Here is a 57671-nt window from a genome sequence, read left to right on the forward strand (position 1 = left end):
CCTCGCTATGCGTTGCTGCCTGCCGTCTCAGTGGGGTCGCATTATAGGGAGATTCGATTTCGACGCAAGCCCTTTTTTAAAGAAAATTGCTAAAAAAAGATCGTTCGTCTAAAAAGCGGCCGATAGACATGCTTTTTCTACATTATTAACCAGATTCTTACCTCAAACCCCTTAGCAAACTAGATGGATGACGTTTTTTCGTACGACTAATGTTTATTGCGTAGCTGCTATCCCCTAGTTAGAGTTAGGGTACTAGTCATAGCTCGGTGATAGGAACCTGATATGAGCTTACAAAGTTACAAAGATAAATCCCCCCTTGTTCATAAGTCGGCATACATTCATGAGTCGGCCGTAATCGTTGGCGACGTAGAAATCGCAGAAGACGCCAGCATCTGGCCCTTGGTTGCCGCTCGAGGTGACGTCAACTATATGCGTATCGGTAAACGCTCTAATATTCAGGATGGGAGTGTACTGCATCTGACTCGCGCCAGCGCCTCGAACCCAGAAGGTTATCCGCTCATTATTGGCGAGGATGTGACCGTAGGCCATAAGGCCATGTTGCACGGATGTCGCCTTGGCAATCGTATATTGGTTGGCATGGGTGCCATTATTATGGATAACGTCATAGTGGAAGATGATGTCATTATTGGTGGTGGTGCTCTCGTGCCTCCAAACAAGACCCTTGAGTCAGGCTATTTATACGTGGGTAGCCCGGTAAAGCAGGCGCGTCCATTAAGCGATGAAGAACGCGCCTTCTTAAAGGTATCGGCAGATAACTATGTGCGTCTAAAGGAAGAATATCTAAACGACGTTAAGCCAGTGCTTTAATTTGTACTTCGCCTTCCTCACCGAAGGCTTCCTCTTCTATTTGTTGCTCGGCCAACTCTTCATAATCAAAGCGATGCTCGGCAAAATGCGCCAGTGCATCGCTGCGCTCCTTTACTTTAAGCTCAATAATACAAGGTAAAAGCAGCCCATTAACCATGGCGTAAAAGGTAATTACGCCATTTTCGTATTCTACTCTGTCAACAAATTGAATTGCTTGATTCATTATAATCGCCCCTCTTTTAGCGCTGCTATTATAGGCGCACATTCGGGCATTTGCCCACGCCAAAGTTTATACGCATGGGCCGCTTGCGCCACCAACATACCCAAACCATCCGCGGTTGCTACGTTCGGATTAACCTCAGACGCCCAGCGCATGAAAGAAGTGGCCTGCTCAGCATAAAACATATCGTAGGCAAACTGGGCCCCTTCAAGATAGCTGGGATCAATGCCAGGCAATGCATTGGTGACGCTTGAAGATGTTGAATTTATGACAATATCCCAGTTTTGCGTGTTTTTATCTGTTAAGCCCGCATAACTGACATTTTGGTATTGACCGATACGCTCTACCAACAGCCGTGCTTTTTCCTCGGTACGATTGACCACATGCAGTTGTTCAACCCCAGCTTCTAGCAAGGGCAGCGCTGCACCTTTGGCCGCACCACCGGCCCCAATTAGCAAGACATGCTTGCCTGCCAGTGAGCCGTCAAGTCGCTCCAGGTCACTCACCAAGCCAATGCCATCTGTATTATCACCCCTTAATACCCCGCCTTCTTCAAGGATTAGGGTGTTTACGGCGCCAGCAAGACGCGCTCGCTCACTAAGGGTATCAACCATGGCAAAGGCCTGCTCTTTAAATGGCAGGGTAACATTAGCCCCGCAGCCACCTTGGCGAAAAAACTCACTGACGCAGTCAACAAAGCCGTCGAGCGGTGCTAAAATGCGCTGATATTCTATTTGTTCACCTAATTGCGCCGCGAAGGCATGGTGAATGAGGGGTGATTTTGAGTGCGCTATGGGGTTACCAAACACCGCGTATGTATCCATTATCCTTTCCTTATATCGAGCGCATCATGAAGCAGTTACTAAAACGCATCTTTAGCAAAGATGCAAAAAATTCTCAGCAAAGTACGGATGACGCCCATCCTAATGTTGAGCGTACCCCCTACGAGCTAATGGGTGGCGAACAGGGTGCCCGTGCCCTCGCAAATCGATTCTACGACATAATGGCCAGCGATGCGTACGCCAAGCCCTTATATGATATGCATCCGCAGCCACTGGATCGTATTCGCCAGGTCTTCTTTGAATTTTTATCAGGTTGGTTAGGCGGCCCGGATCTGTTTGTAGAAAAATATGGTCATCCGCGCTTACGTCAACGCCATATGCCCTTCCCTGTGACCGCGGAGCTTAGAGATCAGTGGATGTACTGTATGAATAAAGCGCTGGATATGGAAGTCGATAATCCGGTGTTACGTGAGGGTTTGCGACAGTCGCTAACCCAGCTGGCGACCCATATGATCAATAGCGACAACTAAAAAACGCGGCATCGGCCGCGTTTTTCTACTCTTATAACCAGTCTTTTGGTTTGAGGTAGTGCTCATAGAGTTCAGACTCTGGTGAACCCGGCTCTGGGTTAAAGTCGTATTCCCAACGCGCCAAAGGTGGCATCGACATCAATATCGACTCGGTACGCCCACCGGTTTGTAAACCAAACAAGGTGCCTCTATCCCACACCAGGTTAAATTCCACATAACGACCACGACGGTATAGCTGGAACTGACGCTCTGCCTCGCCATAAGGCGTGTCTTTACGCTTTGCAATCAAAGGTAGGTAAGCATCCAGGTAGCCGTTACCCACTGCCTGCATAAAGGCAAAACTCTTCTCAAAGCCCCATTGGTTAAGATCATCGAAGAAAAGTCCACCAACGCCACGCGTCTCATCTCGGTGTTTCAGGTAGAAGTATTCGTCACACCAGGTTTTATACTTGGGGTACACCTCATCACCAAATGGGACGCATAAATCATGGGCAACCTGGTGCCAATGCTTTACATCTTCGAGTTGTGGATAAAAGGGGGTTAAATCAAAACCGCCACCAAACCACCAAATCGGCTCCTCACCCTCTTTTTCGGCGATAAAGAAACGCACATTGGCATGACTGGTGGGAATATGTGGATTTTTCGGGTGAATAACCAGGGATACGCCACAGGCATGAAAGCTACGACCGGCCAATTCCGGACGATGAGCGGTGGCCGAAGCAGGCATGGAAGCACCAAACACATGAGAGTAGTTCACACCGCCTTGTTCGATCACATTACCGTCACGGATCACTCGGGTACGACCGCCGCCGCCCTCTTCACGTTGCCATGCATCTTCAACAAACTTGGCACCGCCATCGGCTTCTTCTAATCCGGCACAAATTTTATCCTGCAACGCCATTAAGTAGGCTTTAACCTGGGTCAGTAACTCTGATTGCATGCTTATCCTCGAATGATTTGTCCGTTCATGGCGTCTTTGATCACACTTGGCTGGGTACCACCGCCCAAAGGCTCGTCAACGTAAAAGCCAACGCGATCACCAAAGGTGGCTTGTCCTTGGGCGATAGACGCAACCGGGTCCTGACCGCTGAGATTCGCACTCGTAGAAACGATTGGGCCACCAAACTCCTGACATAAGCGCTTAACCGTGGGGTGGGCACTCACGCGTACGGCGATAGAGTCAAACGCACCAGTGAGCCACTTCGGCGTACTTGCCGCTGCGGGCATGACCCAGGTCACAGCGCCTGGCCACTGCGAGAAAATATCCGCGCGTTTATCCATGGGAATGCGATGATCGGCCACATAAGGAAGTAATTGGCCATAGTTGTCGGCGATTAAAATCAGGCCTTTTTCAACTGGGCGTTGTTTGATTGCCAGTAAGGCCTCAACGGCCTCTTGATTCATAGGGTCACAGCCTAAACCGTATACCGCCTCGGTCGGGTAAAGGATCACTTCGCCCTGCTGTAAACTGCTCAGCGCCGTTTTCGGCTGCACTGCATCGCTCACTGTCCGCTCTCCACATCATCGGGCTGTTTGTGCCCACAATTCTTTTGCGGGCATTGTAGCATAGCTCCCTCAGCAAAGTGGCGTTTCATCATGACCGGCCAATGGCATTGCTCACACACCACCGCAACCGGCGGGTAATTCACGCTGTACTTGCACTTAGGATAGGCATCGCAGGAATAAAAGGTCTTACCATATTTGCTGCTGCGCTGAGTTAAATGGCCTTTTTTGCACTTGGGGCAAGGCGGCAAAGTACTCGCCTGCTCGTTTTGCTCGCGCTGATCGGCGATATAGTGACATTCTGGAAAGTTGGTGCAGCCGATAAACATACCAAAACGACCGTTTTTAACCGCCAGCGGTGCGCTACATTGAGGACATGGATTATCTTCAAGGACTTTTAAGGTACTGGTGTCATGCTGATGCAAAGGGCGAATAAAATGACACGCTGGATAACTGGCACAACCTAAAAAGGCGCCAGATTTGGAATGGCGCATCACCAGCTCGCTGCCGCACTCGGGACACACCTCGTACTCTTTTTCCAACGCGTGTTTATCGGCATTAAATAAAGAATGATCAATTTTCGTCATGCGCACCCCAGCCCCTTGGTTAATGTGCGCCCAATATACTCAGACTCCGATGAAGATCAAGCTTAATGAAGGGTCGGATTAGGGTCGTCAAAGATCAAATCTTCCATCTGCGCATAGGCCAGCTCCTGGCCGGGCACACTGAGCAACACCATCAACACCACCCACTTCAAGTCATCCAATGCTATTTGCGCATGATCTAATGCCATGGCCCTGTCTATTACCATTTCACGCGTGGTGCTGTTGATAACTCCCACTTGCTCTAAAAACAGTAGGAAGCCTTGGCATTGCATATCGAGCTTAATGCTTTCCTCGCCGGTATAGATGCGGCAGGCCGCAGTGGGTGCGGTGTGCAGATAGGGCAATTCATCACTGTGCTGGAGCTGGGCCAGTTGTTCGAGCCAGTCCAGAGCCTTATATATTTCCGGGCTGTTAAAACCGGCCTTCAGTAGCTCATCGGTAAGCGCGCTCTCTTCAACGAAAATTTCGCTTTCGTTATGAATATAGTTTTCAAACAAATACATTAGGATATCAAACATGTCACTCGCCCCCTACTCTGGTATAGCCGCCCGAAGTGCTAGTAATGCTGCCTTCGAGTTCTAGGTCTATTAATAGCGTTAATAACTGCGCGATTGGAATCTGCGAACTCACCGCAATAGCATCTATGCTGGTCGGCTCAAAACCAATATGGCGAAGTAAAGTGTTCTCACCCTCTTTTTGCTCTTCCCTCTTATTTATATATAGACCCTTTTGTTGATAACAACCTAATTCGGCTAACACATCTTCGGCATTTTCCACCAAGGCCGCCCCATGCTTTATCAAAGCGTGACAACCACGGGAATACGGATTATTCACCGCCCCCGGCATGGCCATCACCTCACGGTTATAATCCATCGCCAATTCGGCGGTGATCAAAGAGCCACTCTTTTGCTCCGCTTCGACCACTAGGGTAGCCAAACTCAACCCGGCAATAATGCGATTTCGCCGGGGAAAATGCTGGGCCCGTGGCGGGGTCCCAGGTAAAAACTCACTGACCAACAAACCGTGCTGGGCTATTTGCTCCCATAGCGCCTTATTTCTGCGCGGGTAACATAAATCAACTCCCGTCCCCAGTACCGCTAATGTCGCGCCACCATTGTGCAATGCTCCCTGATGGGCGCTGGCATCTATGCCCATGGCCATACCCGAAGTCACCACTATTTCGGCGTCACTCAGTTGCGCCGCAAATTCAAAAGCATGGCGTTTCCCCCCCACGCTCGCACCACGACTGCCAACAATCGCCACCTGAGGCCGGCTCAACAAGGTGCTATTACCTAGACAAAACAATAACAAAGGTGGGTCTGGCAGCTCCTTTAATAACGGCGGATATAAGGGGTTAACTAGGCTGATCACAGCTATGCCCTGACGCTGATACTCACTGAGCTGGTGTTGCAGAGGTTCAAGTTTAGTAGCGGTTAAACGGGTAGCAATATCACGGCGCAAACCAGCTTCAATAAGCGTTTCTGTATTATCGAACAGGTCGCTAATGGCAAGGTGTTGCAGCAAGGAGTAGGCGCTACGCAAGCCAAGACCTGGGGTGCGTATTAATGCCAATAAGATGGCATCGGCACGAAGTAAATCGGCCTCAGAAGAGGCCGATGGAATAAATTCACTCTGTGTCATGCTCCCTCCTTGAGCAAGACCCAAAAGCTTGTTACGGAAAGCGTCGGTTAGTCGACGCTTACAACATCTCCGACACGAATGGGTCGTAATGTTTTAGTAATGATGGCATAGCTTACGCGTTCCTGAACTTTAAGAACCATTAGCTCACCCACTTTTTCCTTGGGCATATGCCAGGTCTTATTGTCCGCATCCTCTTCCATGCCCATGCCTTCTTCCATATTCGACATAAACTTATCATAGGTGCTGGAGTCTTCTTTGTATTGAGGACCATCACGACCGTCGATTACGGTGGGTGACTGACGACGAATATCAAACATATGACCCGCTTTCACTTCGTCCACCATGCCACGGTTGAGTACCACTATATCCATCTTACTGAATTCGCGTAGCTGATTACTTGAGGCGATAATTTCACCATCAATTTCAGTCTCTGGGCGACGCATCTGGAAGGTCGCAGGCAAACTCTGACCTTGGCTAACCGGCATTAAGAAATCACCGGCGTTGATTTCGCGCTTAACGCCATCAACAAAGATGGACGCAGGCACACCAGCATTGACATCCCCACTGCGGAACGCCTTAGCGGTAGCCACCAGTTTTACCTCATAACCCAACAATTCTTCGGTTTGCGGGTCAATATAAGGTCGGTTTTTGTGGTAGATGGCATAGCTACGGTTACGTTCCAGGTCACCTTTAACGTAAAGAATATGGCCCTGAGTAGAGCGTTTCACATTCTCGTTGGCGCCCAGTACATAAGGCTGCGCATTAATCTTTTCTTCACTGAGAGCCTGGTCGTAAGTTAAAAACGGACGCAGTAGCTCCAACGACAAGGTGGGTAGCGCGTCACGCTTCATCGTCTTACGACCATGGGGCGATAGTTTCTGATAGTTATCCGGGCGTTTAACCACTAGACGCGGTCGCCCTTGGGCGTCGTACACTAGATACAGTGTATCGCCAGGGTAAATAAGGTGTGGGTTGTCAATTTGTGGGTTCATTTGCCAAAGCTCTGGCCACAGCCAAGGCTTGTCCAAATAAATAGCAGAGATATCCCAAAGTGTATCTCCCTTTTTCACCACATATTGTTCTGGTGCGTCGTCTTTGACTGCTAAAACATCTGCTAATGATGGAAAAGCAACCGCAAGAGCAAATACGGCAGCTGATAGCTGTTTAATCATTGTAATGAGCTTCCTAAAGCTTGTTTTATTATATTTATTACCCAATAACCTGTTAAAGGTGCACACGAATGGCTAAAATAAAAACATAACACAATACCTGATATTTAGCACAATTTTTAATAAGGCAATTATGGCACTTTTAGAAGTACTTAGGTTCCCAGATGAACGTTTACGCACGATTGCTGCACCGGTCGAACAAGTCGATGACGGCATTCGTAGCATTACCGAAAACATGTTAGCAACCATGTATGACGAAAATGGTATCGGTTTAGCGGCAACGCAAGTTGATATTCACCAACGCATTGTTGTTATTGATGTTTCCGAGGAACGTAATGAACCTTTGATCCTCATCAACCCAGAGATCACACACAAAGATGGTTCTACCGTCAGCGAAGAAGGATGTTTGTCTGTTCCCCATTCTTATGCCAAGGTTGATCGCGCCGAAACCGTAACCGTTAAAGCCCTCAACGCCCAGGGTGAAGAGTTTACTTTAGACGCCGATGGTTTATTGGCCATCTGTATTCAACACGAACTAGATCACCTAGTTGGTAAGTTATTTATTGATTACTTGTCGCCGTTAAAACGCCAGCGTATCCGTAAAAAGCTTGAGAAAGAAGCGCGCCTGGCTGCCAAAGCTTAATTACAAGGAATCACAGTGACACAAGCCCTTCGCATTGTATTTGCCGGTACACCGGACTTTGCTGCACGCCATTTGCAGGCCTTAATCGACTCCGAGCATGAGCTGGTTGGCGTATATAGCCAGCCGGATCGCCCCGCCGGGCGTGGTAAAAAACTCAAAGCCAGTGAGGTAAAAACCCTGGCCCTTGAGCACAACCTGCCGGTGTTTCAACCAGAAAGTCTCAAAAGTGAAGAAGCGCAGCAACAATTGGCTGCGTTAAATGCCGATATCATGGTGGTGGTCGCCTATGGCCTACTGCTGCCGAAAAGCATTCTAGAGACTCCAAAACTCGGTTGCATCAACGTCCATGGCTCGATTCTGCCGCGCTGGCGCGGCGCCGCTCCGATTCAAAGAGCAATTTGGGCCGGTGATCATGAAACCGGTGTGACCATAATGCAAATGGATGAAGGCTTAGATACCGGTGACATGCTCAGCGTGAGTCGTTGCGCCATCGATGCCAAGGAAACCTCAGCGTCCCTGTACGCCAAATTAGCAGAACTTGGCCCCGCCGCGCTTATTGAAACGCTGGCAAATATAAAAGCCATTAAGCCGCAGCAACAGGACGAGCAGTTGGCTAACTATGCGAAAAAGCTCTCCAAACAAGAAGCCCTGTTGGATTGGCAGCTGGATGCGGCACAATTAGAGCGCAATATTCGCGCCTTCAACCCCTGGCCCGTTAGTTACACGGAAATGGCTGGCAATACGGTAAAGGTATGGCAAGCCGAGGTGGTTGCCGAGCAAGGCACGCCGGGCACCATTTTACGTGCTGATAAAAGTGGCATTGTGATCGCCTGTGCGAGCGATGCACTGTGCATCACCGAGCTGCAACCCCAAGGTAAAAAGCCGATGTCGAGCCAGGATTTCCTAAACGGCCGTGCCGACTGGGTCACCGTTGGCAGCTCATTAATCACTGCGGATGACCAGGGTGAGTAATGTTCGCGCCCAGGCGGCGCACACCCTTTACCAGGTGGTCGACAAAGGCATTTCTCTGTCTGTGGCCCTGCCCAGGTACAGCCGCGATCTAAGCCCGCAAGACAAGGCACTAATGCAACAGATTTGCTTTGGTGTTTTACGTTATTTGCCGAGCCTGGAATTTTATTGCCAACAGTTACTCGAAAAGCCATTGAAAGGAAAAAGCCGGGTTTATCAATTTCTGCTCTACGTCGGCTTGTATCAATTGCAATATATGCGCGTGCCCGAGCATGCCGCCGTGGCCGAAACGGTCAATGCCCTCAAATCGATGCGTGCGGTGGGCCTCAAAGGCCTGGTTAACGCCGTGCTACGCACCTTTCAACGCCAACAACAAGGCCTGGAAGAGCAAGCGGAACAAATCGATGCCTGCAAATACAATCACCCCGGCTGGTTGATTAAAAAGCTACAACGTGATTACCCAGAGCAATGGCAGGATATTATCGAGGAAAATCAGCAACAGGCCCCCATGTGGCTGCGAGCGAATAATCGCATTAATAGCCGCGATGCCTATGCCGATAAACTGTTTGATCAAAACATTGGCTTTAGCATAGATGAAGCATTCCAAGATGCTATCCGCCTCGATAAGGCCATGGATGTGTTTGCCCTGCCCGAATTCGAGCGCGGCGCCTGTTCGGTACAGGATGCGGCGGCCCAACAAGCGGCAAGGCTTCTGGACCCACAAGATGGTGAATTGATCTTGGACGCCTGTGCGGCGCCCGGTGGCAAAACCTGTCATATTCTCGAGCTTGCCGATGCCCGCGTCGTCGCTTTGGATGCCGATGCTCAGCGCCTTGAGCGCGTTAATGAAAACCTAGAGCGAATCGGTTTAAACGCCGAATTGATCTGCGCCCAGGCGGAGCAAACAGAGCAATGGTATCAAGGTGAGCAGTTCGACCGTATTCTCCTTGATGTGCCCTGCTCGGCCACCGGGGTGATCCGCCGTCATCCGGATATCAAGTGGCTGCGTCGCGGCAGCGATATCGATGAACTGGCGCAACTGCAAGCCAGCATACTGGACGCCATTTGGCCGCTGCTCAAACCGGGCGGTACTCTGGTTTACGCCACCTGCTCGGTATTAAGCGAAGAAAACCAATCGCAAATACGAGCATTTTTAGCCAAACATGGTGACGCCAAGCATATAGCGTTGCATGATAAGGATACCGAGCAGCAGCCGGGTTGGCAGTTGTTGCCGGGAGAAACCGATGGTTTTTACTACGCAAAAATAATAAAGCAGTGACATAGTCATGAAAATTATCATCTTAGGTGCAGGCCAGGTTGGCGGCACATTAGCGGAAAACTTAGTGGGTGAGCAAAACGAGATCACCGTGGTCGATATCGACGGTGACCGTTTGCGCGAGCTGCAAGACAAATATGACTTGCAAGGCGTTAATGGCCACAGTGCTCACCCCGATGTGCTGCGCAAGGCTGGCGCCGAAGATGCGGATATGATCATCGCCGTGACGAGCTCCGACGAAGTGAACATGGTGGCCTGTCAGGTTGCCTACAGTATCTTTAACACCCCGACTAAAATTGCGCGGATCCGCTCGGAACAATACTTACGTTATCGCCAGCAGTTATTCCACAATGATGACCTGCCCGTTGATCACTACATTGCACCCGAGGCTCTGGTCACCAAGTATATTCGCCGCTTAATCGACTACCCTGGCGCCCTGCAGGTGTTGCAGTTTGCCGACGGTAAGCTGTCCTTGGTAGCAGTTAAGGCCTACTACGGCGGTATGCTGGTTGGTTATGCACTCTCGGCATTAAAAGAACATATTCCCAATGTGGAAACCCGGGTTGCCGCCATTTACCGTCAAGGTAAGGCCATCAAGCCGCTGGGAACCACGGTTATCGAAGCCGATGATGAAGTCTTCTTTATCGCCGCAACCAAGCATATTCGCGCGGTAATGAGCGAGCTGCAAAAGCTGGAACGTTCATATAAAAAGATCATGATTGCCGGCGGCGGTAACATAGGCGCAGGTTTGGCTCGCTCATTGGAAAAAAATCACAGCGTCAAGCTGCTGGAGCGCAATCCTATGCGGGCCGAGCAACTCTCGGAAATGCTTGATGATACCGTGGTTTTCTGTGGTGACGCCTCGGATCAGGAGCTGCTGTCGGAAGAGCATATCGAGCAGGTAGATGTCTTTATCGCCGTGACCAACGATGATGAAGCGAATATCATGTCGGCCATGCTGGCCAAGCGCATGGGTGCGCAAAAAACCATGGTGCTAATTCAGCGTGGTGCCTATGTGGATCTGGTTCAAGGTGGTGAAATCGATATTGCCATTTCGCCGCAACAAGCGACCATATCGGCCCTGTTAACCCATGTTCGCCGCGGTGATATAGTGAACGTTTACTCACTGCGCAAGGGTGCTGCTGAAGCCATTGAAGCTGTGGCCCATGGCGATGAAAACACTTCTAAGGTGGTGGGTCGTGCCATTAGTGAAATCAAACTCCCTTCGGGCACTACCATTGGCGCCATAGTGCGTAATGATGATGTGCTTATCGCCCATGACGACACCGTGATTCAAAGCGGCGACCATGTGATCATGTTCTTGATCGACAAAAAGCATATTCATGTAGTCGAGAAGCTCTTCCAAGTCAGCGCCATGTTCTTATAAGCAAAAAAAAGCAGCTTTAGTTGGAAACTAAATGCTGCTTTTTGCTTCTCTAATGGATTTAGGTGTTTACTCAATATTGGCAAACTCTTCTGGCGATAGCTCGCCGTTACCATCGATATCAAGCTCATCGAACTTAGCCATTACCTCGGCATCGGCGCTCGCTTCTTCCTTGCTGATGCCGCCATTACCATCAACATCAAGCGATTCAAACGTCGCACCAGTGCCTGCAAAGGCGGTTGAAGATGATGCCAAAATTGCCATAGCTAGTAGTGTATTGGTCGTTTTCATAACTTGCTCCAAATATTCAAAAAGTAAACTTACTGAACTGCCGCGAACTCTTGCTCGCTCAGCTGGCCGTCTTTGTTACTGTCCAAGTCCTTGAACTGTTGCATCAATTCAGGATATTGAGCCGCTTCTTCCATGCTGATAGCGCCATCGCTATCTACGTCCACGTTGTTAAATTCCAAGTCCATCGCGAATGCCGACGATGCACTGACTAAGCCGATTAAGGCGATTGCTTTAGAGGTCTTATTCATTGTTAACTCCCTGTGTTATTTCGCGTTAGCGAACTCTTCTTGAGACAGCTCGCCATCTACATTAGTGTCTAAGTCTTTGAACTGGCTGATTAGCTCTGGGTGCTTTGAGGCTTCTTCCATGCTAATGGCGCCATTGCCATCGGTGTCTATCGTGGCGAAGTCAGCTGCTAAGGCAAAGGCCGCAGAAGAACCGACAAGGGCGCATAGCGCTAAAATATGCTTAGATTTATTCATCATTAACTCCTACTGATAACTGCAATAACTGCTGAAAATTACTGTGCTTTATCGAACTCGGCTTGTGAAAGCTCGCCGTTACCGTCGCTATCTAATTGTGCAAATTGCTCGGCTAGTGCAGCATCAGCGGCAGCTTCTTGCACGGAGATAGCACCGTTGCCATCAACATCAAGAGTTGAGAAATCGGCAGCGAATGCTGCGCTTGATGCGGCTAGCGTGATCAGAGCGATAGTTGCTGTCATTGGTTTCATATTGCTTTCCTTCCTACTTGTTTTGGTGTGAACCTTGACGAATTCATATTCGCCGTCACATTTTCGATTCTCTAGGACTATTACAAATCCGATGCCAAAAATTAAAAATCAAATAAATTCAATAAGTTAATTTTTTATTTGCCAAAACACTCTGGTTTTCACCGCTTTTTCTGTTGCCATTTCGCGACAAGCTCGACGCTCTTGGAAATAAAATCCATGTTTTTCATGGAGTTAGTTATTTTTAATGGGGATTTCATTCAGAAACCACACAAATGGTCGACACGCTTTTATGATTTTTATCTGAATAGAAGTGCCAAGTGGCAGATTTTGATAAGAGAGAAAAATAATTTAATAGTTATAAATCATATAGTTATTTTTTTTATGCACTTTTTTTAAAATTAATTTCATAGCCAGAACACGGTCATAGATAAATTGTTGCCTTTTAGCAACACACAGGGCCTTGTTCAGGTTGGCGCGGGTGAATTAATAAGAGTGACCTGAGTGACGCTTGAAGTTGGTAATAGTGATAACAATTCTTCCTGAAGCTTGGGCCCGGATCGGGCATCCACGCCCTCGCGTTCGGCGCTCCAAGAGTGGCGTTATATGCAATAGGTGAGTTCGGTGTAAGTAAGTCATCCTGACGCTGCGGTCCGGCTCGACATCCGTGTCTCGCGTTCGAATTTACAAGAGTGACCTGAGTCACTCTTGTGAATTCTCACCCACGCCAGAAGGTTGGGGTGAATAGTACTAACAGGGTGAAGATCTCTAAACGACCAAAGACCATGGCCAGGGTTAGAATCCACTTGGCGTTATCGCTGATATCACCGTAATGGGCCGCCACCTCACCCAAGCCCGGACCCAGGTTATTTAAGCAAGCTGCGGTCGCCGAAAAGGCGGTGATATTGTCTAAGCCCGTGCCCATTAGGCTGATCATGATGATCACGAAGACCAGGGCATAGGCGGAAAAGAAGCCCCAAACCGCCTCAACGACCTTATCGGGAAGCGCCTTACGACCCAGCTTAATGGAATAGATGGCTCTTGGGTGGACCAGGCGGTTGAGTTCACGAATGCCCTGCAAGTACAACAAGAACACCCGTACCACCTTCATACCGCCACCGGTAGAACCGGCACAGCCACCAATAAAACTGGAGAAGATGAGCAAAATGGGTAGGAACAAGGGCCAGGCTGAGAAGTTATCCGTGGCAAAGCCCGCCGTGGTACTGATAGACACGGCCTGGAACATGGCCTGATCTAAGGTTTCATCCCCATTGGCATAGATATTATTAGACGACAACACCGCAAAACAAACGATGATCAGCGCCACCTGGATTAAGAAGAACACCTTAAATTCAGGGTCACGCAAATACACTTTAGGACTGCGACTGGCCACCACTGCGTAGTGCAGGGAAAAATTCACCGCCGCGATTAATAAGAAAAACACACAAATCAGGTTGATCACCGGGCTATCAAAGTAGCCCATGGACGCATCATAGGTGGAGAAACCGCCAATGGCTATGGTCGAGAAGGCATGGCAAATGGCATCGAACCAACTCATCCCCGCCACCCAATAGGCCAAGGTACAGGCCAGGGTAAGGGATACATAGATATACCAGAGGTGCTTGGCGGTATCGGCGATACGCGGTGTCATTTTCGAGTCTTTCACCGGCCCTGGCGTTTCGGCGCGGTACAGCTGCATGCCACCAACGCCAAGCATGGGCAGCACGGCCACCGCGAGTACGATGATCCCCATGCCACCGAGCCACTGCAACTGCTGGCGATAGAAGAGCACCGACTTGGGCAGATATTCGATGCCGGTCAACACGGTCGCCCCCGTGGTCGTTAAGCCGGAGAAGGCCTCAAACACGGCGTCGGCAAGCGACAGTTTTGGTGCATCAAGGAAGATCAGGGGCAAGGATGCGAACGACCCCAGTACCAGCCAAAACAGTACCACGATCAAAAAGCCTTCGCGGGCTTTGAGGTCGCCATGCTCATGGCGGTTAGGATAATAGGCAAATAAGCCGGCAATAACGCTGAAGATAAACGCAAGAATAAAAGGCAGACCACCACCATCTTTATAGATAAGTGATACCAGCGCAGGAGGAACCATGGTGATACTAAACAGGGCTACTAGCTGACCGAGTATCTTTATTATCGTGCGGTATTGCATTTAGCGCATCGCCGTGACTTTTCTTTGCATGTTATTGTCTTACTGTTTTATTTTTAACTCAACAGTACCATGGCTTAAATCAAAAATATCTTTTATTGCGTCCTCTGCCTGGCGCGCATCGATACGGATCTGCCAGGAAATGTGGCTGCCGTATTCCTTGTCCATAGCCAGCACCTGGTATTGTGAGTTAAGGCATTGTTCTATCTGCCCTTGTAGAGCATAGTCACTGTCGCCGGTTAGCACCACACTGGGCACCTTAATCTGTGTCTGTAATTGCGCCAAGGCGTTATTCAAAGTGCCACCATAGGCGCGCACCAAACCACCCGTTCCCAGCTTAATGCCGCCGAAATAACGGGTGGTAACGGCACAGATCTCACCCAAACCACTGCCCTGCAGTACATTCAGCATGGGCTTGCCGGCGGTGCCATTGGGCTCGCCATCATCACTGAAACCATAGACATGGCTACCACCGGGCGCCCCGGCTACATAGGCCCAGCAGTTGTGACGGGCATCCGGGTACTGCTCATTGATGGTAGCAATAAAGGCCTTGGCGCTGGCCACGTCCGGAGTATGGGCAAGATGAACGATAAAGGTGCTTTTTTTAATTTCTTCTTCGTAGCTCAGGGATTGAGCTGGATAAGCGTATTCTGACATAGGGTTTAGCTGCCTAAGGCGGTGGCACCATTGCCACCACCTTCACAGGAGGATGGTTAGTCGAGGTTTAATTCGCGGGTCATGTTTTCCAGACCATGCTCATGGACAATGATATTGTCCTCGATACGAATACCGCCAAACGGCTTAAACTCGGCTATCTTGTCCCAGTTCACATGCTGTCTATTGTCCGTTGCCGCTAAATCTTCAAGCAGAGAGTCAATAAAGTACAGGCCCGGCTCGATGGTGAACACCTGGTTCGCCTCAATCATACGGGTGCAACGTAGGAACGGATGCCCTTCTGGCGGTGCCTGATGGGTGCCACTTTCATCGGCCATAAAGCCACCCACATCATGTACCTGCAAACCAATATGGTGACCCAGACCATGAGGGAAGAAGGTCGAGGTGATACCCTTTTCGATAATTTGCGCCGCCGGCAGATTGACGATATTAAAATCGCTTAGCACCTGAGCCACACGCTGATGGCAATCAAGATGCAACTCACCGTAGAGTTTACCCGGTGTTAGCGAGTTACATAGCTCTATCTGATGTTGATTCATCACCGCCAATAGCTCGGCAAACTGACCCTGACGCGCAAAGTCGTAGGTACGGGTAATATCGGCGGCGTAGCCATTAAAATTGGCACCGGCATCGATCAAAAACGAGCGGTGTTGCGCCGGGATATCCCGTTCAAAATGGGTATAGTGCAAAATAGCGCAATTCTCATTTAGGGCCACGATATTGCCATAAGGCGTGTCGTTTTCGCTGTGCTTAGTCGCCAACAAATAGGCATGTTGGATCTCAAATTCCGACTTACCTTGATAAAACGCATCACGCGCCGCCTGATGACCGGCCACCGCCAGCTTGTTCGCTTCGCGTAAACAGGCTAGCTCATATTGAGTTTTGTAGGCGCGATGGTAATGCAGGTAATTCATTACCGGCTCTGGGTTCATCAACTCAAAACCAAGGGCTTGAGCCACTTCTACACACTCACCAATGTAGGCATAGCGCGCCTTGTCATAAGGCAATAGCTTTTCTACCTGCTCCGGCTTAACCAGCAGCTCGATATCAAAATAGTCGGCCCAGTATTCGTTTGGTTCATCCGGCACCTTGTGCCAAAAATCAACTGGACGATAGAAGATAAGTTTAGGTTTATCGCTGCCATTGGCCACAATCCAACAATGAGGATTGTCGATCACCGGCAACCAGGCCTTAAATTGCGGGTTAACCTTAAACGGATAATACATATCATCTAAGAACTGGCGCTTTGCCTGACCAGAATGAATTACCACACCATCAAGGTTTTCACGCTCAACAATTTCGCGTGTGCGTTTTTGCAAGGTTGCAATATGTTCAGCGTATAACACCGCCAATGTATTCATGTATCACCCACTTTGCTAATTATGTTTATGCCAGTCTATCATAGCCGCCACCGTTGCGGCTAACCGCCAATATTCATATCCAAAATTGTCGCCAGCACATTTTCGTTCTTACCCTGCTTGGCCAAATAAACCTGACGATAGGCAAAGACGTTTTTCACGTAATCACGGGTTTCACGATAAGGGATCAGCTCAATCCACAACTCCGCCGGCATGGCTTCGTCTGGGATCCACTTATTGACGCGATGATAACCGGCGTTATACGAGGCCGTGGCTAATATTTGATTGCCACGGGTCTTACCTTCCAAATACTTCAAATACTTGGTACCTAAATTAATATTGGTGCTGGGTTCATACAGGCGCTTGCTGGCTACCGAGCTGCGATTAATGTATTGGGCGGTACTCGGTAGCAGTTGCATCAGGCCCCTGGCGTTGGCTCGAGAGCGCGCATCGGCGGCAAAAGAGCTTTCCCTGCGGGCAATGGCGATACTCCAATCCAGGTCGACTTTATGACGGTTACTATAACGTTCGAAGAGGTTGGTGTAAGCATCGGGAAAACGCAGGTCGACATAATCCCAGGCCTTGAGTCGTGCTAGGGTAATAATGGCTCGGTCGTGCCAGCCCTGCTCCGAGGCCAGCACCGCAGCGGCCAGTTTCTCGGCATTGCTGGAGGTATCGATAAGGTAATTCCATTCTCTTCTGGCACTGGTAACCCTATCCAACTCATATAAAACCTTTGCCCGTTTATAGCCCGGCGCCTGCTCTACCTTAGCCTTTAAACCCGGTGGCAGGGTCAACTCTTGGTTATTGAGGTTAACCGGCAAATCTAATCGCGCCGCCGCCAAAAAGCCGTAATAGTCCCGTTCTGTTGCCAGCTTTTGCCATAACTCGTTGGCTTGCTCATTTTTGCCCTGGCGTGAATAACTGTAGGCCAGCCAATATTGATGTCCGGCACTGAGCTCTTTTTTCGGGGTAAAGAAGGCGATAATGGCTGGCCAGTCCTGCTCCCTAAGCATGTTGGCCAAATGCCATTGCACCAATTTATTATCCTGTTTGGTATCGGGCACCTTATTGAGCCAGAACTTGGCTTCATCATGCTGTTTTACCGCCAGGGCATAGGCCAAAGCATAATGCACCTTATCCTGCTGCTGCGCGCTAAAGGTAAACATGGTCGATAATTTTTGCCAGGCACGAATGGCCAAATCCGGGTCTTGCCACACCAGGCGTTTAACCCCGTACACCGCAATTTCTGCTTCCTTGGGCGATTTGTTCTTATAGCGATACAAACCGGCTGCCGCACTGGGGTCTTTTTTGACCTTAGTATATAAGTCCGCTAGATACCTTTCTTTGGCTGGCAATTGCGTTTTTAAATAGCCTACCAACTTATACTGCCCCGCCCGAGCCGCCAAACCCAATCGTTGCCACACTATTTCCGGCGTCTGTCCGCCAGCCTTACGCCAGTAAGAAAACACCCCATCGCATTCTTTAGGTTGTGATTTATTGACCAGCCACAGCTTTTCTATTTGCTCCAACAGGGCATCTTTTGGCGCCCCGAGCTGCCATTGAAAATCAAGATACTGGCAGGTGAGCTCGACGTCCTTGGTAATGCTGTAATTTTCTACAAACTTGGCCTTATGCCCATGCTTAGCCAGGTAGTTTAACCAGGCACTGCGCACCGGCCATTCCAACGGCGTATGCTGATAAACCTGTAAAAAGTGCTCTATTTCGGTTTGATATTTAATGTGTGGATGGTGCTTATAAAAGGCCATTTCCACATAAGGCTTAAGCGGATGCTTAAGCTGCTCGTTAACGCGCTTAAATTCACTGTAATTGCCACCACGGGCAATTTTTTCGGCTTTGAGAAAATCATCGTGACTGCCGGCAAATGAGACACTGCAAACTTGCATTAAGGAGGCGGCCAGCAGGGTGTGAAGAAGTCGTTTCATGATAATCCTAACTGTATTTCGTGAAACAAAAGCAGCGAAGAAGCCTACACTAGGCAAAAAAGGCGCGCTGCCCTCATTGAGTCAAAGACTCTCATTAACTGTACTACATAAATGCCAGACTTTTGACCTATGCCAACCGCATTCTGGCGTGTTTTGGTCGCATCTATTTTTTGAGCTAACTTTAACCGTATGTAAATTTTAAGCTTAAATTTTCATTGCATTTTGCGATTAAAGGCGCGACACTGATTTAAATTTAACTCATCGTACCAGTTTCATGTGAAACAAAGGGAGATACCCATGATATTTCAGAGCGATTCCTTTGTAGTTTCTTTTATAAAGGACCAAATTGCTGAGTTTAAGTTCACTGTACCCGGTTCAGTAAACAAGCTATCTCAGCAAACCCTGAGTGATTGCCATCAGGCAATTAAAGAATTAGCCCAACGCGACGACATCAAAGGTATGGTGTTTACCAGTGACAAAGATCACTTTATCGTTGGCGCCGACATTTTCGAATTCCTACCCACTTTCCAGCGCCCAGAAGAAGAACTGGTTGGCTGGATTAAGAATGCCACCGACGTATTCGATGCCTTAGAAGATTTACCTTTTCCAACCCTGTGCGCCGTCAATGGCATGGCTCTCGGTGGTGGTTGCGAGTGGATCCTGGCAACCGATTTCCGTGTTGCCAGCGAAACCGCCAAAATCGGCTTGCCTGAAACGAAACTGGGTATCATGCCGGGCTTTGGGGGTACTGTACGTTTACCTCGCTTAATCGGCGCTGATAACGCCATGACCTGGATCACCACGGGACAGGAAAACCGCGCTAACGATGCCCTAAAAGTGGGTGCCGTCGACGCCGTGGTGGCCGCTGACAAATTACTGGATTCCAGTATCAGCATGCTAGAACAAGCCATTGCCGGTAAGCTGGATTGGCAGCAACGCCGAGCGCAAAAGCAAGCGCCACTAAAGATGAACAAGGTAGAGCAAGGCATGAGCTTTGCGATGGCCGAAGGCCTGGTGATGGGCAAAACAAAGGGTCATTACCCAGCCCCTGTGATGGCGGTTAGAACCATCAAGGCAGCAGCGAATATGAGTCGCGATGAAGCCATGGCATTGGAAAACGCCAACTTCGCTAAATTAGCTAAAACCCAAGAAGCGGCGGCGCTCACCGGTATCTTCCTCGCCGACCAATATATTAAAGGCAAGGCCAAGAAGCTGGCCAAAGGCAGCGACACCCAAATTAATCAAGCCGCCGTACTAGGTGCCGGCATTATGGGTGGTGGTATCGCCTATCAATCGGCCTACAAAGGCACCCCCATTATCATGAAGGACATCAACCAAGGTGCCTTGGATCTTGGTATGGGAGAAGCCGCTAAGCTACTTGGTAAGAAGGTAAAACGCGGCCATATGAGCATGGACAAGATGGTTGGCGTACTAGGTAAAATCAAGCCGACCTTGAATGATGCCGATGTGCAAGCCGCCGATATCGTCGTCGAAGCAGTTGTTGAAAACTCGAATGTGAAAAAAGCGGTCTTAAGTGACCTCGAAAAGTCCATGCCCGAAGGCACGGTACTGACTTCTAATACCTCAACCATTCGCATCGACGAACTGGCGACAGCGCTTGATAAACCAGAAAAATTCTGTGGTATGCACTTCTTCAATCCGGTACCTCGCATGCCGCTGGTAGAGATTATTCGCGGTGAAAAGACCTCTCAAGAAACCGTTAACGCCGTTGTCGACTACGCCCTTAAGCTGGGTAAATCGCCTATCGTCGTCAATGACTGCCCGGGCTTCTTTGTAAACCGCGTGCTATTCCCCTACTTCGCCGGTTTCAGCAAGATGGTCAGCGAAGGCGTCAGTTTCGTTAAAATTGATAAGGTGATGGAAAACATCTTTGGCTGGCCTATGGGCCCCGCTTACCTGCTTGATGTTGTTGGTATCGATACCGCCTTCCACTGTACCGGCGTGATGGCCGATGGCTTCCCTGAGCGTATGGCGCGTCAGGAAAAAGACCCGGTTACCATTATGGCCAATGCCGAACGCTTTGGTCAGAAAAATGGTAAAGGCTTCTACAGCTATGCCCCGGATCGCCGTGGCCGCTTGAAGAAGAGCCAGGATGCGCAAGCTCTAGAGCTTATTGCGCCGCTGTTCGATGGCGAGAAAGAGCTGGATAAGCAAGAAATCATCGACCGCTGTATGATTCCGATGATCAACGAAGTACTGCTTTGTCTACAGGAAAACATTGTTGCGTCACCACAAGAAGCCGACATGGCGCTGGTGTACGGCATCGGTTTCCCTCCGTTTAGAGGCGGTGTATTCCGTTACCTAGACCAAATTGGCCTAGCCAACTTTGTGGCGGCAGCCGATAAGTACGCGCACCTAGGTGCTATTTACCAGGTTTCAGACGAAACCCGTCAATGGGCTGAACAAGGCCGTGTGTTTTATCAAGTGGAGGGACAATAATCATGAATAAGGTTGTTATTGTAGATTGTATTCGTACGCCCATGGGCCGTTCTAAAAACGGTGTATTCCGTCATAAACGAGCCGAAGATCTCAGTGCACACTTGATGAAGGGCTTACTGGAGCGCAACCCGGCGGTTGACCCGGCTTCGATTGACGATATTTATTGGGGCTGTGTGCAGCAAACGCTAGAGCAAGGCTTTAACGTGGGCCGTAATGCCGCCCTGCTTGCCGGTATTCCTCACACCGTGCCAGCCGTGACGGTAAACCGCTTGTGTGGTTCATCCATGCAGGCGCTCCATGACGCAGCCCGCGCCATTATGACCGGCGCCGGTGACACCTACCTAATCGGTGGTGTAGAACACATGGGTCACGTGCCTATGACGCACGGCAACGACTTCCACCCTGGCCTGGCAACATCCGTTGCTCAAGCGGCTGGAGTGATGGGTCTAACCGCCGAATACCTGGCTACCCTACACGGCATCAGTCGTCAGCAGCAGGACGAATTCGGTGCTCGCTCTCACCAGCGCGCGCACGCGGCAACGGTTGAGGGTCGCTTCAAATCAGAAATCCTGCCAATGGAAGGTCACGATGAAAACGGTGCTCTGACCTTGGTTGAGGACGATGAAGTTATCCGCCCGGAAACCACGGTGGAAGGCTTGTCTCAGCTTCGTCCTGTATTTAACCCAGCATCAGGTAGCGTGACCGCGGGGACCTCTTCGGCCCTGTCTGACGGTGCCTCGGCCATGTTGGTCATGAGTGAAGACAAGGCCAAAGAGCTGGGCTTGCCGATCCGTGCCTATGTGAAGTCGATGGCGGTGGCGGGCTGCGATCCTTCCATCATGGGTTATGGCCCTGTACCAGCCAGTAAGAAGGCATTGCAAATGGCCGGTCTGACTATCGATGACATCGATGTGGCCGAACTGAATGAAGCCTTTGCCGCTCAGTCTTTACCTGTACTGAAAGATCTTGGCTTGCTGGATAAGGTAGACAAAAAAGTTAACCTCAACGGCGGTGCTATTGCCTTGGGTCACCCACTGGGTTGCTCCGGCTCACGTATCAGTACGACGCTAATCAATATCATGGAAGACAAGGATGCCAAATACGGTTTAGCTACCATGTGTATAGGCCTTGGCCAGGGTATTGCCACGGTCTTCGAACGTCCGTAACCACAAACTTGGTGACAAAAAGGCGGGTTCAGCTTTATGCTCCCGCCTTTTTTCTTGCCGCGACTTTGGGTAAAATGGGCGTTTTATACACGAGCACTCATTTATGACCTTTGATACCGCCGATCACGTTCTTGACGCCCTTGGTTTACGCTGCCCGGAACCCGTTATGATGGTGCGCGGTACGGTGCGCAAAATGAATAATGGTGAAACCTTGTTGATCACCGCGGACGACCCTTCAACCACCCGCGACATACCCAGCTTTTGCCGCTTTATGGACCACACCTTGGTGGCCCAGCAAACAGAGCAATTACCTTATCAGTACCTGATCAAAAAAGGTCTTTAATCAAAGACCTGATTAATGGTTACCAATGGCTTGCTAAAGCGTGAGAAGTTAATAGATACCTTGTACCAGCCCTCTTCCGCAGGGGTAAAGCTAAAGTAGTTATATACGCTGTTACAGTCCGCTTGAACCGGCAGGCCAATTTCCAATTGCTTATCCAGACCTTCGTCTAAATAACCACAGTTATAATTTTCACTCCAATCGGCATCGGCGATTTTAAATTCATAGGCTTTACCCGGAGTCGATAGCTTGATCTTGGTTTCATAAATGGCTGGCGCCACCTTCACCATTTGATATTCCGGCTGCGCATCCCATAACGAGAAGTCGCCACGCAGATACAGGGGTTTTTGCACTTCTTCAACCGGCACTATGTCGTCTAAGGTGACCGTGCTTGAACACGCACCTAAAAATAATGTGGCTAAAACGAGGGAGAGTTTTCTCTTCATTGTTATTTTTTCCAAATTTGACGCACTTTTCATCAGTCTAAGAAATTAGTGCATTAGCTTCAATAAAAAAGCCAGCTAAATGCTGGCTTTTGTCATGAATGTGAGAAATATTCACTATTTTTGCAGTACCGAGATATCAGCAACCTGTAAGAACAGATCCTGCAGTTGTGACAATAGCGCCAGACGATTGCGTTTAATAGCTTCGTCGTCCGCCATAACCATGACGTTATCGAAGAAAGCATCAACGCTTTGGCGAATATTGGCCAGCTCGCTGAGTGCTTGCTGGTAATTACCTTGCTCATATAAAGGCGCAAGTTTGGCCTGATAGGCCGCCACTTCTTGTGCTAACGTTTGCTCGGGCGCTTCTTGCAGCAGGCTTTGCTCAATCGCTCCGCTTTCATGCACGTCATTTTTGCTCAGGATGTTACCAACACGCTTGTTGGCGGCCGCTAGCGCTTCTGCCGGCTCAAGCGTACGGAAGTGGCTTACCGCTTTAACGCGCAGGTCAAAGTCCAGTGGCTTAGAAGGACGACGCGCCAATACCGCTTGGATCACATCCACTTCAATGCCCTGCTCCTGATACCAGGCGCGGAAGCGACCCAGTAGGAACTCAAACACATCTTCGGCAACTTGTTCATTACTTAACTTATCGCCGAATAAGGTTTTCGCTTTCGCAACGATATCAAGCACATCCAAAGGTAGTTGCTTTTCAACCATGATGCGCAAGGCACCGATAGCGGCGCGGCGCAGTGCAAACGGGTCTTTGTCGCCTTTAGGGGCCTGACCAATGCCGAAAATACCAACCAGGGTATCGAACTTATCCGCCAAGGCCACGGCACAGCTGATCTCGCTGTGTGGCAAGGCATCACCGGCAAAGCGCGGCATATACTGTTCGTTCATGGCTAGGGCCACGGCTTCGTCTTCACCGTCAAAGCGCGCGTAGTGCATACCCATCACGCCCTGCACATCGGTGAATTCCATCACCATTTCGGTCATCAGGTCGGTCTTACTCAATAGACCCGCACGCTCGGCCAGGGCCTTATCTGCGCCCAGCTGCTCGGCGATATAACCGGAAAGCGCGCTAATACGCTCGGACTTGTCTTTAAGCGTACCCAGTTGCTTTTGGAACAATACCGTACCCAGTGACTCCAAACGGCTTTCCAGCGTTTTCTTTTTATCCGTTTCAAAGAAAAACTGTGCATCGGCAAGACGTGGACGAACCACCTTTTCGTTACCGGCAATGACCACACTTGGGTCTTTACTTTCAATGTTCGAAACAAACAGGAATTTGTTGATCAGCTTGCCGTCTTGGTCTAACAGCGGGAAGTACTTTTGGTCGTCCTTCATGGTATAGATCAAGGCTTCATCAGGCACTTCTAGGAAGCTTTCTTCAAATGATGCCGTTAAGGTCACCGGCCATTCTACTAGGGAGGTCACTTCCTCAAGCAAGTCTTCGTCCATGGCTACAACCGCACCTAGTTTAGCTGCCGCCGCTTCGATTTGATTGCGGATCATTGCCTTACGAGTGTCGTAATCGGCAATAACATAAGCTTTCTTCAACTGCTCTAGCGCTTCATTGGCATTGTTGATGGTGACCTTTTCCGGGTGATGGAAACGGTGTCCCTGCAGCTGGTTAGTAACCTGCTTACCCAAGATCTCGCCGGCAATCAGGCTATCGCCGTAAAATACCGTGGCCGTGTGCACAGGACGGATAAACTGTGTCTTGTTGGCGCCCCAACGCATTGGCTTAGGAATAGGTAGTTTTGCCAGTGCCGCATTCACCGCGGCTACGATCAATTCCTGAACCGGTTGACCGGCAACTCGGCCTTATGTAGCAGCCACTCGCCTTTATCGGTGACATGACGACCCGCTTCGCTCACCTCGATACCACAACCACGGGCCCAGCCCATTGCCGCTTTGGTCGGGTTGCCATCGGCATCAAATGCCGCCTGGATCGCAGGACCACGCTTTTCGACTACCTTATCAGCCTGCTTGCCATCAAGTTGTAGCACCATTAAGCCTAAGCGACGTGGTGAGGCGTACCATTGTACCCCGTCATGTGCCAGGGCCAGATCTTCTAATTGTGCCTTCAGGCCGTCTGCGAAAGCCTCGGCCAGGGCACGCAATGATTTCGGCGGTAGTTCTTCGGTACCGATTTCTACTAATAAATTTTGCTTTAACATGGTAATTCTTAATCCTTACACAGCGGGAAGCCAAGCGCTTCACGCGCCGCGTAGTAACTTTCAGCACAGGCTTTAGACAGAGCACGTACACGCAGAATGTAGCGCTGACGCTCTGTTACAGAAATAGCGTGACGCGCATCTAACAGGTTAAACGCATGAGACGCCTTCATTACTTGCTCGTAGGCCGGCAGCGGTAAATTTGCTTCAATAAGCTTCTGGCTTTCTTTTTCACACTGATCAAATTGCTTAAACAGCGCGTCTACGTCGGCGTATTCAAAGTTGTATTTCGATTGCTCAACTTCGTTTTGGTGGAATACGTCGCCATAAGTCACCTTGCCCATAGGACCATCCGTCCAAACCAGGTCATAGATGCTGTCTACGCCTTGAATATACATGGCTAAACGCTCAAGACCATAAGTGATCTCGCCGGTCACCGGCGCACACTCAAGACCGCCCACCTGCTGAAAATAAGTGAACTGAGTCACTTCCATGCCATTTAGCCACACTTCCCAACCTAGACCCCAGGCACCCAATGTTGGTGATTCCCAGTTGTCTTCCACGAAACGTACTTCGTGTTTCAATGTGTCGATGCCCATGGCCGCAAGCGAACCCAGGTAAAGCTCCTGAATGTTATCCGGAGAAGGTTTTAACACCACCTGGAATTGATAGTAATGTTGCAAACGGTTCGGGTTTTCACCATAACGGCCATCGGTTGGGCGGCGGCAGGGCTGTACGTAAGCACTCGACATCGGCTCTGGGCCGACGGCTTTTAAGAACGTAAGCGGATGGAAGGTGCCGGCGCCTACTTCGAGATCGAGCGGCTGAGCAATAACACAGCCTTGCTGTGCCCAATAATCCTGAAGCGCAAGGATCAGGCCCTGAAAAGTTTGTAAGTCGTATTTTTGCATAATGACGTAAAATTCTGCTGCTTAGAGTGCGGTTTTATTGCGCACAGTATACCCCTTGCACCGCCTTGTTTTAAGCAGTTTCTTTTTATTGGCTACAGAGCGGCCTTGATAAATCTTCTGCATTCATCATTTTCAACACTCTTAAAACACGCATTTTTTAATCTTTATCTAATACCCTTTTCGTATTTTCTATTTGAAACAGTTGCTTTTTTTGCAAACTGTCCTAAATTGTTAACCTGGTGTTAAAAGACACCATTTTAATAATAACGATTATAAAGGTTAAACCAATGAACAAAACTCTCATCGCAACAGCTGTTTTAGCTGCATCAACAGGCTTCGCAAATGCCCAACCCGCTCCCGATCACGCGGGCATGGCTGCCGAGCTTGAAATTGCAAATACCTGTATTGTTCGCTTTAACGACAGCGTTTCTAAGTTTGATGTCGAGGGCAAGGCCCGCGGCATGCTAATGAAATCTCAGTCTCAAGCTAAGCACATTTATAGTAATGCCATAAAAGGTATGGCTATTAACATGAGCTGTGATAAAGCGAAAAGCGTGTTTGCAGACGAAGCGGACATCATGCACTTTACTCCTGACGGTATCGCCTATGCTTCACCTTCAGCACAACAGGGTAAGCCTGGTGGCGGCGGTGGCAGCCAAGGTCAACAAACTCCTTGGAGTGTCACCCGTGTAGGTGGTCCAGTAGACGGTTCGGGCTATACCGCTTGGGTTATTGATACCGGTATCGATCTAGACCATGGTGACCTAAACGTTGATGCTAGCCGTGGCTTTAGCGCCTTCACCAGCGGCCGTAATGCCGGTATGGACGACGGTAATGGTCACGGTACCCATGTTGCCGGTACTATTGCTGCGCTAAATAACCAGCAGGATGTTGTTGGTGTTGCTGCCGGTGCAACCGTTATCCCGGTAAAAGTATTGGACGCACGTGGTTCAGGTAGCTGGTCTGGCGTATTAGCCGGTGTTGATCACGTTGCCGCCAATGCGTCTGCTGGTGACTGTGCGAACATGAGTTTGGGTGGTGGTTTTAACCAAGACCTGAATGATGCCGTTGAAAATGCAGCTCAGCAATCGGGTGCATTCTTCGTGGTTGCTGCAGGTAACGAAAGCCAGCATGCGGGTAACGTGTCTCCTGCCAGTGCATCACACCCTCGCGTGTTTACCATTTCAGCGACCGACAGCAGCGATAACTTCGCTAGCTTCAGCAACTATGGTAACCCACCGGTAGACTATGCGGCACCAGGTGTAAGCATTCTATCTACTCGTTCTGGTGGTGGCACAACAACCATGTCAGGTACCTCTATGGCGTCTCCGGCTGCATGTGCAGTGATCATGATGCGTAATGGTAACCCGGGTACAGATGGTCAAGCCATCAACGATCCTGACGGCAATGCAGATTCTATCCTACATCTCTAAAATTGTTGTGAACTAAGTGAAGTAAAAAGCCCCCGCGATTGCGAGGGCTTTTTTATGCCTATTGATTGGTATCGATTGACATTATACGTCTAGGTTAACCACACGCAGAGCGTTCTGCTCGATGAACTCACGGCGCGGCTCAACCTGGTCGCCCATTAGGGTCGCAAACAATTGGTCGGCGGCGATGGCATCTTCAATGGTAACGCGCAGCATACGACGTGCCGCAGGGTCCATGGTGGTTTCCCACAGCTGGTCCGGGTTCATCTCACCCAATCCTTTATAGCGCTGCGTATACAAGCCTTTCTTCGAATCGCTGATCAACCAGTCTAGTGCCTCAACAAAGCTGTCGACCGGCTGAGTTTTCTCGCCACGTTGTACGTAAGCACCGGCGCCAATAAGGTTACCCACCTTCTCTCCGGTAACGCAGATACGTTGGTAATCTTTAGACGTCAGGAAGTCATGGTTAAGCACATACTGCTTGTCCACACCGTGCTGACGAATATTCACCATGGGGTAATACAGCTTACGCTCATCGTCGAAATGCGTGAGGGCACTGTAGATGGCCGCATCTTCGTCGCGAACAACTAAATCGTCAACCAATGCCTGAGTCCACTGCTGTACCTTGGCCTCTTCGCCTAAATCGCCTTCGCTGATGCAATCGCGATAAATTAGACTGTGCATCATGGCCGATGGATATTTACGGGCCAGGCGCTCGATAACCTTTTCGGTCGATTGGTAATCACGAACCAGGTTTTCCAGGGCATTCCCTTCGATAACCGATGCTCCTTCGCTGCTGTAAAGGGCTGAGCCATTTAGCGCTAATGAGGTAAGGTACTCGACCAAGGCGTTATCGTCTTTAATATAACGCTCTTGCTTGCCTTTCTTAATCTTGTATAGCGGCGGCTGAGCAATATACACATAGCCACGCTCGATGATTTCCGGCATTTGACGATAGAAGAAGGTCAATAGCAAGGTACGAATGTGCGAGCCATCGACGTCGGCATCGGTCATGATGATGATGCGATGATAACGAAGCTTCTCGGGGTCATATTCGTCTCGACCAATACCGCAGCCTAGGGCGGTGATCAGAGTAGCTACTTCCTGTGACGATAGCATCTTATCGAAGCGGGCTTTTTCTACGTTCAGAATTTTACCCTTAAGCGGCAGAATGGCCTGGTTCTTACGGTTGCGGCCCTGCTTGGCAGAACCACCCGCAGAGTCACCCTCCACTATGTAGAGTTCTGATTCGGCTGGGTCTTTTTCCTGACAGTCGGCCAGCTTACCCGGTAGGCCTGCTAAATCCATGGCGCCTTTACGACGCGTCATTTCACGGGCTTTACGCGCCGCTTCACGGGCACGGGCAGCATCAATGATCTTGCCTACCACAATTTTCGCGTCGCTTGGATTTTCCAAAAGGAATTCACTAAGCTTTTCACCCATGGCTTGCTCTACCGCTGTCTTCACTTCACTGGAAACCAATTTATCCTTGGTTTGTGAAGAGAACTTAGGATCAGGCACTTTTACGCTAACAACCGCGGTCAAACCTTCACGAGCATCATCACCCGTTGCATTGCTTGTCGTTTTAGCCTTTTTATTAAAGCCCTCTTTTTCCATGTAATTATTAAGCGTACGCGTTAATGCCGCACGGAAACCAGCTAGGTGAGTACCACCATCACGTTGTGGAATGTTGTTGGTGAAACAGAAGATGCTTTCCTGGAAGCCATCGTTCCACTGCATCGACACTTCAACACTAATGCCATCCTCTTCACGTTCATGGGTGAAGTGGAATACATTTTGATGAACAGGGGTTTTCTTACGGTTTAGGTAAGCTACAAAGGCCTCGATACCGCCTTCATATTTAAAGTGGTCGCGCTTATCTTCTTCACGCTCATCGGTCAAAATAATCGACACACCTGAGTTCAAGAAGGATAGCTCACGCAGACGCTTGGCCAAAATATCGTAGTGGAAATTGGTGTCACTAAAGGTCTGTGAACTAGGCCAGAAACGAATTTCTGTTCCGGTAGAGTCTGATTCGCCAATCACAGCCAGCGGTGCATCAGGCTCACCCATTGAATAAGTCTGCTTATGTAATTTACCGTCACGACGAATTTCCAACGCAAGCTTCTCAGATAGAGCGTTTACTACCGATACACCTACACCGTGCAAACCACCGGATACTTTATAAGAGTTATCGTCGAACTTACCGCCGGCGTGTAGCACGGTCATAATAACTTCTGCGGCCGACACCCCTTCTTCCGGGTGCAGCTCGGTTGGAATACCACGGCCGTTATCGCGTACCGACACGGAACCATCGGTATGGATTGTCACGTATATATCGTCACAATACCCCGCCAACGCCTCATCGATAGAGTTGTCGACCACCTCGAATACCATATGGTGTAAACCGGTGCCATCATCGGTATCACCAATGTACATTCCTGGTCGTTTCCGTACAGCGTCTAGTCCTTTAAGTACTTTAATACTTGATGAATCGTAATTTTCAGACATGGTGTTTCCATTTATCTTGTTATTAGTTCGCCATGTTTCACGTGGAACAAAGCCTGTGGCCTTGCCAAAGCCTCTAACACGGCGGAGACACTTTGGGATTCAATCGTTGTTATGAATATCTGTGCATCGCAACGAGAAAGCAGTTGCCCGACTTTCTTCTTGGTATCTTCGCTTAGTTCCGAGGGTAAATCGTCAATAAGCAGAATCGATTGTTTTCCGGTCTCTTTTTCTATTAAGCTATTTTGCGCTACTTTGAGCGCATATAAAAGCAATTTTAACTGCCCTCGCGAGAAGGCTGATTCTACCGGGCCGAGAGATGTTTTTATCGTTAGATCGGCCTTGTGTGGCCCTTTGCTGGTATAGCCCCGCATCAGGTCACCATCCCTGTTTTGAGCCAGTACATCGGCGAGGGATTCAGTACGCTTCCAACCCCAATTGAAATCAATTTCCAGGTCGTTTAGCAATTCTAATTCTGTACACAGTCTATCAAAAAAAAGCGCTTTAAACCTCTCTATATACGACTCTCTTAGCTGGGTAATTTTCTCGGCTAAGCGAACGAATTCTTTGTCCCAAACCGGCAGCATGGTGCGCAGTTCGGTGGGCTTATTTTTTAATAGTGCATTGCGTTGTTTCAGCACCTTATTAAAGTTTTGCCAGTGGACAAAAAACTCTTGTTCCACGTGGAACACACCTAAATCTATAAAAGCACGGCGTTCCTTGGGACCACCAAAAAAGAAGGAATAACTTTCCGGGGTAATGACCTGGACCGGCAACACTTGAGCCAAATCCGATATACGTCGACTCGCCTTCCCCTGGATTTTAATCTGGGTTTCACCCTGAACATTTTTTTGTATGCCCAGGGGAATCGTTAGGTTGTTACTTCGCTTTTTTGCATGCAAGGTAAACTGTGGTTGCCCGTTACGGATCACATTGCGGTGCTTATTGGTGCGGAACGAACGTCCGTGAGAAAGGAAATAAATGGCTTCTAAAAAACTGGTTTTACCGCTGCCATTTTCACCATAAATAATGTTGATCGCTTCCGGTGCTAAGGTAGCAGCCTCAATATTACGAAAGTTATTGAGGCTAAAAGAAGTCAGGCTCATGGCCGTTTACAAGCGCATCGGCATAACGACATACAGGGCTTCACCGTCTCCCGCTGCTTCCATTAAGGCACTGCTGTTTGAGTCGGCAAGAGTAATAGAAACGTCTTCGGTTTTGATGGTGTTAAGTACATCAAGCAGATAAGAGACGTTAAAGCCTATCTCTAAATCTTCTCCCTGATACATCACTTCGATCACTTCTTCCGCCTGCTCTTGCTCTGGGTTATTAGCGCTGACCTTGAGCATACCCGAGCTTAAGTTCAGACGAACACCGCGAAACTTTTCATTAGATAGAATCGATACGCGGTGCAAGGCATTACGCAACCATTCACGATTAGCGATAATCACCTTATCTCCACCACGCGGTAAAACACGGCGGTAATCAGGGAAACGACCATCAACCAGTTTACTGGTAAAGGTGAACTCGGCATCGGTAATACGAATATGGTTCGCACCAAACTGAATAGTGACGGGCTGATCGTCGGCCGGCATCAGACGCATAATTTCCTGCACACCTTTGCGCGGCACAATCAACTGACGCTGGCTATTTAACGACTGTGGTAATTTCTTTTGTGCTATAGCTAAACGGTGACCATCGGTGGCCACGGTTTTAATTTCGTCATTTTCAACTTCAAACGACATGCCGTTAAGGTAATAACGAACATCTTGGTTAGCCATAGAAAAATGAGTGCTTTCCAGCAACTTACGAAGCTCCAAGCGACTTAGTTGAAATTCAACTTCACCATCCCATTGCTCCAGATTAGGGAAGTCTTCCGCCGCCAACGAAAGCAAGGCAAATCGACTTTGTCCCGAGGTCAGTACCACCTGATGCTCTTGAGAGGTCAAGGTGATATCACTGCCATCGGGCAGACTTTTACAAATATCTAAAAGCTTTTTCGCCGGCAAGGTGATCTTGGTGTCGGCACAAGGTTGCTCCAGGGCTACCGAGGCGACGAGCTCTATTTCAAGATCGGTTCCCGTCATGGATAACTGACCATCGCGCACCTCAAGTAATACATTGGAGAGCACGGGCAAGGTGTGCTTACGCTCGATGGCGCCTGATACCTGCATTAAAGGCTTTAGAAACTGATCTCTAGCGATAGTAATTTGCATAAGGGTAACCTTAAGATGACAAAGTTCTTATTAGATTTTGATAGTCTTCTTTCACTTCGTGGCTTTCATCACGAAGTGCTTTAACCTTGCGGCAGGCGTGCAGTACCGTGGTATGGTCACGACCACCAAATGCGTCGCCGATTTCCGGCAAGCTGTGGTTTGTTAATTCTTTCGATAATGCCATGGCCACCTGACGCGGACGCGCCACCGAGCGGCTACGGCGCTTAGACAATAGATCGGAAACGCGAATACGATAATACTCTGCCACAGTGCGTTGAATATTGTCTATGGTCACCAGCTTATCTTGCAGTGCCAATAAATCGCGCAGCGCTTCTTTTACAAAATCGATAGAAATGGGTCGACCGGTAAAGTTAGCATTGGCAATACTCGGTTTAACGCCCCTTCCAACTCACGCACATTGGAACGCAATTTTTTAGCAATAAAGAAAGCCACTTCATGGGGTAAGTTAATCTTACTCTGCTGTGCCTTCTTCATCAAAATGGCCACACGGGTTTCAAGCTCGGGCGGCTCGATAGCAATGGTTAAACCCCAACCGAAACGAGATTTAAGTCTGTCCTCTACCCCTTCTATTTCTTTGGGGTAACGGTCGGAGGTCAAAATGATCTGTTGGTTGCCCTCAAGGAGCGCATTAAAGGTATGGAAGAACTCTTCCTGAGAGCGCTCTTTGTTGGCAAAGAATTGAATATCATCGATCAGCAAGGCATCAACACTGCGATAATAGCGTTTAAATTCTTCTATCGCATTGTTTTGTAAAGCTTTCACCATATCCTGAACGAAGCGTTCTGAGTGCATATAGACAATCTTAGCATTCTCTTTTTTCGCTAAAATGCCATTACCCACCGCATGTAATAGGTGCGTTTTACCTAAACCAGTGCCACCGTATATAAATACAGGGTTAAATGCAGAGCCAGGATTATCGGCCACCTGAGTTGCTGCGGCTTTGGCTAACTGATTTGATTTACCCTCAACAAAATTATCAAAGGTATAGTTTTCTTTTATATTCGATTTGTACTGTGACTTGGGCGCTGGTTCAACTGCTGCGGGTTGAGCCGGTTGTTTAGCCCTATTAGCCTTGGCGTTGTCATTGGCGCCATTTACGCCCTGACTAGGTGCCTGTGCCGTAGTATTCACAGCGGTATTAAGCATGGGCTTGCTGCCCACATCAAAACGTAATTCTGGCGCTTCATCGCCACAAATTTCGACTAACAGTTCATTTATACGATTTAGGTATTTTTCTCTAACCCAATCAAGAACAAAGCGGTTTGGCGCATAAATAGTCAGAGTATCATCGGTACTTTCTGCCTGCAGGGGTCTTACCCACATACTAAATTGCTGTGATGGCAATTCATCTTGCAACACGTATAAACAACTTTGCCAAACAGACAGATACACAGTGTACTCCCGAAAATAGAATAGAGGTTTCGATACTCGTTCATCACGAGTTTAGCGCTTGTTATTCTTCCCTGAATCACGGCTTTTCTGTGATCGGGTCGCCCATTATGACGCCTATTTATCCACAACTTCAATATTGATTTTTACGGAAAATGTGCTCCAACAAGAAAAGCAATGTAACACATTGTTTTTAATTGATATTTATTTTAAAAAAAGAATTTAATTTAACGCTTTACAAAACTTTGATCTTGATCAATTGAGATGATCCAAGGGGGTTATTCAGGGGATTTATGCACTTTTTAAACATGCCCTGTGGAAAACTTTCATTTTTTAACGATCCTTCGAGGATCGCTTGCACGATCTTGGCCTCCAGCTGCTAATATATAGGCTCTTTGTTGTGCGATTATCGTTGACTTTAGCGTCAAGCCTCTATAGAATCTCGCGCTCGCTAAGGCACCACGGAATGTCCGTTGGAAACACTCGGTGAACATCCACAGAGTGAGAAAAACTTGGCATCGAAGTTGTGTTAGCGTCTGAGTGAGGATCGCGACCCACACAGAGAATTTAAACCTTAACCGATCGGATGGAATTGTTATGAAAAGAACTTTTCAACCTAGCGTATTAAAGCGTAAGCGTACTCACGGTTTCCGTGCTCGTATGGCTACTGCTAACGGCCGTAAAGTACTAGCACGTCGTCGTGCTAAAGGCCGTAAAGTTCTTTCTGCTTAATATTTAGTGGAAGACTTTCGCTTTGGCAGGGAGTTACGTCTGTTAACTCCCTCGCATTACTCCCGCATTTTTAACGAGCCTGCTCGGGCTGCTACTTCCTTATTTACTCTCTTAGCTAAACCTAACTCGTTATCGCAACCGCGATTGGGTCTCACCGTAGCTAAAAAGAATGTAAAACAAGCCAATCAAAGAAACCGCATCAAGCGTATTGCTCGTGAAAGCTTTCGCCTGCATCAGCATAAACTCGACAATATTGATATTGTGTTGATGGTTAAACGCGGTATCGACGAGCGCTCAAACGCCGAAATTCGTCAAGAACTGGATAAACTATGGCGTAAAATCAACGAACGCTGTAAACCAGGATACAAGCCGCCACCGCGCAGACATCACAAAAAGCGCGACAATACTTCGCAAAAGCGTGGTAGATAATAGAATTTACCTAGGTTTTCAGGTATCTTTAGCTCACCTTTTAATCGACTAACTGAGTATTCACTTATACCCTACTCAGTGCTGCGGGCCTTTATGTTAGCTTTTATATTAGCAATACCTAAAAATACCCTCATTACTGTAATAAAGGTCTATCAAAAGTGGATCAGCCCAATGCTTGGGCCGAACTGTCGCTTTAATCCCAGCTGTTCTTCTTATGCCTTGCAGGCTATTAAACTGCATGGCGCGGTAAAAGGCAGTTGGTTGGCAGCGAAACGAATAGTAAAATGCCATCCTTTACATGCCGGAGGGGATGATCCCGTTCCTGGCAAACGTAACCACCATTAATCTTAACAACGAGAAATAAGAGCTGTTATGGAATCGCAACGCACGTTTTTATTTATCGGCCTGTTGTTGGTGTCATTTTTATTATTCCAGGAATGGAATAATGATTATAACCAACCGGCCAACAATCCAAGTGCTCAAACCCAAAGCAATGCCCCAGCCAACGCCGGGCAAAGTGATGTTCCCAATTCGGATATTGCCGAGCCGCTAGCATCGACATCAGCAAGCCAACAAATTATTACCGTAACCACGGATGTGTTTGCGGTGAAAATTGACACCCTTGGCGGCGACATCATCGAAGCCAAATTGCTGCAGCATGCGGAAACTCATGGCAGCGACGAGCCTTACCTGTTGTTAGGCCAGTTTGAGGGCAATGAATACTTCGCCCAAAGTGGTTTAATCGGCTTAAATGGTCCAGACGCTCGTAAAGAAGGTCGCCCGGTTTATCAAAGCGAGCAACAAAGCTATACCATGACTGGCGATACACTAGCGGTACCGCTTACCTTTGTTGATGCTCAAGGCGTGAGCTACACCAAGACCTACACCTTCCACAAAAGCCGTTACGACGTTACCTTGGATTATGACATCCAAAACAACACGGCTAACGCGGTTCAGGTACAGCTTTATACTCAGGTTAAGCGCACCGTCCAAGACAAGGGCAGCCTCATCGATCAAAGCTACCTAGGTGGTGCTTACGGTACCGACGAAGTTAACTACGAAAAATACTCGTTTGACGATATTCAAGACAAAGAATTGAAAGAGTCGACTCAAGGTGGCTACGTGGCCTTCCTTCAGCACTATTTCGTTAGTGCCTGGGTACCCGCTCAAGATCAAACGAACACCGTATATATGCGTCTGCCTACCGCCAAGGTTGCGCAAATTGGTATTAAGTCGGAGCCAGTGAATATTGCTCCGGCAAGCTCTGCAACATTTGCGTCTACCTATTATATGGGTCCGAAAGACACGGATGCTTTGGAAGCGCTGCACCCTAACCTGGACTTAGCCGTGGACTATGGTTGGTTATGGTTTATTTCACAGCCACTATTAACACTGCTGAAGTTTTTATACAGCTTCCTAGGTAACTGGGGCTTGGCTATCATAGCTATCACTATTGTTGTGAAGTCGCTGCTATACCCGCTGACTAAAGCCCAATATACCTCTATGGCTAAGATGCGTGCCCTTCAGCCGAAGATGCAGGCACTGAAAGAGCGCTATGGCGATGACCGCCAGAAGTTCGGTCAAGCTATGATGGAAATGTACCGCAAGGAAAAAGTGAACCCTATGGGTGGCTGTTTCCCACTGTTGCTACAAATGCCTATCTTCCTGGCGCTGTTCTACGTATTCCTGGAATCACCAGAACTACGCCATGCAGAGTTCGGCCTATGGCTAACTGACTTGTCGTCAAAAGACCCCTTCTACGTGCTACCGGTTCTATTCGGCGCCAGTATGTTCCTGATGCAAAAGCTTCAGCCAATGACGGTAACGGATCCAATGCAGCAGAAGATGATGACCTGGATGCCGGTATTCTTCTCGGTATTCTTCCTATGGTTCCCATCGGGTCTGGTACTTTACTGGTTGGTTTCAAACCTTATTTCTATCGCTCAGATGCTGATCATCTACCGCGGTATGGAGAAAAAGGGCTTGAAAGTCCGAGGCTAGATTTAGCCTGAATCGATATTAGAAAAGCGGCTTATGGCCGCTTTTTTATTGTTTACAGCCACATTAGGTTACAATACACACATTGCCGCTTTATCGAGTTATTCTATGTATTCTCAAGACACTATAGTTGCCCAAGCCACGGCCCCCGGACGCGGTGGCGTGGGTATTATTCGCGTCTCAGGTGCCCTTGCCAAGGATGTTGCCGAGCAGATCATCGGTCATTGCCCCAAGACCCGCTACGCCGAATATGTGCCCTTTCACGACCTTAATAAGCAACAGCTGGATCAGGGTATCGCCCTATTCTTTCAAGGCCCTAACTCCTTTACCGGCGAAGATGTACTTGAGCTGCAAGGTCACGGCGGTCCAATTATTCTCGACATGCTGCTACGTGAAATTGCCGACATCGAGGGTGTGCGTCTGGCCAAACCCGGGGAATTCTCCGAGCGCGCATTTTTAAACGATAAACTGGATTTAACCCAGGCTGAGGCCATTGCCGATTTAATCAATGCCACCTCGGAACAGGCGGCGAAAAGCGCCCTGCACTCGCTCCAGGGCGAATTCTCCAATCACATCACTGAGCTGGTGGAACAGGTGATTCACCTACGCATGTATGTTGAAGCGGCCATCGACTTTCCCGATGAAGAAATAGATTTTCTCAGCGATGGCAAGGTTGCCGGCGATCTGCAACGCATACTCGATCAGGTCGAGCAGGTGCGAGCTCAGGCCAAACAGGGCAGCATCATCCGCGACGGTATGCGGGTGGTGATTGCCGGACGCCCCAACGCCGGTAAATCAAGCCTGCTTAACGCCCTGGCCGGCCGTGAAGCCGCCATTGTTACCGATATCGCCGGGACCACCCGAGACGTGCTTAAAGAGCACATTCATATCGATGGTATGCCTCTGCATATAATCGATACCGCCGGACTGAGGGAAAGCCCTGACAAAGTGGAACAGATCGGTATAGAGCGCGCCTGGGAAGAAATAAACCAAGCCGACCGCGTGCTCTTTATGGTCGACGCCCAGGACACTCAAGCCAATACACCTGAGCAAATTTGGCCTGAGTTTGTCGCCAAGCTTCCGGAAAATATGGGCATTACCGTGATCCGTAATAAGGTCGACCTCAGCGGTGAAGAGCTGGGGTTTGACGACAGCCATAGCCATCCGGTACTGAGGATCAGCGCCAAAGAGGGCCTGGGTATCGATTTAGTACGTGAGCACCTAAAGGCCTGTGTCGGCTTTGAAGGCACGCAAGAAGGCAGCTTTATGGCGCGCCGTCGCCACCTTGATGCCTTAGAACGTGCTTTAAGTCATCTGCAAACTGGCCAGGAGCAGCTTGAGGCCCATATCGCCGGTGAAATTCTTGCCGAAGAACTGCGCTTAGCACAGCAATACCTTAACGAGATCACCGGTGAATTCACCTCGGATGATCTGCTCGGCAAGATCTTCAGCTCATTCTGTATCGGTAAATAACGCAATACCGAATAGCCCACATAAAAACGCCCTTGTTTACTGCAAGGGCGTTTGTCGTTTCATTACCTGAATAAAAATTAAGAGAAGTGCTTGGCGAGCGCCTCTTTCACCACCCGTGACCTGTCTTTGCTCAGCGGCAGAATAAGCTCTGCACTATCATCTGCCTGAGATAGAATCTCCGGCAGTTGTGCCCGCCTACCCGCATGCAAGTAGGCCAGGGTGTGCTTAAAGTTACCGTATTCACCACGGGCATGGCCGTGGATAAACTCACAACAAACCTCAAAATGCGCGCGCTTAATACAAAACAGCGTGATATGAGCGGCATTAACCTTCAGCGATACCAGCCACTGAAGCATAAAACGCATGCCTTTCTCTGTGCTTTCATTATCTAAATTACTGGCGCGAGTAAGCTCAAGGTAGCTATCGAAGTCTATTTCTCCTTGCAACAACAGATGGTGCAGCCAGCATTTTTCATAATCGCGCTCGATCACCTTAAAGCCACGGTAATCATGATTAAACAACAGCTTGGCAAGCCTGTCCCGTTGAACTGGTTCCAGCATCCAGATAAATTGGCCGATATCATACATGCTCGACTCATCGGCATTGGGGCGGAAGTATTCGCCTGCCATCTGCCCACCATAAAGGCTGGCAATATTGTCATATTCCACCTCCCCCTCCAGATATGCCAAGGTCTGCTCCACCAAGAGCTCAATACGGGCATTTGTATCTTGCAGTGTGGCAATACGCGCAAGCAGCGCCTGGCTATCCACTTCCTGGTCAAAAATAAGCAGTGAGCCACTTGCCCACCTGCCTTGGTAAAGCTCCAGTGGCATCTCCTGATCGGCCATCAGAATATGGTTCTTATCACCACGCTGTTGTAAAACCGTGATTTCCAACCAGCTCATGCCATCCACATGACAAGGCCGGTCGTGAAGCGTTTGTTCATCGGCAACAATGGGGTTGCGCAATTTCGCCGGAGCTTTGTCACCCTCACCGATATAAAGGCAGGCTTGGCCATATTCGTGGGCAAGTGCTTGCTCCCAGGAGGTAATATTCAGTTGCACTAAAATACGCAGCGCCCGTTTCAGATCATGCTTTATATCCAGTGGGATCTCCGGGTATTTAAGCGAGGCATGGTGTAAAAAATCGACCTTGGTACGCTCGTTAATATATTGCAGGCCTTGGTGCATGGCTTCAGCCTTTTTACGGTCAATACCGGCAAACATGCCCGTGGCCGTGCTGCTAATCTCGCTGTAAAGCTCAAGCCAATGCAGATAACGTTCGTTGTTATAGAACTCCCGACTCATCTCATAGGCCATGAGTACACCGGCATCGATCCCCGCTTTTTCTAACTGCTCCTGTATCTCAATCCCCTCTAAGACGTTGTTAAATTCGATACTCCAGGAGTCGTCCGAGTATGCCCGCAATATATTACGGGCAACACGCACAGGCGCCAGGGCAATAATAAATTGCCACAAACGATCCGCTTGAACGCTATGGGATAAAGGTAGCTGACGCAGCCAATAGGCTATCAAGGTAAAGCGCTGAAAATCATCATCATGGTCACGAAATAACAGGTATCCTTTCTGCTGTTCGCTGTATTTATTGAAATAGAGCTGACCGCGACAGCAATCATCGCGATGTAATTGCGGCTCCAGCAAAGCCATAATGCTGGCCTGATCATCCTCTGGGTTGTCGGCGGTAAAATAGGCGCGAACACGAGCAACATCAGCCTCGCTTAAGCCCTTATCATCCGAGCTATGAAAGTCCCCTTCCTTATTGGTATGTTTAAGAATTTTCGCTACCGCTTTATCCCATACCTGGTGCTCAGTTAAATAGGCCAACAGAGACTCGCTGATCTCATCGCCAATGCGCTCATTAAAATCCCGGTAAAGCTGGTAGCTGGCCAGGGCTAAAAAGCCCATGTCGGCTTTTGGCCAATGCCTTGGGTAACACAAATCACGTGAACCGCGCAGCACAGTGTCAACCAAATTGAAGTGCTTTTTATATAGGATCTCGTCCCTGTCGCTGAATTTGCAGAAGATATATTGCACCTCCTGGGCTAACGCTGGGTCAGTTTCACTTTGCTCTAGTACCTCTGACTCTGGGACAGGCAACTGGCTGTAACGGCGATAATATTCCTGGCGAGTGAGCAGCGCACCTTCTCCCTCACTTAGTAAGGACATCATGTATTCGCTAAACTCCCTTTTCCCCAGGGCGCGGTAAAATACATCGATAACTCTAAGATATTGTTGCTGACGCGCCTCAAGTAGGGAAACCCGGCTATCAGGGGTCACAGTCAAGGTGGTCGTTAGATTACCGGCCAGCTCAAATGTGCATTCTTCGCCAAAGTGATCGGTCAATAGATCGCCACGCACCAGGCGCAACACATCATCTATTTCTTCGGCAATGCCTTGGTTGTTGCACTCGAAACGGTGCAGCATATCGTCCAGATGCGCGGCCATTTCAGGAGCATGAGCCTTGGCAAGTGGTATAAGAGCTAGTTCTTCAAGGGCTGCTAAAGCGTCACGCTGCTCGCCACTTTCTATATAGCGCCATAAACGCTCGCCCTGGGGCATGGCCAAAACCAAGGGTTTAAGTATTTCTGTGCCATAGTTAAGTTCATGGCTACGGGCATCACGGGCAAGATAAGCCTGATATTGAGCGCGCTTTTCCAGTGCGGCGTCCGCGGCTTTAACCAGCGCACCGGTTACCTGGCTTTGTACCTGGCGCTGCAAGTCGTAGGCTTCATCTTCCAGGGTGCTGCCCATAAACGCCTGTTGCATAAAGGCATCCAGCGCATCTTCTTGATCATCAAGGTCAGGACGCTGAAATAGCGACTGATACAGCCAAACAACCGGGCTATAAGCGCTAAGATCTTCCTCTTCATCACTGGTTTCATCTATGTGTTGCAAGAGCACGGGTTCGGCTTGAAAGCGCTCGATCACCAAACGCTTAAAAACGGCATACTGCTCTGGGTTCTCTTCAAGATAAGCTCCCAAAGGCTGGTGGCTCAAACCACCACTATAGAAGTCCGCGCCAAACATACCTAAACGAAATTCGGAGCTATCGCACCAGATAAAGGCTTTTATAAGTTCGGGATGCCAGCCATGTTTGTCTAAAAGGGTACTCAGATAACCTTCATATTGGCTGGCATGCTCATGATCCCAATAAGGAATAAGATACTGGCCAATCAAATAGGCATATTGAAGATCGGTTTTTGCCAGCATATATAAGGCTTCAATACCAAAAACGCGCATATCGTCCAGCCACATATCACTGGTATCGTTCATGCGCCGACTGTACGCCACTATGGCTTTGGCGCTATCAACAACCGCGTCTTTTATCTCGGGATACTGCAGTGCGGCAGCAAACAGGATCACCTCAGAGATATAAAGCTCTCTGTTATCTGTGATCTCATCTTTATAGTTATGCGCGCCACCTTCTTGCCCCAGGTTCAGGGCCGCTTTTAACAATGCCTGGTTTTCTCCGGCATCATTTACCTGCAGACGACGTAATTCATCTGGAGTCTGATGTTTAAATTCCACATCAAACTGTTGCTCATTAAAGGCGCTCCCATTGTTAAGAAGCGCTTGGTAGTGAATAAGTGCAGCTTTGATTTGCTGCGGATCGTAAATATTCAGGGAAATGATTTGGTTTTTATCAAATTGATTCATAAGGAAATATTTTTAAAAATGATTTTAGATTCGCTATTGAAGAAAATGTCATTCATTGACATTGGGTCAGCGATCGAAATTTTGTGACAGAACGTACCTATATTGTCACGGCGCTAAAACTAGCATAAATAGCAAGCCCAGGTCACAAAAAATCCTTTAATTTCCATTACATAGATAAAGGATACCCACTGGGTAGACAACTCGGTCAGCATCCTGATCTGGGTTCAATCATAGGGACTTTGAGGAAAGAGAACCGCTTAATTGTGATCTTAAAGGCACGGATATGAGCGATCATTTCCTTGGCCAGTAGTGAATAATTACGAATAAAAGTGCAGAACGTACAAAATTTTGGGGTTTTATTTGCACAACAAGTCACCACCTAGCTGCAACCTGCTTAAAAACAATACAAGATCATCCATGCTTAGTGGCTCTAAAACTGATGATCTTTCTCTTTTTAGAACCTTTTATTATATGGATCCAATGCTATAGATCTAAGAATTAAGATCTAATTCTCGCTTTTGGATCATTATCCACAGGCAAATAATTCACACCCCTAAGCAATAAGCCAATAGCCCCTTTTAATCCCTTTTTGATGACCGGGAATGGCTATTTAACCTAAGCTTATCGACTTTTTATCAACAACTTAAAATCATAAAAAAACTATATATTTCATATTACTAAAAGAAGATTCCACATTTTACAAAGTAATTATTTATGCACTGATAAAGAGATCCATTGAGTGATGTACGGGATCAGGTATCATACAGGCCAATTGAACGACTAGTTTGACGACATGAAACAGCTGGAAATTATCATAGGCAGCCAGATGGGCGGCACCGAGTATGTGGCCGAACATTTAAGCCAACTTTTGGCGGATCAAGGTGTACAAAGTCAGTTGCACGAGCAACCCGAGCTACAACATATAGATAGGGATCATCCCTGGTTGATCTGTACTTCAACCCATGGCGCAGGGGATTATCCCGATAATTTACTGGCATTTATCGAGCAATTAGCAACAAGTGAGCCACTTGATCGAGTTCGTTTTGCGGTTATAGGAGTTGGCGACTCCAGCTACGACACCTTTAACTTTGCCGCTAAAAATATCGTTTCCTTGCTACAAACCAAGGGCGCCACCCTGCTATTGCCGCAACTAGAAATAGATGTGCTTGGCGAAGAGCTACCGGAAGATACTGCTGAGCAATGGCTGCCTAATTTGCTGCAAGCATGGAAAAGTGCATAAGGATCTTACCCAATACTTATTCACAAAATATCGAAAAGTTAGATCTGAATGTGGATAAAAGCTTAGTATCATGCGATCCAAGCGATGATTATGCACTTGATAAGATCTATCGCGAATTGGCCTGTGTATAAAACAGCTATTTGATCAGAGCTTATTAGCCCTTAGATCCGATCATATCTACAACAATTAAGATCGCTCAATCTATTGAATTTATAAAGTTTTTATCGGTTATCAACAGATCTGGACGAGACTAATAGTAAGATCAATAAAAGATCTCTTTAAAGATCCTTTATTTTATATATGATCCACTTTGAGATCTTGAACACTATTTAACCGTTTCCCTTCCCTCATTTTCTAGGTAGAATACGCACCCTTTTCTCTTTCACCGGTTGTAGGAAACGTTAAATGATTTTCCATGAACACTTTGATGTCATTGTTGTAGGCGGCGGTCATGCTGGCACCGAAGCGGCATTAGCTGCGGCACGTATGGGCATGAATACCCTGCTGTTGACACATAACATGGACACCCTTGGCCAAATGTCTTGTAATCCAGCGATCGGTGGCATAGGTAAAGGTCATTTAGTTAAAGAGATCGATGCCTTGGGCGGCGCTATGGCCAAAGCCATCGACAAAGGCGGGATCCAGTTCAGAACCCTAAATTCTTCTAAGGGCCCAGCGGTACGAGCAACCCGTGCTCAGGCGGATCGCGCTCTCTACAAAGCCGAGATCCAAGCCATTTTGCAACGCCAGGAAAACCTGAAGATCTTCCAGCAATCCTGTGATGATCTTATCGTTGAAGGTGATAAGGTTACCGGCGTTGTTACCCAGATGGGCCTAAAGTTCAGTGCTCAAAGCGTGGTATTAACCGTAGGTACCTTCCTTGGTGGCCAAATTCATATTGGTTTAGAAAACTTCCAAGGAGGCCGCGCAGGTGATCCTCCTTCGATCGCACTGGCACGTCGACTACGCGAATTACCGTTTCGCGTTGATCGCCTGAAAACAGGTACACCACCGCGTATTGATGCGCGAACCGTGGACTTTAGTAAGATGCAAACTCAGCCTGGTGATACCCCAACTCCGGTTTTCTCATTTATGGGCAAGGCCAGTGATCACCCGAAACAGATCCCCTGTTATATCACCTACACCAACGAGAAAACGCATCAGATCATTAACGACAACCTGCATCGCTCACCCATGTATTCCGGTGTGATTGAAGGCATAGGTCCGCGTTATTGTCCGTCAATCGAAGATAAGATCGTTCGTTTTGCCGATAAAGACAAACACCAGATCTTCGTTGAGCCTGAGGGCCTAACCTCTTATGAGCTGTACCCTAACGGTATCAGCACTAGCCTGCCGTTCGATGTGCAAATGGACATAGTGCGTAGCATTGCCGGTTTTGAAAATGCTCATATTTGTCGTCCTGGTTACGCCATCGAGTATGACTTCTTCGATCCCCGCGATCTAAAACCATCGCTGGAAACCAAATTTATCAATGGCCTGTTCTTTGCTGGTCAAATCAATGGCACCACGGGTTATGAAGAAGCCGGTGCCCAAGGCTTGATCGCCGGTATGAACGCGGCATTGCAAGTGCAAGGCAAGGATTCATGGACGCCACGTCGTGACGAAGCCTACACCGGCGTATTGATCGACGACCTAGCAACCCTAGGCACCAAAGAACCGTACCGCATGTTTACCTCCCGTGCCGAATACCGCCTGTTGCTGCGTGAAGACAATGCCGATCTACGCTTAACGGCCAAAGGACGAGAGCTAGGCCTGGTATGTGATGAGCGCTGGGCTGCGTTCAATGACAAGCTGGAAGTGATGGAGCAGGAAACCCAGCGTATTCGCTCGACCTGGATCCACAAAGATCATCCGGCCTTGAATTCGGTCAACGAACTGCTTAAGTCGCCAATGACCCGCGAAGCTAGCCTGGAAGACCTATTGCGTCGTCCGGAGATCAGTTACAAGGATCTGATGGCAATTGACGGTTTGGCTTCTGGCTCAGACAACGAGCAAGCCCTCGAGCAGGTCGCGATTCAAACCAAGTACGCCGGTTATATTGCCCGTCAGCAGGATGAAATTGCCAAGCAACTGCGCCATGAGCAAACCTTGTTGCCAAAAGAATTCGATTACAGCCAGGTTTCCGGCTTGTCGAACGAAGTGGTCGCCAAACTGACCGATGCACGTCCCGACACTATCGGCCAGGCATCGCGTATTTCTGGTATTACTCCAGCGGCGATTTCGTTATTATTGGTGTATCTCAAGAAGCAAGGTATGTTGCGCAAATCGGCGTAACCAAGAGCAAGCGTGTTAGAAAACAAATTTAAACAATTGCTGGCTAAGGCCAGCATTTCTCTTAGTGAGCAACAGATTCAGCAATTACTTGCCTACGTTGCTTTGCTGGACAAGTGGAACAAAGCCTACAACCTTACCTCGGTTCGCGATCCTAAAGACATGCTGGTTAAGCACATCATGGATAGCCTGGTTGTGGCCGAGCACCTTAAAGGTCAACACTACATCGATGTGGGGACCGGACCTGGTTTACCCGGTATGGTTTTGGCCATTGCCCTGCCCGATACCGAGTTCGTATTACTCGATAGTCTTGGCAAGCGCGTCACCTTCTTAAAGCAGGTGAAACATGAGCTTGGCCTAAAAAATGTAACCCCGGTGCAGAGTCGAGTTGAAGAATATCAGCCAAGTGTTAAATTAGATGGAGTGCTATCTCGCGCCTTTGCCTCTATTGATGATATGCTGCATTGGTGCGCGCATTTAATTGATCAGGACGGCCGCTTTATTGCGCTTAAAGGCCAGTACCCTGAGCGGGAATTAGCACACCTTCCCGATGGCTTCAGTTTCGAGCAAAATATTGAGCTTAGGGTTCCTGAATTAGAGGGCGAGCGCCATCTTATAATTCTAAGAAAAAATTAATTGGCGAGGATCAACGTGGCTAAAGTCATTGCTATTGCAAACCAAAAAGGCGGTGTGGGTAAAACCACCACAGCCGTAAATTTGGCGGCCTCAATGGCTGCGACCAAACGTAAGGTGTTATTGATCGATCTCGATCCTCAGGGCAATGCCACCATGGGCAGCGGCGTTGATAAGTACGACGATGTTGCTACCGTCTATGATCTACTGATCGAAGATAAACCCTTCGAAGAGGTGGTGATCACTCAGACTTCGGGTGAGTATCACTTGATCGCCGCCAACGGTGATGTTACCGCGGCGGAAGTGAAACTGATGGAATTGTTTGCCCGCGAAGTACGTTTGCGCAACGCCTTGGAAAAGATCCTTGCCGACTACGAGTATATTTTTATCGACTGTCCGCCGTCGTTGAATATGCTTACCGTTAATGCCATGGCCGCCGCCGACTCGGTGTTGGTTCCCATGCAGTGTGAATATTATGCGCTGGAAGGGATCACCGCATTGATGGGCACCATAGAGCAATTAGCACAACTGGTTAACCCCAAATTACAGATTGAAGGCATTTTGCGAACCATGTACGATCCGCGCAACCGCCTTGCCAACGATGTTTCCGAACAGCTGAAACAGCACTTTGGCGATAAGGTCTATCGGACTGTTATTCCGCGCAACGTTCGCCTTGCAGAAGCACCCAGCTTTGGTGCCCCGGCCATGTATTACGACAGAGCCTCTGCGGGAGCCAAGGCATATCTGGCCTTGGCCGGTGAAATGCTGCGCCGCAAAGAAAAACAAACACCTGCAGTCGCCTAAATCTAGAGGTAAGCGAATCAATGTCTGCTAAAAAACGTGGATTAGGAAGGGGCCTGGATGCCCTACTCACGTCGTCAAAACCCGCCGCACCCGCGTCAGAGCAAAGCGCCAATGACGGGCCAAGCGAGCAAGCCGTTAAAGGCGAGCTGCAAAAGCTGGCGATCGAGTTTTTACGCCCCGGCAAGTATCAGCCGCGCAAGGATATGGCCGAAGACGCGCTTGAAGAATTGGCCAGCTCTATTCGTGCCCAAGGCATTATTCAGCCCATTGTGGTGCGTCAATTAGGCGAACAGCAGTACGAAATCATTGCCGGTGAGCGTCGCTGGCGCGCCGCGCAATTGGCTAAGCTCGACATGGTCCCTTGTTTAATCAAGGATGTACCGGATGAAGCCGCGGTGGCCATCGCCCTGATTGAGAATATTCAGCGTGAAGACCTCAACGCCATGGAAGAAGCCATCGCCCTAGAGCGTTTGATCCAAGAGTTTGCCCTGACGCACCAACAGGTGGCCGATGCGGTAGGTAAATCCCGTACCACGGTGACTAATTTGCTGCGTCTGAACAACCTCAATGACGATGTAAAAATTATGTTAGAGCATGGCGATATCGAGATGGGTCATGCTCGTTGTCTGTTGGCGCTCAGTGGTGAAGCGCAATCCGAGGCCGCTCGCAGCGCCGTAGCCAAGGCATTAACCGTACGTGAGACGGAAAAGCTGGTGCGTTCCCTGTTGGAACCCTCAGAAAAACCAGTTAAAAAAGAAAAAGACCCAGATGTCAAACAGTTAGAGCAAAAGCTCCAAGATAATCTCGGTGCCAAGGTCGAAATAAACTACAACCAGAAAGGCAAGGGTAAGTTAGTGATTTCTTACACTAATTTAGACGAGCTTGAAGGTATTTTAGAGCGTATCGACCCGCAGCGAAATCAGGTTTAATTATCCCCTTCTCGCCCCCGTAATCACGGGGGTGAAATTGACACAATTTCATCCCGCTCAAGTTGCAAATTGGCCAGAAATCAGTATAATTTCGCCAGTTTTAGCACCCCAATGAAACTTAACGTAATTAAGGTTAATAGAAAGTGACGCAAAGGTTGTCTGGCCCGTATCGCCAAGCCGCATTAAAAGGCGTTCTTCTTCAGGGTGTCGTAGCAATTATAGCTGCAGTAATAGTTTTAGTAGGTTGGGAAGTAGATGCCGCGGTTTCAGCATTGGCTGGTGGACTGGTGGCGGTACTTCCTAACTTTTTGTTTGCTATCTATGCGTTTCGATATGTGGGCGCAAGCAAGGCAAAACAAGTGTATGCCTCATTTAAAAGAGGCAACGGATTAAAATTTTTGCTAACGATTTTCTTGTTCGCACTAATATTTAAGCTTTATCCGGTAATGGCGTTGCCATTTTTCTCCAGCTTTATATTGGTGACGTTTACACAGTGGTTAGCGCCGATTTTTTTTAATCATTAACTTTTGGGATAAAACATGGCTGCAGGTGAAGAACTTACCTTAACGGGTTACATCCAGCACCATTTAACTAACGGTCAAGTCAGTATTGGCGATGGTTGGTTTTGGAAGCTGAATGTAGATACCCTCGCATGGTCTATCGGTCTTGGACTGATTTTCTTATGGATCTTTAAGCGCGCTGCGAATAAAGCAACGCTTGGCGTTCCAGGAAAATTTCAGTGCTTTATCGAGATGGTCGTAGAATTCGTCGATCAAAACGTGAAAGACACCTTTCACGGTAGAAGTCGACTAATCGCTCCTCTTGCTCTGACGATTTTCGTCTGGGTATTCCTGATGAACTTAATGGACTTGATCCCGGTTGATTTCCTTCCTGCACTTGCAGGTCAAATCGGCGTACTTTCAGGTGCCGTAGAAAGTTCTCACGATGTTTACATGAAGGTGGTACCAACAACCGATCTTAACCTAACCCTAGCGCTAGGTATCGGTGTGTTCGCACTCATCATCTTCTACTCGATTCGTGTTAAGGGCTTAATGGGCTTTATCAAGGAGCTAACGCTTCACCCATTCAGTTCTAAAAACATGGTTGTTCAAGCTCTATTTATTCCGGTTAACTTCATTCTAGAGTTCGTAACTCTGATTGCTAAGCCGGTTTCATTGGGCTTACGTCTATTCGGTAACCTTTATGCTGGTGAACTTATCTTCATCCTGATTGCAGCAATTGGCTTGTTCCAATTACCACTGCACTTTGTATGGGCGGTATTCCACATCCTGGTTATTGTATTGCAAGCATTCATCTTCATGATGCTGACAATTGTTTACCTGAGCATGGCGTCTGAAGACAACCATTAAGAACCGGCTCACAAAAGATTTTTTAACTTTAACTTTAATCATTTACAAAAATATTGGAGACAATAATGGAAATCGTACTAGGCCTTAAATATATCGCTGTTGCCCTACTTATCGGTTTTGGTGCCCTTGGTACTGCTATCGGTTTCGGTAACCTAGGTGGTAAATTCCTAGAATCAGCTGCTCGTCAGCCTGAGCTTGCACCTCAACTACAAGTTAAAATGTTCATCGTAGCTGGTCTTATCGATGCGATCGCTATGATCGGTGTAGGTATCGGTCTATACCTATTGTTCGCTGCTTAATTTTAGATAAGACATTTAACGCGAACATAAATTGACTTGTAAGGAGGAGCGGACGTGAGTTTAAACGCCACTCTAATTGGTGAATTAATCGCTTTCATCGTTTTTGTATGGTTCTGCATGAAGTTCGTGTGGCCACCACTAAACGGTGCAATCGAGGCTCGCCAAAAGAAAATCGAAGATGGTTTAGCTGCCTCTGATAAAGCTGAAAAAGATCTTGAGCTTGCTCGTAAAAAAGCAACCGAGCAACTTAAAGAAGCTAAAGCAGAAGCTGCTGAAATCATCGAGCAAGCTAAAAAGCGTGCGACGCAAATCGTTGACGAAGAGACATCTCGTGGTCACGAAGAGCGTGAAAAAATCATTGCTCAAGGTCATTCTGAAATCGAAGCCGAGCGTAACCGTGCCAAAGAAGAATTGCGTAAGCAGGTTGCTTCTCTAGCGGTTATCGGTGCCGAGAAGATCTTAGAGCGCGAAATCAATGAAGCCGCGCACAGCGACATAGTTGAAAAACTTGTTGCCGAGCTTTAATAGGAGGGTATGAGCATGTCTGAACTGACTACTATCGCTCGCCCATACGCTAAAGCGGCTTTTGAATTTGCCGTTGACAAAGGTGCGGTCGACGCATGGAACGAGATGCTGTTTTTCGCTGGTGAAGTTGCGAAGAACGAGCAAGTTACTCGATTCCTGTCGAGCAGTGCCTCTGCTGAAAAACAAGCTGAAACTATGATTCAGCTTTGTGCAGAGCAACTCAACGAATATGGCCAGAACCTGGTAAAGGTAATGGCCGAAAATGGACGTTTAGTCGCCCTACCGGCGGTTGCACAATTATTCGCTGAATTTAAAGCGGATTATGACAAAGAAATCGACGTTGACGTCGTTTCTGCAACCGAACTTGCTGCAGCGCAGCAAGAGAAACTAGTCGCGGCACTTGAAAAACGTTTCGCACGCAAAGTTAAGCTGAATTGTAGTGTTGATAACACGGTTGTTGGTGGTCTGGTTATTAAAGCCGGCGACACCGTAATCGATGGCAGTATCAGCGGCAAACTTAGCCGTCTGGCCACTACACTACAATCGTAATTGGGAAGAAGAGCATGCAACTTAATTCCACTGAAATTTCTGATCTGATCAAAAAACGTATTGAGCAGTTCGAAGTTGTAAGTGAAGCTCGTAACGAAGGTACTATCGTATCTGTTACTGACGGTATCATCCGCATCCACGGTCTAGCTGACTGTATGCAAGGTGAGATGATTGAGCTTCCTGGCAACCGTTATGCTATCGCACTAAACCTTGAGCGTGACTCAGTAGGTGCCGTAGTAATGGGTCCATACGCAGACCTTAAAGAAGGCGTAAAAGTACAATCTACCGGTCGTATCCTTGAAGTACCTGTTGGTCGTGGTCTACTTGGTCGTGTTGTTAACACACTAGGTGCACCTATCGATGGTAAAGGCGCTCTAGATAACGACGGTTTCGAGCCAGTTGAAAAAATCGCACCAGGCGTAATCGAGCGTCAATCTGTAGATGAGCCAGTACAAACTGGTTATAAGTCTATCGATGCGATGATTCCAGTTGGTCGTGGTCAGCGTGAGCTTGTAATCGGTGACCGTCAGACTGGTAAAACTGCACTAGCTATCGATGCTATCATCAACCAAAAAGGCACAGGCGTTAAGTGTGTGTACGTAGCGGTTGGTCAAAAAGCATCTACTATCGCTAACGTAGTACGTAAACTTGAAGAGCACGGTGCACTAGAGAACACGATTGTTGTTGTTGCATCTGCTTCTGAATCAGCAGCGCTACAATACCTAGCGCCATTTGCTGGTTGTACTATGGGTGAATACTTCCGTGACCGCGGTGAAGACGCGCTAATCGTATATGATGATCTTTCTAAGCAAGCTGTTGCTTACCGTCAGATCTCACTACTACTTAAGCGTCCACCAGGCCGTGAAGCATACCCAGGTGACGTATTCTACCTTCACTCACGTCTTCTAGAGCGTGCATCACGTGTAAACGCTGATTACGTTGAGAAGTTCACTAACGGTGAAGTGAAAGGTAAAACAGGTTCATTGACGGCATTGCCAATCATTGAAACTCAAGGTGGTGACGTTTCTGCGTTCGTACCTACAAACGTTATCTCAATCACCGACGGTCAGATCTTCCTAGAAACTGACTTGTTCAACGCGGGTATCCGTCCAGCGGTTAACGCTGGTATCTCGGTATCTCGTGTAGGTGGTGCAGCGCAAACTAAAATCGTTAAGAAACTAGGTGGTGGTATCCGTCTAGCGCTAGCTCAGTACCGTGAACTAGCGGCGTTCTCTCAGTTCGCTTCTGACCTTGACGATGCAACTCGTGCCCAGCTTGAGCACGGTGAGCGCGTAACAGAGCTAATGAAGCAGAAACAGTACGCACCTATGTCTGTTGCGGAAATGTCTCTGTCGCTATTTGCTGCTGAAAAGGGCTATCTAAAAGACATCGAAATCGCGAAAATCATGGATTTCGAAGCGGCTCTTATCTCATACGCAAACAGCACTTACGCAGAGCTAATGGCTCAAATCAATGAAACTGGTAACTACAACGCCGAGATCGAAGCGCAGCTGAAAGAACTTCTAGAGAAGTTCAAGTCTACGCAAACTTGGTAATTAGTTATGAACGGTGAGTTTTAATTTAAAACTCACCCAGATTCGGAGAAAGAGTCATGGCCAGCGGAAAAGAGATAAAAAGCAAGATCGGGAGTATCAAGAATACTCAGAAGATCACTAGCGCTATGGAAATGGTTGCCGCTTCTAAAATGAAGAAGGCGCAAGACCGTGTGGCTTCAAGCCGTCCATACGCTGAAAACTTACGCAAAGTGATCGGTCATGTTGCTAATGCTAGCCTCGAATATCGCCATGCCTATTTGGAAGAGCGAGAGGTCAAGCGCGTTGGTTATATCGTCATCTCTACCGACCGTGGTTTATGTGGTGGCTTGAACTCTAACGAGTTCAAGAAAGTAGCCCTAGAAATCAAAGCATGGAAAGAAAAAGGCGTATCTGCGGATTTCGCCGTACTAGGTAGCAAGGCTGCCGGTTTCTTCCAGCGTTTTGGTGGCTCAGTGCTTGCCAAAAAATCAGGTCTAGGCGATGCGCCTTCGGTTCAGGACGTAATTGGTCCTGTAAAAGTTATGCTTGATGCATACAACGAAGGCAAATTAGACCGCTTGTTTGTTGTTTACAACAAGTTTGTAAACACCATGAAGCAAGAACCAACAATCGATCAATTGTTGCCTTTGCCGAAAACAGAAAGCGAAGAACTAGCACACCGCTGGGACTACATCTACGAGCCAGATCCAAAAGCACTTTTGGAAACACTAATGGTTCGCTTTGTAGAATCTCAGGTATATCAAGGTGTGGTTGAAAATGCTGCCTCTGAGCAGGCCGCCCGTATGGTTGCGATGAAAGCCGCAACGGATAACGCCGGCGACCTGATGGATGAGTTACAGCTTGTTTATAACAAGGCTCGTCAGGCCGCAATCACACAAGAAATCAGTGAGATTGTTGGCGGATCAGCAGCAGTTTAATGCTTCGGGCAAAGATTAACGAGAGGAATAGACATGAGTTTAGGTAAGGTCGTCCAAATTATCGGCGCCGTTGTGGACATCGAGTTTCCACAAGACAACGTGCCTGCCGTATATGACGCACTAAAAGTTACAGACGGCGACCTAGCAGGTCTGACACTAGAAGTTCAGCAGCAGCTAGGCGGCGGTGTGGTACGTGGTATCGCACTTGGTACTACCGACGGTCTACGTCGTGGTACAGCAGTAGAAAACACAGGTGAAGCGATCAAGGTTCCAGTAGGTAAAGCTACTCTTGGTCGTATCATGAACGTACTAGGTGAAGCAATTGACGAAGCTGGCCCAATCGGCGAAGAAGAGCGTATGTCAATTCACCGTGAAGCACCTTCGTACGAAGATCAATCAAGCTCGGTAGAACTACTTGAGACTGGTATCAAAGTAATCGACCTTGTATGTCCATTCGCTAAGGGTGGTAAAGTAGGTCTATTCGGTGGTGCTGGTGTAGGTAAAACCGTAAACATGATGGAACTTATCCGTAACATCGCGATCGAGCACAGCGGTTACTCTGTATTCGCCGGTGTTGGTGAGCGTACTCGTGAGGGTAACGACTTCTATCACGAAATGAACGATTCAAACGTACTTGATAAAGTATCGCTTGTATACGGTCAGATGAACGAGCCACCGGGTAACCGTCTACGTGTTGCTTTGACTGGTCTAACTATGGCTGAGAAGTTCCGTGACGAAGGTCGTGACGTTCTTTTCTTCGTAGATAACATCTATCGTTATACGCTTGCCGGTACTGAGGTATCAGCACTACTAGGTCGTATGCCTTCAGCGGTAGGTTACCAGCCAACTCTTGCAGAAGAGATGGGTGTACTACAGGAGCGTATCGCGTCTACTAAGACTGGTTCAATCACGTCAATCCAAGCGGTATACGTACCTGCGGATGACTTGACTGACCCATCACCGGCGACTACTTTCGCCCACTTAGATGCGACAGTTGTACTTTCTCGTGATATCGCAGCTCTAGGTATCTACCCAGCTGTTGACCCACTTGACTCAACTTCACGTCAGCTTGATCCGCTAGTAATCGGTCAAGAGCACTACGACACAGCTCGTGGCGTTCAGACTGTACTACAGCGTTATAAAGAGCTGAAAGACATCATCGCCATCCTAGGTATGGACGAGCTGTCTGATGAAGATAAGCAAGTGGTATCACGTGCTCGTAAAATCCAGCGTTTCCTGTCTCAGCCGTTCTTCGTTGCTGAGGTATTCACAGGCGCACCTGGTAAATACGTATCACTAAAAGACACCATTGCAGGCTTTAAAGGCATTCTAAACGGTGAGTTCGACGACATGCCAGAGCAAGCGTTCTACATGGTTGGCTCAATCGAAGAAGCGCAAGAAAAAGCCAAAAGCATGTAATTAGGAGGGGAGTATGGCAGCTATGACCGTACATCTTGATGTAGTTAGCGCAGAAGGAAAGTTATTTTCCGGTCGTGTAGAAACACTTCAAGTGACAGGTAGTGAAGGTGAATTGGGTATTTACCCAGGTCACGCGCCGCTACTAACTGCCCTGAAACCTGGTATGGTGCGTTTAGTTAAGCAGCTAGGTGGTGAAGAAATCATCTATGTTGCTGGCGGTACGCTTGAGGTTCAACCTCATAACGTAACCGTGCTGGCTGATACAGCCGTTCGAGCCGAAGAGCTGGACGAGCAAGCAGCCGAGCAAGCTAAGCGCGAAGCGCAAGAACAAATGGATAAAGCACAAAGTGATGAGCTGGATTATCAGCGCGCCGCAGTGCAACTCGAAGAGGCTCTTGCCAAACTTCGCGTAATCCGCCTATTGCGTAATAGCTAATTGCTATCGACCGAAAAGGTTTGCAAAAACCCACGCTAACAGCGTGGGTTTTTTTATGTCCGTTCGTTCAATGTTCATAGTGAAGCAGTTACAATATTGCCAATTTGTACACAATGGTACAGTTTTGGCGTTGGTGAAGGCTTGCAAGGGCTTTACTCTATCCAGACACAGGACGTGCTGATTTAAAGCACCAAACTGAATCGTGTGACAGTGGATGCGAAAAAAGGATATTAGAATGAATTTAACCACAGTTATTTTGGCCGCGGGTAAAGGCACCCGCATGCGCTCAAAGCTTCCCAAGGTATTGCACCCCATCGCTGGTAAGCCCATGGTGCAACACGTTATCGACAACGCAAAAGCGCTAGGCGCGAAACAGACAAACCTGGTTTATGGCCATGGTGGTGAGATGTTGCAAGAGCAACTCACCGGTAACGAACTTAATTGGGTATTGCAAGCCGAGCAACTGGGCACGGGTCACGCCGTGGCGGTGGCCAAAGAGCATATCGCCGATAACGACACCGTGCTAATCCTCTACGGTGATGTACCGCTAACGAAAAAATCGACACTTGAAAAACTCTTGGCAGCCACACCAGAGCGTGGTTTGGCCGTGTTGACTGTGGATCTTGAAAACCCGACCGGTTATGGCCGTATGCTGCGTGAAAATGGCAAGCTAGTGGGCATCGTCGAACAAAAAGATGCCACCCCTGAGCAACTGGCTATCACCGAAATCAACACCGGCATTATGGCCTGTAACGGCGGCCTGCTGAAGAAGTGGTTAGGTAATCTTTCAAATAACAATGCCCAGGGCGAATACTACCTAACGGATATCGTCGCCATGGCGCACGCTGAGGACGTTGAAATCAGCTCTAGCCAGCCAGAGCACCCGATGGAAGTGGAAGGCGCTAACAATCGCGTACAGCTCGCCCAGTTAGAACGTGCGTATCAAGCGTGGCAAGCCGAAGAGCTAATGCTCAATGGCGCCAGCCTGGCTGATCCCGCTCGTATCGATGTGCGTGGCACGGTCACAACTGGCCAAGATGTGCAAATCGACGTGAACGTCGTATTCGAAGGCCAGGTTGAGTTGGGCGATGATGTAGTGATTGGCCCTAACTGTGTGCTGAAAAACTGTAAAATCGGCGATGGTGTGGTGATTAAGGCCAATACTCTGATCGAAGAGGCTACCGTGGCCGCCAAATGTACCCTGGGCCCGTTTGCACGTCTACGTCCCGGTGCGGTGATGGAAGAAGACTCGCACATAGGTAACTTTGTGGAGATGAAAAAGTCACGTCTTGGCAAAGGTTCTAAAGCAAATCACTTAACGTATTTAGGCGATGCGCAAATCGGCGAGAAGGTGAATATCGGTGCCGGTACCATTACCTGTAACTACGATGGCGTCAATAAATCACAAACCATAATTGGCGACAATGCCTTTATCGGCTCCAATTCCTCGCTGGTGGCCCCGGTTGAGATCGGCAACACCGCGACCGTCGGCGCCGGCTCGGTGGTAACCGCTAAAGTCGGTGACAACCAGCTGGCTGTAGCTCGCGCTAAACAGCGTAACCTGGATGGCTGGCAACGCCCGGTCAAAAAGAGCTAATTACTGATTATATTTAGAAAAAGCCGCTTAAAGCGGCTTTTTTTATGGCTGCGACTTGTTGGCAACAAATGTCACAAAGTGCATCAAAGTGTCTTATTTATTTCCGGTAAATTGCGCGTATATGAATAAAACATAACCATCGGCGAGGGGAAGTTATTACAACTTCATTACAAAAAATAAATAACACCGAAGGTTAAGTATGTTTAACTTGAAGAAAGTCTCCTTTATGGTGGCTTCAGCCTTGTATCTCGGCAGTTCAGCGGCCAGTGCCGTGAATGCTTCTGCTGAGCAGTGGGTTGCACCATCATCAGACTACGCGCCAAAACCTATGATCGAAGAAATGCATTGGTCGGGCGACGTTGCTCAAACAGTAAAAAAACAGGGAAAGATCTTCCGAGCCGAAGAAGGCGTGCATGGTGAGCACACCTATATCGTTGAGTTAGAGGATGCGCCCCTATCGGCTTATGAAGGTCAAATTAATGGGCTGGCCGAAACTAAGTCCGTTGTTGCATCTGCGCGCTCACAACAAGGTAAGCCCCTGAACCTAAATACTCAGGAGCTTTCAGGTTACAACAAGTACTTGAACACTCAGCGCCAGAACTTCATTGCTCAAGCCAGCGCCTTACAAGGCCTGAACCTGAATGTTGAACGCGCTTACTCTGTGGCTATTAACGCCTTCACCACGACCATGACCCAAGATGACGCGATGCGCCTTGCTAAGGTACCGGGTGTAAAGCGCATTACTCGTTCAAAAGTGTATGAACTTTCAACCTTCAACACCATAGAACAAACGGGTGCTAAGCAACTCTGGGCTAACGCTTTTGGTGGCGGTAGCAACAAGGGTGAAGGCATGGTGGTGGGTGTGATTGATACAGGTATCAACAGCGATCACCCATCGTTTGCCGCAGTGGGTGGTGACGGTTACGAGCACATTAACCCTTTCGGCACCGAGTTTTTAGGTGACTGTGCGAGCGCTGAATTCTCAGACAAGTGTAATAACAAGCTAGTTGGT

Annotated in this window: 55 protein-coding genes and 1 pseudogene (1 of these 56 running past the window's edge); 31 read left to right on the forward strand and 25 right to left on the reverse strand. The window is 48.4% G+C overall.

The features are described 5' to 3' along the window. The first annotated feature begins 282 nt into the window (after positions 1 to 282). Entirely contained in the window at positions 283 to 828 is a 546-nt protein-coding gene (locus tag C2M36_RS01075; RefSeq protein WP_105188780.1) for a gamma carbonic anhydrase family protein, read from the forward strand. On the opposite strand, the gene C2M36_RS01080 is transcribed toward C2M36_RS01075, so the two are convergent. Together C2M36_RS01080 and aroE are read right to left on the reverse strand one after the other, a co-directional pair. Then, complete coding sequence (locus tag C2M36_RS01080) at positions 812 to 1051, reverse strand: DUF1488 family protein (protein ID WP_105188779.1); 240 nt, start codon at positions 1049 to 1051, stop codon at positions 812 to 814. The genes C2M36_RS01075 and C2M36_RS01080 overlap by 17 nt on opposite strands. Further along, positions 1051 to 1872: a shikimate dehydrogenase gene (gene aroE, locus C2M36_RS01085; RefSeq protein ID WP_105188778.1), complete on the reverse strand. Its 822-nt coding sequence runs from the start codon at positions 1870 to 1872 to the stop codon at positions 1051 to 1053. Before aroE ends, C2M36_RS01080 begins: the two co-directional genes overlap by 1 nt. Before the next feature lie 26 nt (positions 1873 to 1898). On the opposite strand from aroE, the gene C2M36_RS01090 reads away from it, so the two are divergent. Next, positions 1899 to 2360, forward strand: a complete 462-nt coding sequence (locus tag C2M36_RS01090) for a group II truncated hemoglobin (protein WP_105188790.1) — start codon at positions 1899 to 1901, stop codon at positions 2358 to 2360. Positions 2361 to 2391: 31 nt separating this feature from the next. Here C2M36_RS01090 and hemF read toward each other — a convergent pair whose 3' ends face one another. The 6 genes from hemF to C2M36_RS01120 all read right to left on the reverse strand — a co-directional run bounded on the left by hemF (position 2392) and on the right by C2M36_RS01120 (position 7281). Beyond that, positions 2392 to 3300: an oxygen-dependent coproporphyrinogen oxidase gene (gene hemF / locus C2M36_RS01095; RefSeq protein WP_105253351.1), complete on the reverse strand. Its 909-nt coding sequence runs from the start codon at positions 3298 to 3300 to the stop codon at positions 2392 to 2394. Between the two features lie 2 nt (positions 3301 to 3302). After that, positions 3303 to 3866, reverse strand: a complete 564-nt coding sequence (locus C2M36_RS01100; RefSeq protein WP_105188776.1) for a Sua5/YciO/YrdC/YwlC family protein — start codon at positions 3864 to 3866, stop codon at positions 3303 to 3305. Then, the gene (locus C2M36_RS01105) at positions 3863 to 4450 is read right to left on the reverse strand and encodes a DNA topoisomerase family protein (protein ID WP_105253352.1); all 588 of its coding nucleotides are present in this window, start codon (positions 4448 to 4450) and stop codon (positions 3863 to 3865) included. The genes C2M36_RS01100 and C2M36_RS01105 overlap by 4 nt, the downstream gene beginning before the upstream one ends. A gap of 62 nt (positions 4451 to 4512) precedes the next feature. Continuing rightward, complete coding sequence (locus tag C2M36_RS01110) at positions 4513 to 4986, reverse strand: DUF494 family protein (RefSeq protein WP_105253353.1); 474 nt, start codon at positions 4984 to 4986, stop codon at positions 4513 to 4515. Between the two features lies 1 nt (position 4987). Further along, a complete protein-coding gene (dprA, locus tag C2M36_RS01115) occupies positions 4988 to 6109 on the reverse strand; it encodes a DNA-processing protein DprA (RefSeq protein WP_105253354.1) in 1122 nt (373 codons plus the stop codon). A gap of 47 nt (positions 6110 to 6156) precedes the next feature. Continuing rightward, positions 6157 to 7281, reverse strand: a complete 1125-nt coding sequence (locus C2M36_RS01120) for a LysM peptidoglycan-binding domain-containing protein (protein WP_105253355.1) — start codon at positions 7279 to 7281, stop codon at positions 6157 to 6159. A gap of 130 nt (positions 7282 to 7411) precedes the next feature. Here C2M36_RS01120 and def point away from each other — a divergent pair, with 130 nt between their 5' ends. From def to trkA, 4 genes are read left to right on the forward strand one after another with little or no spacing between them, the layout of a single operon-like run. After that, positions 7412 to 7921 (forward strand): peptide deformylase, encoded by a 510-nt coding sequence (def, locus tag C2M36_RS01125; protein WP_105253356.1) that lies wholly within the window; start codon positions 7412 to 7414, stop codon positions 7919 to 7921. Positions 7922 to 7936: 15 nt separating this feature from the next. Continuing rightward, positions 7937 to 8893 carry a methionyl-tRNA formyltransferase gene (gene fmt / locus C2M36_RS01130; protein ID WP_105253357.1) on the forward strand — a complete coding sequence of 319 codons (957 nt, stop codon included), beginning with the start codon at positions 7937 to 7939 and terminating at the stop codon, positions 8891 to 8893. Continuing rightward, positions 8877 to 10169: a 16S rRNA (cytosine(967)-C(5))-methyltransferase RsmB gene (gene rsmB / locus C2M36_RS01135; RefSeq protein WP_105253358.1), complete on the forward strand. Its 1293-nt coding sequence runs from the start codon at positions 8877 to 8879 to the stop codon at positions 10167 to 10169. Before fmt ends, rsmB begins: the two co-directional genes overlap by 17 nt. 7 nt (positions 10170 to 10176) lie before the next feature. Further along, positions 10177 to 11553, forward strand: a complete 1377-nt coding sequence (gene trkA / locus C2M36_RS01140; RefSeq protein WP_105201210.1) for a Trk system potassium transporter TrkA — start codon at positions 10177 to 10179, stop codon at positions 11551 to 11553. A gap of 66 nt (positions 11554 to 11619) precedes the next feature. On the opposite strand, the gene C2M36_RS01145 is transcribed toward trkA, so the two are convergent. From C2M36_RS01145 to C2M36_RS01185, 8 genes are all read right to left on the reverse strand, one after another. Beyond that, on the reverse strand, positions 11620 to 11841 hold the full coding sequence (locus C2M36_RS01145; protein WP_105253359.1) for a calmodulin: 222 nt from the start codon (positions 11839 to 11841) through the stop codon (positions 11620 to 11622). Positions 11842 to 11870: 29 nt separating this feature from the next. Beyond that, a complete protein-coding gene (locus C2M36_RS01150) occupies positions 11871 to 12089 on the reverse strand; it encodes a calmodulin (protein WP_105188767.1) in 219 nt (72 codons plus the stop codon). Between the two features lie 15 nt (positions 12090 to 12104). Beyond that, positions 12105 to 12323 (reverse strand): calmodulin, encoded by a 219-nt coding sequence (locus tag C2M36_RS01155; protein WP_105253360.1) that lies wholly within the window; start codon positions 12321 to 12323, stop codon positions 12105 to 12107. A gap of 38 nt (positions 12324 to 12361) precedes the next feature. Next, positions 12362 to 12574 (reverse strand): calmodulin, encoded by a 213-nt coding sequence (locus tag C2M36_RS01160; protein ID WP_105253361.1) that lies wholly within the window; start codon positions 12572 to 12574, stop codon positions 12362 to 12364. Between the two features lie 715 nt (positions 12575 to 13289). Beyond that, complete coding sequence (locus C2M36_RS01170) at positions 13290 to 14741, reverse strand: TrkH family potassium uptake protein (RefSeq protein WP_105253363.1); 1452 nt, start codon at positions 14739 to 14741, stop codon at positions 13290 to 13292. A gap of 39 nt (positions 14742 to 14780) precedes the next feature. Continuing rightward, complete coding sequence (locus C2M36_RS01175) at positions 14781 to 15395, reverse strand: YigZ family protein (protein ID WP_105253364.1); 615 nt, start codon at positions 15393 to 15395, stop codon at positions 14781 to 14783. Positions 15396 to 15451: 56 nt separating this feature from the next. Further along, positions 15452 to 16774: a Xaa-Pro dipeptidase gene (pepQ, locus tag C2M36_RS01180; RefSeq protein ID WP_105253365.1), complete on the reverse strand. Its 1323-nt coding sequence runs from the start codon at positions 16772 to 16774 to the stop codon at positions 15452 to 15454. Positions 16775 to 16833: 59 nt separating this feature from the next. Then, complete coding sequence (locus C2M36_RS01185) at positions 16834 to 18717, reverse strand: transglycosylase SLT domain-containing protein (protein ID WP_105253366.1); 1884 nt, start codon at positions 18715 to 18717, stop codon at positions 16834 to 16836. A gap of 297 nt (positions 18718 to 19014) precedes the next feature. Between C2M36_RS01185 and fadB the strand changes: the two genes are divergently transcribed. The 3 genes from fadB (at position 19015) to tusA (ending at position 22686) form a co-directional block, all read left to right on the forward strand. Beyond that, entirely contained in the window at positions 19015 to 21177 is a 2163-nt protein-coding gene (gene fadB / locus C2M36_RS01190) for a fatty acid oxidation complex subunit alpha FadB (protein ID WP_105253367.1), read from the forward strand. A gap of 2 nt (positions 21178 to 21179) precedes the next feature. Next, the gene (fadA, locus tag C2M36_RS01195) at positions 21180 to 22343 is read left to right on the forward strand and encodes an acetyl-CoA C-acyltransferase FadA (RefSeq protein WP_105253368.1); all 1164 of its coding nucleotides are present in this window, start codon (positions 21180 to 21182) and stop codon (positions 22341 to 22343) included. A gap of 103 nt (positions 22344 to 22446) precedes the next feature. Then, entirely contained in the window at positions 22447 to 22686 is a 240-nt protein-coding gene (gene tusA / locus C2M36_RS01200; protein WP_105188758.1) for a sulfurtransferase TusA, read from the forward strand. On the opposite strand, the gene C2M36_RS01205 is transcribed toward tusA, so the two are convergent. The 3 genes and pseudogenes from C2M36_RS01205 to glyQ form a co-directional block, all read right to left on the reverse strand. Then, entirely contained in the window at positions 22683 to 23129 is a 447-nt protein-coding gene (locus C2M36_RS01205; RefSeq protein WP_105253369.1) for a hypothetical protein, read from the reverse strand. The two genes, tusA and C2M36_RS01205, sit on opposite strands and share 4 nt — an antisense overlap. A gap of 114 nt (positions 23130 to 23243) precedes the next feature. After that, positions 23244 to 25312: pseudogene (gene glyS / locus C2M36_RS01210) on the reverse strand (glycine--tRNA ligase subunit beta). 8 nt (positions 25313 to 25320) lie between these two features. Further along, a complete protein-coding gene (gene glyQ, locus C2M36_RS01215; protein ID WP_105188756.1) occupies positions 25321 to 26220 on the reverse strand; it encodes a glycine--tRNA ligase subunit alpha in 900 nt (299 codons plus the stop codon). A gap of 287 nt (positions 26221 to 26507) precedes the next feature. Here glyQ and C2M36_RS01220 point away from each other — a divergent pair, with 287 nt between their 5' ends. Continuing rightward, positions 26508 to 27653 carry a S8 family serine peptidase gene (locus C2M36_RS01220; RefSeq protein ID WP_105253370.1) on the forward strand — a complete coding sequence of 382 codons (1146 nt, stop codon included), beginning with the start codon at positions 26508 to 26510 and terminating at the stop codon, positions 27651 to 27653. Positions 27654 to 27734: 81 nt separating this feature from the next. Here C2M36_RS01220 and gyrB read toward each other — a convergent pair whose 3' ends face one another. From gyrB to dnaA, 5 genes are read right to left on the reverse strand one after another with little or no spacing between them, the layout of a single operon-like run. Next, complete coding sequence (gene gyrB / locus C2M36_RS01225) at positions 27735 to 30161, reverse strand: DNA topoisomerase (ATP-hydrolyzing) subunit B (RefSeq protein WP_105253371.1); 2427 nt, start codon at positions 30159 to 30161, stop codon at positions 27735 to 27737. A gap of 11 nt (positions 30162 to 30172) precedes the next feature. Further along, entirely contained in the window at positions 30173 to 31264 is a 1092-nt protein-coding gene (gene recF / locus C2M36_RS01230; protein WP_105253372.1) for a DNA replication/repair protein RecF, read from the reverse strand. Positions 31265 to 31270: 6 nt separating this feature from the next. Beyond that, the gene (gene dnaN, locus C2M36_RS01235; RefSeq protein ID WP_105253373.1) at positions 31271 to 32374 is read right to left on the reverse strand and encodes a DNA polymerase III subunit beta; all 1104 of its coding nucleotides are present in this window, start codon (positions 32372 to 32374) and stop codon (positions 31271 to 31273) included. A gap of 10 nt (positions 32375 to 32384) precedes the next feature. Further along, the gene (locus C2M36_RS17175) at positions 32385 to 32690 is read right to left on the reverse strand and encodes a helix-turn-helix domain-containing protein (RefSeq protein WP_442792631.1); all 306 of its coding nucleotides are present in this window, start codon (positions 32688 to 32690) and stop codon (positions 32385 to 32387) included. 20 nt (positions 32691 to 32710) lie between these two features. Next, the gene (gene dnaA / locus C2M36_RS01240) at positions 32711 to 33787 is read right to left on the reverse strand and encodes a chromosomal replication initiator protein DnaA (RefSeq protein WP_442792632.1); all 1077 of its coding nucleotides are present in this window, start codon (positions 33785 to 33787) and stop codon (positions 32711 to 32713) included. A 594-nt stretch (positions 33788 to 34381) separates the two neighbouring features. On the opposite strand from dnaA, the gene rpmH reads away from it, so the two are divergent. From rpmH to mnmE, 5 genes are all read left to right on the forward strand, one after another. Beyond that, a complete protein-coding gene (rpmH, locus tag C2M36_RS01245; RefSeq protein ID WP_008488847.1) occupies positions 34382 to 34516 on the forward strand; it encodes a 50S ribosomal protein L34 in 135 nt (44 codons plus the stop codon). A 6-nt stretch (positions 34517 to 34522) separates the two neighbouring features. Next, positions 34523 to 34945 carry a ribonuclease P protein component gene (rnpA, locus tag C2M36_RS01250; RefSeq protein WP_105253374.1) on the forward strand — a complete coding sequence of 141 codons (423 nt, stop codon included), beginning with the start codon at positions 34523 to 34525 and terminating at the stop codon, positions 34943 to 34945. Between the two features lie 93 nt (positions 34946 to 35038). Next, positions 35039 to 35290 carry a membrane protein insertion efficiency factor YidD gene (gene yidD / locus C2M36_RS01255; RefSeq protein WP_105253375.1) on the forward strand — a complete coding sequence of 84 codons (252 nt, stop codon included), beginning with the start codon at positions 35039 to 35041 and terminating at the stop codon, positions 35288 to 35290. Between the two features lie 27 nt (positions 35291 to 35317). After that, on the forward strand, positions 35318 to 36946 hold the full coding sequence (yidC, locus tag C2M36_RS01260) for a membrane protein insertase YidC (protein ID WP_105253376.1): 1629 nt from the start codon (positions 35318 to 35320) through the stop codon (positions 36944 to 36946). Between the two features lie 105 nt (positions 36947 to 37051). Further along, on the forward strand, positions 37052 to 38416 hold the full coding sequence (mnmE, locus tag C2M36_RS01265) for a tRNA uridine-5-carboxymethylaminomethyl(34) synthesis GTPase MnmE (protein ID WP_105253474.1): 1365 nt from the start codon (positions 37052 to 37054) through the stop codon (positions 38414 to 38416). Between the two features lie 77 nt (positions 38417 to 38493). Here the strand turns inward: mnmE and C2M36_RS01270 are convergent, their stop codons facing one another. Continuing rightward, entirely contained in the window at positions 38494 to 42093 is a 3600-nt protein-coding gene (locus tag C2M36_RS01270) for a hypothetical protein (protein WP_105253377.1), read from the reverse strand. 793 nt (positions 42094 to 42886) lie between these two features. On the opposite strand from C2M36_RS01270, the gene mioC reads away from it, so the two are divergent. From mioC to C2M36_RS17085, 16 genes are all read left to right on the forward strand, one after another. After that, on the forward strand, positions 42887 to 43333 hold the full coding sequence (mioC, locus tag C2M36_RS01275; RefSeq protein WP_105253378.1) for an FMN-binding protein MioC: 447 nt from the start codon (positions 42887 to 42889) through the stop codon (positions 43331 to 43333). A gap of 405 nt (positions 43334 to 43738) precedes the next feature. Beyond that, positions 43739 to 45628 (forward strand): tRNA uridine-5-carboxymethylaminomethyl(34) synthesis enzyme MnmG, encoded by a 1890-nt coding sequence (gene mnmG / locus C2M36_RS01280; RefSeq protein ID WP_105253379.1) that lies wholly within the window; start codon positions 43739 to 43741, stop codon positions 45626 to 45628. Positions 45629 to 45640: 12 nt separating this feature from the next. Beyond that, positions 45641 to 46261, forward strand: a complete 621-nt coding sequence (rsmG, locus tag C2M36_RS01285; RefSeq protein WP_105253380.1) for a 16S rRNA (guanine(527)-N(7))-methyltransferase RsmG — start codon at positions 45641 to 45643, stop codon at positions 46259 to 46261. Between the two features lie 15 nt (positions 46262 to 46276). Further along, on the forward strand, positions 46277 to 47062 hold the full coding sequence (locus C2M36_RS01290; protein ID WP_105253381.1) for a ParA family protein: 786 nt from the start codon (positions 46277 to 46279) through the stop codon (positions 47060 to 47062). Positions 47063 to 47082: 20 nt separating this feature from the next. Then, positions 47083 to 47991 (forward strand): ParB/RepB/Spo0J family partition protein, encoded by a 909-nt coding sequence (locus C2M36_RS01295; RefSeq protein WP_105253382.1) that lies wholly within the window; start codon positions 47083 to 47085, stop codon positions 47989 to 47991. A 143-nt stretch (positions 47992 to 48134) separates the two neighbouring features. Next, complete coding sequence (locus C2M36_RS01300) at positions 48135 to 48515, forward strand: ATP synthase subunit I (protein WP_105253383.1); 381 nt, start codon at positions 48135 to 48137, stop codon at positions 48513 to 48515. A 15-nt stretch (positions 48516 to 48530) separates the two neighbouring features. Next, positions 48531 to 49361, forward strand: coding sequence for a F0F1 ATP synthase subunit A (gene atpB, locus C2M36_RS01305; protein WP_105253384.1), 831 nt, complete (start codon positions 48531 to 48533; stop codon positions 49359 to 49361). A gap of 65 nt (positions 49362 to 49426) precedes the next feature. Beyond that, positions 49427 to 49660: a F0F1 ATP synthase subunit C gene (atpE, locus tag C2M36_RS01310; protein WP_105201180.1), complete on the forward strand. Its 234-nt coding sequence runs from the start codon at positions 49427 to 49429 to the stop codon at positions 49658 to 49660. A 54-nt stretch (positions 49661 to 49714) separates the two neighbouring features. Beyond that, positions 49715 to 50185, forward strand: a complete 471-nt coding sequence (gene atpF, locus C2M36_RS01315; protein ID WP_105253385.1) for a F0F1 ATP synthase subunit B — start codon at positions 49715 to 49717, stop codon at positions 50183 to 50185. A 15-nt stretch (positions 50186 to 50200) separates the two neighbouring features. Next, the gene (atpH, locus tag C2M36_RS01320; RefSeq protein WP_105188737.1) at positions 50201 to 50734 is read left to right on the forward strand and encodes a F0F1 ATP synthase subunit delta; all 534 of its coding nucleotides are present in this window, start codon (positions 50201 to 50203) and stop codon (positions 50732 to 50734) included. A 14-nt stretch (positions 50735 to 50748) separates the two neighbouring features. Next, the gene (gene atpA, locus C2M36_RS01325; RefSeq protein ID WP_105188736.1) at positions 50749 to 52290 is read left to right on the forward strand and encodes a F0F1 ATP synthase subunit alpha; all 1542 of its coding nucleotides are present in this window, start codon (positions 50749 to 50751) and stop codon (positions 52288 to 52290) included. Positions 52291 to 52346: 56 nt separating this feature from the next. Then, positions 52347 to 53207, forward strand: coding sequence for a F0F1 ATP synthase subunit gamma (gene atpG / locus C2M36_RS01330; protein WP_105253386.1), 861 nt, complete (start codon positions 52347 to 52349; stop codon positions 53205 to 53207). Positions 53208 to 53240: 33 nt separating this feature from the next. Continuing rightward, a complete protein-coding gene (gene atpD, locus C2M36_RS01335; RefSeq protein WP_105253387.1) occupies positions 53241 to 54626 on the forward strand; it encodes a F0F1 ATP synthase subunit beta in 1386 nt (461 codons plus the stop codon). A gap of 13 nt (positions 54627 to 54639) precedes the next feature. Beyond that, on the forward strand, positions 54640 to 55062 hold the full coding sequence (locus C2M36_RS01340; protein WP_105188733.1) for a F0F1 ATP synthase subunit epsilon: 423 nt from the start codon (positions 54640 to 54642) through the stop codon (positions 55060 to 55062). Positions 55063 to 55297: 235 nt separating this feature from the next. After that, complete coding sequence (gene glmU / locus C2M36_RS01345) at positions 55298 to 56659, forward strand: bifunctional UDP-N-acetylglucosamine diphosphorylase/glucosamine-1-phosphate N-acetyltransferase GlmU (RefSeq protein ID WP_105253388.1); 1362 nt, start codon at positions 55298 to 55300, stop codon at positions 56657 to 56659. A 199-nt stretch (positions 56660 to 56858) separates the two neighbouring features. Continuing rightward, positions 56859 to 57671, forward strand: partial view of a S8 family serine peptidase gene (locus C2M36_RS17085; protein ID WP_158678831.1) — the 5' end (the start) only. The gene runs 2397 nt beyond the window's last position; only the first 813 of its 3210 coding nucleotides appear in the window; its start codon is at positions 56859 to 56861; the stop codon falls past the right edge of the window.

Origin of the sequence: Pseudoalteromonas sp. T1lg75, assembly GCF_002964705.1 — a bacterium.
Taxonomy (GTDB): Bacteria; Pseudomonadota; Gammaproteobacteria; order Enterobacterales; family Alteromonadaceae; genus Pseudoalteromonas.

Bases quoted from the DNA above. Each gene is read 5' to 3' on its own strand.
- C2M36_RS01080 (WP_105188779.1), bottom strand. From the start codon at position 1,051: ATGAATCAAGCAATTCAATTTGTTGACAGAGTAGAATACGAAAATGGC.
- fadB (WP_105253367.1), top strand. From the start codon at position 19,015: ATGATATTTCAGAGCGATTCCTTTGTAGTTTCTTTTATAAAGGACCAA.
- C2M36_RS01090 (WP_105188790.1), top strand. From the start codon at position 1,899: ATGAAGCAGTTACTAAAACGCATCTTTAGCAAAGATGCAAAAAATTCT.
- C2M36_RS01205 (WP_105253369.1), bottom strand. From the start codon at position 23,129: ATGAAGAGAAAACTCTCCCTCGTTTTAGCCACATTATTTTTAGGTGCG.
- C2M36_RS01160 (WP_105253361.1), bottom strand. From the start codon at position 12,574: ATGAAACCAATGACAGCAACTATCGCTCTGATCACGCTAGCCGCATCA.
- aroE (WP_105188778.1), bottom strand. From the start codon at position 1,872: ATGGATACATACGCGGTGTTTGGTAACCCCATAGCGCACTCAAAATCA.
- C2M36_RS01270 (WP_105253377.1), bottom strand. From the start codon at position 42,093: ATGAATCAATTTGATAAAAACCAAATCATTTCCCTGAATATTTACGAT.
- C2M36_RS01155 (WP_105253360.1), bottom strand. From the start codon at position 12,323: ATGAATAAATCTAAGCATATTTTAGCGCTATGCGCCCTTGTCGGTTCT.
- atpE (WP_105201180.1), top strand. From the start codon at position 49,427: ATGGAAATCGTACTAGGCCTTAAATATATCGCTGTTGCCCTACTTATC.
- def (WP_105253356.1), top strand. From the start codon at position 7,412: ATGGCACTTTTAGAAGTACTTAGGTTCCCAGATGAACGTTTACGCACG.
- mioC (WP_105253378.1), top strand. From the start codon at position 42,887: ATGAAACAGCTGGAAATTATCATAGGCAGCCAGATGGGCGGCACCGAG.
- gyrB (WP_105253371.1), bottom strand. From the start codon at position 30,161: ATGTCTGAAAATTACGATTCATCAAGTATTAAAGTACTTAAAGGACTA.
- mnmE (WP_105253474.1), top strand. From the start codon at position 37,052: ATGTATTCTCAAGACACTATAGTTGCCCAAGCCACGGCCCCCGGACGC.
- C2M36_RS01295 (WP_105253382.1), top strand. From the start codon at position 47,083: ATGTCTGCTAAAAAACGTGGATTAGGAAGGGGCCTGGATGCCCTACTC.
- trkA (WP_105201210.1), top strand. From the start codon at position 10,177: ATGAAAATTATCATCTTAGGTGCAGGCCAGGTTGGCGGCACATTAGCG.
- C2M36_RS01075 (WP_105188780.1), top strand. From the start codon at position 283: ATGAGCTTACAAAGTTACAAAGATAAATCCCCCCTTGTTCATAAGTCG.
- glmU (WP_105253388.1), top strand. From the start codon at position 55,298: ATGAATTTAACCACAGTTATTTTGGCCGCGGGTAAAGGCACCCGCATG.
- C2M36_RS01120 (WP_105253355.1), bottom strand. From the start codon at position 7,281: ATGATTAAACAGCTATCAGCTGCCGTATTTGCTCTTGCGGTTGCTTTT.
- C2M36_RS01145 (WP_105253359.1), bottom strand. From the start codon at position 11,841: ATGAAAACGACCAATACACTACTAGCTATGGCAATTTTGGCATCATCT.
- atpG (WP_105253386.1), top strand. From the start codon at position 52,347: ATGGCCAGCGGAAAAGAGATAAAAAGCAAGATCGGGAGTATCAAGAAT.
- glyQ (WP_105188756.1), bottom strand. From the start codon at position 26,220: ATGCAAAAATACGACTTACAAACTTTTCAGGGCCTGATCCTTGCGCTT.
- recF (WP_105253372.1), bottom strand. From the start codon at position 31,264: ATGAGCCTGACTTCTTTTAGCCTCAATAACTTTCGTAATATTGAGGCT.
- rpmH (WP_008488847.1), top strand. From the start codon at position 34,382: ATGAAAAGAACTTTTCAACCTAGCGTATTAAAGCGTAAGCGTACTCAC.
- hemF (WP_105253351.1), bottom strand. From the start codon at position 3,300: ATGCAATCAGAGTTACTGACCCAGGTTAAAGCCTACTTAATGGCGTTG.
- tusA (WP_105188758.1), top strand. From the start codon at position 22,447: ATGACCTTTGATACCGCCGATCACGTTCTTGACGCCCTTGGTTTACGC.
- C2M36_RS01340 (WP_105188733.1), top strand. From the start codon at position 54,640: ATGGCAGCTATGACCGTACATCTTGATGTAGTTAGCGCAGAAGGAAAG.
- C2M36_RS01185 (WP_105253366.1), bottom strand. From the start codon at position 18,717: ATGAAACGACTTCTTCACACCCTGCTGGCCGCCTCCTTAATGCAAGTT.
- atpD (WP_105253387.1), top strand. From the start codon at position 53,241: ATGAGTTTAGGTAAGGTCGTCCAAATTATCGGCGCCGTTGTGGACATC.
- C2M36_RS01170 (WP_105253363.1), bottom strand. From the start codon at position 14,741: ATGCAATACCGCACGATAATAAAGATACTCGGTCAGCTAGTAGCCCTG.
- C2M36_RS01150 (WP_105188767.1), bottom strand. From the start codon at position 12,089: ATGAATAAGACCTCTAAAGCAATCGCCTTAATCGGCTTAGTCAGTGCA.
- yidC (WP_105253376.1), top strand. From the start codon at position 35,318: ATGGAATCGCAACGCACGTTTTTATTTATCGGCCTGTTGTTGGTGTCA.
- atpB (WP_105253384.1), top strand. From the start codon at position 48,531: ATGGCTGCAGGTGAAGAACTTACCTTAACGGGTTACATCCAGCACCAT.
- mnmG (WP_105253379.1), top strand. From the start codon at position 43,739: ATGATTTTCCATGAACACTTTGATGTCATTGTTGTAGGCGGCGGTCAT.
- C2M36_RS01175 (WP_105253364.1), bottom strand. From the start codon at position 15,395: ATGTCAGAATACGCTTATCCAGCTCAATCCCTGAGCTACGAAGAAGAA.
- atpA (WP_105188736.1), top strand. From the start codon at position 50,749: ATGCAACTTAATTCCACTGAAATTTCTGATCTGATCAAAAAACGTATT.
- C2M36_RS01105 (WP_105253352.1), bottom strand. From the start codon at position 4,450: ATGACGAAAATTGATCATTCTTTATTTAATGCCGATAAACACGCGTTG.
- dnaN (WP_105253373.1), bottom strand. From the start codon at position 32,374: ATGCAAATTACTATCGCTAGAGATCAGTTTCTAAAGCCTTTAATGCAG.
- pepQ (WP_105253365.1), bottom strand. From the start codon at position 16,774: ATGAATACATTGGCGGTGTTATACGCTGAACATATTGCAACCTTGCAA.
- fadA (WP_105253368.1), top strand. From the start codon at position 21,180: ATGAATAAGGTTGTTATTGTAGATTGTATTCGTACGCCCATGGGCCGT.
- rsmB (WP_105253358.1), top strand. From the start codon at position 8,877: ATGACCAGGGTGAGTAATGTTCGCGCCCAGGCGGCGCACACCCTTTAC.
- dprA (WP_105253354.1), bottom strand. From the start codon at position 6,109: ATGACACAGAGTGAATTTATTCCATCGGCCTCTTCTGAGGCCGATTTA.
- yidD (WP_105253375.1), top strand. From the start codon at position 35,039: ATGTTAGCTTTTATATTAGCAATACCTAAAAATACCCTCATTACTGTA.
- atpH (WP_105188737.1), top strand. From the start codon at position 50,201: ATGTCTGAACTGACTACTATCGCTCGCCCATACGCTAAAGCGGCTTTT.
- C2M36_RS01220 (WP_105253370.1), top strand. From the start codon at position 26,508: ATGAACAAAACTCTCATCGCAACAGCTGTTTTAGCTGCATCAACAGGC.
- C2M36_RS01110 (WP_105253353.1), bottom strand. From the start codon at position 4,986: ATGTTTGATATCCTAATGTATTTGTTTGAAAACTATATTCATAACGAA.